The following is a 55717-nucleotide window of genomic DNA, read 5'->3' on the forward strand; positions in this document are numbered from 1 at the left end:
GCAGTGGTGCCAGGGTTCCCATGTGTAGGATAGGTGGGAGGCTTTGAAGCCAGGGCGCCAGCTCCGGTGGAGCCATCCTTGAAATACCACCCTTGGGATCTCTGGCATCTAACCGCGCTCCCTGAACCGGGAGCCGGGACCCTGCATGGCGGGGAGTTTGACTGGGGCGGTCGCCTCCCAAAGAGTAACGGAGGCGCGCGAAGGTTGGCTCAGAGCGGTCGGAAATCGCTCGACGAGTGCAATGGCATAAGCCAGCCTGACTGCGAGACCGACAAGTCGAGCAGAGACGAAAGTCGGCCATAGTGATCCGGTGGTCCCGCGTGGAAGGGCCATCGCTCAACGGATAAAAGGTACGCCGGGGATAACAGGCTGATCTCCCCCAAGAGTCCACATCGACGGGGAGGTTTGGCACCTCGATGTCGGCTCATCACATCCTGGGGCTGGAGCAGGTCCCAAGGGTTCGGCTGTTCGCCGATTAAAGTGGTACGTGAGCTGGGTTTAGAACGTCGTGAGACAGTTCGGTCCCTATCTGCCGTGGGTGTCGGAGTGCTGAGAGGCGCTGTCCCTAGTACGAGAGGACCGGGATGGACGCACCTCTGGTGTACCGGTTGTGGCGCCAGCCGCATCGCCGGGTAGCTAAGTGCGGACGGGATAACCGCTGAAAGCATCTAAGCGGGAAACCCCCCTCAAAACAAGCACTCCCCGAGAGCCGGGATAGACCATCCCGTCGATAGGAGGCGTGTGGAAGCGCGGCAACGCGTGAAGCTAAGCCTTACTAATCGCTCGATCGGCTTGATCCCAACGCGGCGCGTCATGCGCAGCAGCAAGCCCGCAGTACAAAGCATCCGTCGAAGACGCATCGCATCCTCATCACCTGCCTCAAGGCACCCGGGCGCTTGGTCGACCTGGTGGTCATAGCGAGGGGCCCGCACCCGATCCCATCCCGAACTCGGCCGTGAAAACCCTCCGCGCCAATGGTACTGCGTCTCAAGACGTGGGAGAGTAGGTCGCCGCCAGGTCCACCAACCGCCCGGACGCCTCCAAGGCAGGACCAACCGTCACGAATTCTCTCATCACATGTCCCGCACCCTGACGCGGGGTGGAGCAGCCCGGTAGCTCGTCAGGCTCATAACCTGAAGGTCGCAGGTTCAAATCCTGCCCCCGCAACCAAGTCCCAGCGAAAAGCCCGGATCTCACGATCCGGGCTTTTCGCTGTTCGCCGTTCCTTACGTTGAAAACCCACTCGGCCTTCAGGACGACCGATGGCACGACTGAACGCCGCGCTCGAAGAGGGCGGGGGACAAGGAAGCTGCGATGGGTAATTGAAAGGGGGCTCCGCAAGCCTCTACCGGATCCAGCCGAAGGCGATCCGGGATGGTGCTGCTGGACAGGATTGAACTGTCGACCTCTCCCTTACCAAGGGAGTGCTCTACCACTGAGCTACAGCAGCGCCGTTTGCGGTGGCGCGGTATATGCCATAGCGATTCCGCCTTCGCAAGGCCAAAGGTTCGCTTTCCATGATTTAAAATCAGCCGCCTTCCCGGGATGTCCGCAACGCCGGATCGTGCTAAAGCTCCGCCCACACAGGGAAATCCAGCAGGGAGTGCAGGTGATGAAGATCGGTGTGGTTGGCTGTTCCGGGCGCATGGGCCAGATGCTGGTGCGCCGCGTCCTGGCGACGGAGGGGTGCAGCCTTGCCGGCGGGACCGACCGGACGGGAAGCGACGCGATCGGCAAGGACATCGGGACGCTGGCGGGCCTTGATCCCATCGGCATGCTGGCAACGGACGATCCGGTGCAGCTCTTCGCCGACGCCGACGCGGTGATCGACTTCACCCGCCCGGAGGCCACCGAGCGGCATGCCGCCCTGGCGGCGCAGGCCAGGACGGTCCATGTCGTCGGGACCACCGGCCTCAATCCCGCCCAGACGGAAGCGTTGCGCAAGGCGGCGCAGCACACCCGCATCGTCCACGCGCCGAACATGAGCCTCGGCGTCAACCTGCTGATGGTCCTGGTCGAGCAGGTCGCCCGGACGCTGGGGCCGGACTTCGACATCGAGATCCTGGAGATGCACCACCGCCATAAGGTCGATGCGCCGTCGGGCACCTCGCTGGGCCTGGGGCGGGCGGCGGCGGCGGGGCGGGGCGTCGATCTCGACGCGGTCTCGGCGCGCGTGCGCGACGGACACACCGGCGAGCGGCGCCGCGGCGACATCGGCTTCGCCGTCATGCGCGGCGGCGACGTCGTCGGCGACCACAGCGTCGTCTTCGCGGGGGAGGGGGAGCGGATCGAGCTGGGCCACCGGGCCAACGACCGGCAGATCTACGCAGTCGGTGCCGTCCGCGCGGCGCTCTGGGCCCATGGCCAGCCGCCCGGCCTCTATTCCATGCGAGACGTCCTCGGCCTCGGCTGAAGTATTAACGCGCGGGCCCGGGAATAGCGCTCCCAGCGGCGGCGAAAGGCTCCGATCACCCTGCGAATCGGAGAGTCGAAACGTCGCCGTCCCCTCGATCTTCTATTTTTGTTCTCTGCGACATTTTGGACTGGCTCATCCAACGACCAGTCCCCAGCCCGGAATCTGTCTGAAGAAAGGCATAGAAACGGCAATTTCGAGGTGTTTGTCGCTTGACAGTGTTGCCGCCGTATCAGTAAGCCAGGGGAGGCAAGCTTCAAACGAAACCTTAAGAAAGAGGCGCAACCCCATGACTGACAAGCGTAACCAGGGACGCCGGCAGATCTGTTCAAGTTTTGGGGTGAAGGCGTCCATGGTACTCCTTTTGGGGGGGCTTGTCTCGGGTTGCGCGAGCACCGGCCAGATCGGCGCTTCGGGTCCTTCGGCGATGGAGCCCGTCCAGGTCGCGGCGCTCGCCCCGGCGCCGGCCCTGCCGCCCGATCCCAAGGATCCCTGGCGGGACCTGATCGCCGAGGCGGCCGAGCGCTTCGACGTCCCGGAGCAGTGGATCAGGGCGGTCATGCATCGGGAGAGCGGCGGGCGCGCCACCGTCAATGGCCGGCCCATCACCAGCCCGGCCGGCGCCATCGGCCTGATGCAGGTCATGCCGGCGACCTATGCCGAGCTGAGCGAGCGCCACGGCCTGGGGCCGTCCCCGACCGATCCGCACGACAACATCATGGCCGGCACCGCCTATATCCGCGAGATGTACGACCAGTTCGGCAGCCCCGGCTTCCTGGCCGCCTACAATTGCGGCCCGGCCTGCTACAGCGCGGTCCAGGCCGGCCGCCAGCGGCTGCCCCGCGAGACCCGCCTTTACATGGCGGCGCTGGCTCCCGTGGTCGGCCGGACCGCGCCGCGCGGCACCGACGGTATCCCGGCGGCGCCCGTCCTGGTCGCGGCCGCCGACCGGCCGAACCCCGTTCCCCCGGCCAAGCCGTCGCAGCCGGTGCGAGAGACCGTGCAGGTCGCCGCCGTCGCGGAGCCGGCACGCATAGAGACCGTCCGCGCGGCGGCCGTCAGTTACGAGATCGCCAGCATCGACGAGGAGGACGTGGACGTGCCGCGGCTCTCCGCGCGTTCGTCGCGCCGGGAGAGCGAGGGCAGGGTGATGATGCGCTTCACCCCCATGGGCGGCATCGACGCCTGCGGCAGCCTTCGCGACGTCGCCGACGCCTGCCAGCCGCTCGACGACGCTGGCCGTTCGTGATCCCTTTGGCCTGATCCCCCTGGCCTGATGATCGGGGCCGAGATGACCGATGACCAGCCTCCTTCGAAGCCCCCCGGCGTGCCCGGCCCCACCCGGCAGGAGCGGCAGGCCGCCGCCCTCCGGGAGAACCTGCGCAAGCGCAAGGAGCAGGCGCGGGAGCGGCGCCAGTCCGGCGTTCCGGCCGCTCCGGACCCGGCTTCTCCGGGACGGGAAGAGGACGGCGACCCTTGAGCTTCGCCCTGGCGTCGGGTAGAAGCGCGGGCGCGCCCTGATTTTCGTGATACCCCCGAAGGGCACGGCGGCGTGGCATGATGGGCCGCCGGTGTGATCAACGGTCCATTAACCATAGCCGTCCTAGATAGTCGCCGCTCCCATCAAGGTGAATTGAACAACCCATGGACAAGATCCGGATTCGCGGCGGCCGGCCGTTGCGCGGCAGCCTGGCGGTCGGCGGCGCGAAGAACGCGGCGCTGCCCCTGATGACGGCCAGCCTGCTGACCGACGAGACCCTGACGCTCGCCCAGCTTCCCCACCTGGCCGACATCACCACGCTGGCCAACTTGCTGGCCCAGCACGGCGTCGTATTCGGCATGGACGGCTCCGCTCCCCAGGACGGCGCCGCCGGCCGCGTGATCGAGCTGACCACGCGGGAGATCACCAGCACCACCGCCCCCTATGACCTGGTCCGCAAGATGCGCGCCAGCGTCCTGGTGCTGGGGCCGCTGGTCGCCCGCTGCGGCATCGCCAAGGTGTCGCTGCCCGGCGGCTGCGCGATCGGCGCCCGGCCGGTCGACCTGCACATCAAGGGCCTCGTCGAGATGGGCGCCCGGATCGAGCTGGAGGGCGGCTACATCCTGGCCTCCGCCCCCAACGGCCTGCACGGCGCCCGGATCGTCTTCCCCACGGTGTCGGTCGGGGCGACCGAGAACCTGCTGATGGCCGCCTCGCTCGCCAAGGGCGAGACCGTGCTGGTCAACGCCGCCCGCGAGCCGGAGGTGACCGACCTCGCCCGCTGCCTGATCGCCATGGGCGCCGAGATCGAGGGGTTGGGCACCGACACGCTGCGCATCCAGGGCAAGGACCGGCTGCACGGCGCCTACCACACCATCGTGCCCGACCGGATCGAGACCGGCACCTACGCCATGGCCGCCGCGATCACCGGCGGCGACCTGGAACTGATCAACGGCCGGCTGGAGCATCTCCAGTCCGTGACCAAGGTGCTGGGCGGCGCCGGCATCTCCTTCACCGAGACCGAGCGCGGCTTCCGCGTGGCGCGGGCCAACGGCGTCATGACCGGCGTCGACGTCATGACCGAGCCGTTCCCCGGCTTCCCGACCGACCTCCAGGCCCAGATGATGGCGCTGATGTGCGTCGCCGACGGTGCCGCCATGATCACCGAGACGATCTTCGAGAACCGCTTCATGCACGCGCCGGAGCTGGCGCGCATGGGCGCCAAGATCACCGTCCACGGCGCCTCCGCCCTGATCCGCGGCGTGCCGCGGCTGACCGGCGCGCCGGTCATGGCGACCGACCTGCGCGCGTCCGTCTCGCTGGTCCTGGCCGGCCTCGCCGCCGACGGCGAGACCGAGGTCAACCGGGTCTACCACCTGGATCGCGGCTACGAACGGCTGGAGGAGAAGCTGTCGGCCTGCGGCGCGGACATCGAGAGGGTGAAGGCGGGCTGATCCCTGCCTATATGCGGGAGGACTCAGTACCCCCTGCAGGCGAGACGACACCCATGAGTGCCCCGATGAAGCTACGCGCGGAGGACCGCGAAGACCTCCAGGTCATTTCCGGAATTCTCCAGGACGCCATCGTGCCGATCGGCGAGATGTGCTTCCTTCCGGAAGACAACCGCTTCGTCATGGTCGCCAACCGCTTCAAATGGGAGAGCGCGGTCGAGGACCCTCCGCCCGACCTTCCGGATGCCGCGGCCGATGCCAGCCCGGTGGATGCCAGTTATGACGGCGACGACGGCGACGACATCACGGTCCCGTTCGAGCGGACCAATTGCGGCATCTGCTTCGACGGCGTGACCGCGGTGAAGACCAAGGGCATCGACCTGCACCAGCGCCGCCAGATGCTGGCCCTGCTGGCGCTGGAGGGCATGGACGGCGGCGTCGCCCTGCATTTCTCCGGTGGCGGCTGCATCAAGCTGGAAGCCTCGGGCTGGGTCTGCCGCCTTCAAGACATCGGCGAGCCCTGGCCGACGACCCGCCGTCCCGCCCACCCGATGGATTGAATAGTCCTCATATCCGGACTTTCACCGGGCAAATGAAAATAAGTAAAATGCAAAGCAAACACTTCCAAATCCCAAGCCCGGCACAGTGGTAACCCGTTCTCGCCTGGGTTCCTTCGGGAAACGACCTTAGGCGGCATTGACCGCGACGACCGTGGTCGAGCAATTTTCCTGACTGAAGCTACAGGCCGGGGCGCTGCTCCGGCCGCCCGCCAGCGGTCAGGACGGATGCGGAAAATACTCTCGGTCATCGGCACGCGCCCTGAAGCGATCAAGATGGCTCCGGTCATCCGCGCGCTCGACGGGGCTCCCGATGTCCAAAGCCTGGTCTGCGTCACCGGGCAGCACCGGAGCATGCTCGACCAGGTGCTGGCCCTGTTCCGGATCGTGCCGGACCACGACCTCGACATCATGAAGCCGGGCCAGACCCTGGCGGATATCACCACGGCGGTGCTGACCGGCCTGACCCGGCTGTTCGCCGAGATCAAGCCCGACCGGGTGCTGGTCCACGGCGACACCACCACGGCCATGGCCGCGACGCTGGCCGCCTTCTACGCCCGCATCCCCGTGGCCCACGTCGAGGCGGGGCTTCGCACCGGCGACCTCCAACAGCCCTGGCCGGAGGAGATGAACCGCAAGGTCATCGACAGCATGGCCGACCTGCTGTTCGCGCCCACGGCCAGCTCCCGCGACAACCTGCTGCGCGAGGGGCTGGGGAACCGCCGCATCCTGGTCACCGGCAACACGGTCATCGACGCGCTGCTGCACACCGTCGGCCGGCTGCGCGGCGACGCCGGCCTTGCCCGCGAGATGGACGCCCGCTTCCCGTTCCTGTCCGGGGGCAAGCGGGTGATCCTGGTCACTGCGCACCGGCGTGAGAGCTTCGGCGGCGGTTTCGAACGGATCTGCCACGCCCTGGCGCGGCTCGCCGACCGGGGCGACACGGCGGTCGTCTATCCGGTCCACCTCAACCCCAATGTCCGCGAGCCGGTGATGCGCCTGCTGGGCGACCGTCCCGGCATCCACCTGATCGAGCCCCAGGACTATCTGCCCTTCGTCCACCTGATGGAGCGCTCGACCCTGATCGTCACCGACAGCGGCGGCCTCCAGGAGGAGGCGCCCTCCCTGGGCAAGCCGGTGCTGGTGATGCGCGACGTGACCGAGCGTCCGGAAGCGGTCGAGGCCGGCACGGTCCAGCTTGTCGGCACCGACATCGACCGCATCGTCGGCGCGGCGCGGCGCCTGCTCGACGACGAGCGGGCCTATGCCGAGGCCCGGCGCGCCCACAATCCCTACGGCGACGGCTTCGCCGCCCAACGAATCCTCCAGGAGCTGACCCGTGCAGCATAAGTTCTCGCGCGTCGCGATCATCGGCCTCGGCTATATCGGTCTGCCCACCGCCGCCACGCTCGCCAGCCGCGGGGTGGAGGTGATCGGGGTGGACGTCAACGAGCACGCCGTCTCCATGATCACCCAGGGCAAGGTCCATTTCAGCGAGCCCGACCTGGACATGCTGGTCCGCGCCGCGGTCATGACCGGCAAGCTGCGCGCCGTCGTGACGCCGGAGCCGGCCGAAGCCTTCATCATCGCGGTGCCCACCCCCCTGACGGAGGACAAGCGGCCCGACCTCGGCTATATCGACGCGGCCGCCCGGTCCATCGCCCCGGTGCTGGAAGCCGGCAACCTGATCGTCCTGGAATCGACCTCGCCGGTCGGCACCTCGGCCCGGCTGTCGCGCCAGCTCGCCGAGCTGCGCCCGGACCTGACCTTCCCCCACGCGGCGGGCGAGCGCTCCGACATCCGCATCGCCTATTGCCCGGAGCGCATCCTGCCCGGCCGCATGGTGCTGGAGCTGGTCGAGAACGACCGCATCATCGGCGGCCTGACCCCGGCCTGCGCCGCCCGCGCCGACCAGCTCTACCGGATCTTCGTCAAGGGCGCCTGCCTGATGACCGACGCCAACACCGCCGAGCTGGTCAAGCTGACCGAGAACGCCTACCGCGACGTCAACATCGCCTTCGCCAACGAACTGTCGATGATCTGCGACGGCATGGGCCTGGACGTCTGGCGGGTGATCGAGCTGTCGAACCGCCATCCCCGCGTCAAGATCCTCCAGCCCGGCCCCGGCGTCGGCGGCCACTGCATCGCGGTGGACCCCTGGTTCATCGTGGACGGCGCGCCGGAGGCGTCGCGCCTGATCCGCACCGCGCGTGAGGTCAACGATTCCAAGCCGCTCCACATCATCGAGCGCATCCGACGCCACGCCCAGCGCTTCAAGGACCCGGTGATCGCCTGCCTGGGCCTGACCTACAAGCCCAACGTGGACGATCTGCGGGAGAGCCCGGCGCTGGAGATCACCGCCCACATCGCCCGGGAAGGGCTGGGCAAGGTGCTCGCGGTGGAGCCCCACGTGGCGCGCCTGCCCCGGGAGCTGGCCGAGTTCGGCAACCTGAGCTTCTGCGACATGTCCGAAGCCTTGGCGGAGGCCGACATCGCCGTCCTGCTGGTGGACCATGCGGAGTTCCGCGCCATCGAGGCCAAGGAGTTGCTGAACAAGATCGTCATCGACACCCGCGGCTTCTGGCGCGACCGCCTCTACGTCCCCGACCGCTACGGCCGCGCCGCCGCGGAGTAGGAAGATGCCCGGGAGGGTGCGCGTCCCGCGCACCATGGGCGGCGGGACGCCGCCCCTCCGGTTTCCCGGCTCCGGCCGGGCAGCCATGCGCGTCCGAACCTTCTCCCCGGCGGTTACCGTAGCCATGTGAAACGCTTGGCGCCAAACCGTCCCCAGGGAGAAAGACTTGCCATGACCAGCAGCCTGTTCACGCCGATCGACCTTGCCGGCGTCACTTTCGCCAACCGCATCGTCGTATCGCCGATGTGCCAGTACAGCGCGGAGGACGGCAACGCCAACGACTGGCACGTGATGCATCTCGGCATGCTGGCGAACTCCGGCGCCTCCCTGCTGATCCTGGAAGCCACGGCGGTCGAGGCGGCCGGCCGCATCACCCCCGGCGATCTCGGCCTTTACAGCGACGAGAACGAGGCGGCTCTGGCCCGCGTCATGGCGGCCGTGCGGCGTTACGGCACCGCCAAGCTGGGCATCCAGGTCAGCCATGCCGGCCGCAAGGCGTCGGCCCAGCGCCCCTGGGAAGGCGGCCGGTCGCTGCCGGCGGGGCAGGGCGAGTGGCAGACCATCGCCCCCTCCACGATCCCGTTCGCCGAAGGCTGGCCGGCCCCGCGCGCCTTCGAGGCGGAAGACTTCCGGCGCGTGCGCGATGGCTTCGTGGCGACCGCCACACGGGCCGCCCGGCTGGGCTTCGACCTGATGGAGCTCCATGGCGCCCACGGCTACCTGCTGCATTCCTTCCTGTCGCCTCTCGCCAACCGGCGCGAGGACTCGTATGGCGGCGACTTCGACGGCCGCACCCGCTTCCCGCTGGAAGTCTTCGACGCCGTCCGCGAGGTCTGGCCGTCCGACCGGCCGCTCGGCATCCGGATCAGCGCGTCGGACTGGGTGGACGGCGGCTGGACCATCGAGGAGTCCATCGCCTTCGCCAAGCTGCTCAAGGCCCGTGGCTGCGACTTCATCGACTGCTCCAGCGGCGGCGTCACACTGGGCATCAAGATCCCGACCTCGCCCGGATATCAGGTGCCCTTCGCGGCCCGCGTCCGTCGCGAGGCCGAAATCCCCACCATGGCCGTCGGCCTGATCGTCGAGCCGAAGCAGGCGGAGCGGATCGTCGCCAGCGGCGAGGCCGACATGGTGGCGCTCGCCCGCACCGTCCTCGACGAGCCGCACTGGGGCTGGCGCGCCGCCCGCGAGCTGGGCGGGCAGGTCGCCTTCCCACCGCAATACGCCCGCGCCGCGCCCGACCTCTGGCCCGGCCATTCCTTCCGCGAAGACTCCTCGGTCATGGACTGACTCCCGCGACCGGGATCGATTGGATGAAAATCATGAACAAGCTGTCCGAAACCCCCGTTTCGGTTCTGGACCTGTCGCCTCTGGTGGAAGGGGCGACTCCGGCCGACTCCTACCGCTGCACGCTCGACCTCGCGCGGCACGCCGACCGCTGGGGCTATAACCGCTACTGGCTGGCGGAGCACCACAACATCCCCGGCGTCGCCAGCTCGGCGACCGCCGTGCTGATCGGCCATGTCGCCGGCGGGACCGAACGCATCCGCGTCGGCTCCGGCGGGATCATGCTGCCGAACCACGCTCCCCTGGTGGTGGCCGAGCAGTTCGGCACGCTTGAGTCCCTCTATCCCGGCCGGATCGACCTGGGCCTCGGCCGCGCGCCCGGCACCGACCAGGTGACCGCCCACGCGCTGCGCCGCGACCTCAACCAGACCGGCGAAGAGTTCCCGCAGCTCCTGGCCGAACTGCGGGCCTATTTCCGCCCGGCCGTCCCCGGCCAGCGGGTCCGGGCGATCCCGGGGGAGGGGATGGACATCCCAATCTGGCTGCTCGGCTCCGGCGGCTTCAGCGCCCAGCTCGCCGGTCAGCTCGGGCTGCCGTTCTCCTTCGCGCGCCAGTTCTCGCCGGCCAACACGCTGCCGGCCCTCGACCTGTACCGGCGCGCCTTCCGCCCGTCGGAAGTCCTGTCGCAGCCTTACGCCATGGTCGGCATCAACGTGGTGGCCGCGGAAAGCGACGAGGAGGCCCGGCGCCTGTTCACCTCCCACCAGCAGAGCTTCCTGAACCTGGTCCGCGGCCATCCCATGCGGATCGCCCCGCCGGTGGACGACATGGACGAGCTGTGGTCCGAGCGCGAGCGCGCCGCCGTGGAAAGCCAGCTCCGCGGCTCCATCGTCGGGTCTCCGGAAACCGTCCGCGCCGGCCTGGAAGCCCTGCTGGAGGACACCGCCGCCGACGAGATCATGGTCAGCGGCATGGTCTTCGACCACGCGGCACGCTTGCGGTCCTACGAGATCGTGGCCGATGCCTTCGGCAATCTCCGCTCCTGACCAAGGCTGTAGGGCACGGTTGTCACCGTTCATCCCTCCCCTCGCGCACCAAGTCCTCGGCCAGCGGCCGGGTTCCGGCCGGAGTAAGGGCACGCAGATGTGCAAGCTCCGAGAGGACGCTCCGGAAGCCACAGCCCGATGATCGTCGCGAAGGCCGGATCTATGCGCACGTGTACATAAACGACGCGCCCGCCGGGGCCGGTTCAAGTTAGCCCCGGCGCGCCTTGGGCGTGTAGATGAACACGCCTCCGGTATAGTCCGTCAGCCTCTTGCCTTCCAGGTATCTTCTGCCGCCCTCCAGCAGGTCGAACAGGCCGGCGATCTGCCTGCCGGCATCCTTCACGGACACGGCGAGTTCCCGATCGATCAGGATTACATGCGTCCCCGGCATGTCATGCGGCGGCGGCTGTTTCGGCCCATTCCGCGTAATCGTCCGGCGTGGCTTCCACCAACTCCCCATCGGCCGGTTCCAACGCGGAGCGCCACACGTCGGAGAACTATTCCTTCATGGTTTCCTTGGGCACGATCCCGTTAGATGGAGCGCCTTTTGGCACCCCATGCTCCCGCCGCGCCTGGACCGAGAGAGTTCCCGGCAGATGGGTAAGCCCCACCATGGCTCCCGGATCGCTTTCCCTGTAAGCGCTGGAGAAGAAATCGCTGGCGCTGGCGCTGCGGGCCGTCGAACTGCGCCTCAAGCTGCGCGGCGCGATGCTGGACATTCCCGTCACGGCGGAGGAGGCCACCCAGCCGGCGGCGCAGATGCAGAGAGCGACCTCGGATAGTGACCCGGCGCAGAGGGACCTGAAGGCCGGCGCCCCGGGAACTGCCGACCCCGCCGCGAAGGCCGACCCGGCGCGGGGCCGGCGCGGCGGCAAGCCGGACTTCCTGCGCCTAAACGTGCCCGGCCCCGGCGGCAATTCCCTCCGCCGCACTTCCCGCCGAACCGCCGGCCTGTTCGTCACCACGTCGCTGTCGGCTGCCTGGGATGTTCCGCCGATCCTGCCGCCGACGGTTCGGGCCGCGTGACCGGCCCCCGGTGCGGCGGCCTTCAAGCCACCGGCACCGGCTTCCCGCGCGCCAATGCCCGCGCGTCAGTGGACACTGACGGGCTCCAGCTCGTGCTGGCGGACGGCCGCGAAGGCGGCTTCGCGCTCGGGCATCACGGTCAGGGGCGTGCCGTCGGCGGCGTGGATCGCGTAGCCGGTGGAGCCGTCGACGTCGACCACCTTGATATAGGCCAGGTCGTTGACGCCGAATGCCACGAAGTCCTGGCTGGAGATCTGGCGCAAAGAGTTCGGGCTGATATTCATGATTTCAGGTCTTTCTATAACGAATTGCTACGAAACTGTCCGGCGGGCGCAGCCCGCATTCCCGGCTGGAAAGGGCGCGGCCCGCGATCATCTCACAACGGGTCCGGCCCGTGTTCCTACAAGGACAACATGCCGCGGGGCGATTTGTGCTGCCGTGCCGCCTCTGACCAACCGGCCCGGAACCCCTGGCCTAGGAACGCCCCGTCTCGGGCGTCACGTCGATCGTCCGGGCGGTGGCGCCGTCGTCCAGCCCGCCGGCCGGCTGCTGGATCGCGATGGTCCGCACCTTCGGCTCCGGGATCGGGCGCTTCAGGTCGATGTGAAGCAGGCCGTTGTCCAGGGTGGCGCCGACCACGTCGATCCCCTCCGCCAGGACGAAGCTGCGCTGGAACTGGCGCGCCGCGATCCCGCGATGAAGGTATATCCGCGATTTGTCGTCGGTCTGGCGGCCCCGGATGACGAGCTGGTTGTCCTCGGTCTGGACCGTCAGGTCGTCCATGGTGAAGCCTGCCACCGCCAGCGTGATGCGCAGGCCGTCCTCGCCGATCTGTTCGATGTTGTAAGGCGGATATCCCTCCGCCGAGTTCTTCGAAATCCGGTCGAGCGTCCGCTCGAACTGGTCGAAACCCAGCAGGAGCGGGCTGTTGAAAAGGGACAATCGTGTCGTCACGCGGCATCCTCCTCCAGCGAGCGAGTAGCTATGCGGGCCCGGAACCGGCACCCCGGCGGCAGCCCCGGTCGGCGCTGCCCTATCCCTAGATGGGGAATCCGCCGCCGCTGGGCAAGGCTGCCCTGCGTCGCGCCGATCTCATGCGCATCATCCTTTAAAAACAGATGGCGCGCGGCTATGGTGGCCGCTCCCGGAAGGCACGAGAGTTATAGCAGTGACATCTCCGACCACCAACACGCCGACTTCCACCATGTCCGCCGCCCCGACCGCAACCGCGGCCGGCGACGGGCAGCCCGGCGACCAGCTGGGTAGCGTGATGCAGCGGCTGAACACCTACCGTTCCGGTCCCGACGAGCACGGGCATTTCGGCATCTATGGCGGACGCTTCGTCGCCGAGACGCTGATGCCCCTGATCCTGGAGGTCGAGCAGGCCTACAACGCCGCCAAGGTCGATCCCGCCTTCAAGGCGGAGCTGCGCCATTACCTGACGCATTATGTCGGCCGGCCCAGCCCGCTGTACCTCGCCGAGCGGCTGACCGCGCGGTTCGGCGGCGCCAAGGTCTATTTCAAGCGGGACGAGCTGAACCACACCGGCGCCCACAAGATCAACAACTGCATGGGCCAGATCCTGCTGGCCAAGCGGATGGGCAAGCGCCGCATCATCGCGGAGACCGGGGCCGGCCAGCACGGCGTCGCGACCGCCACGGTCTGCGCCCTGTTCGACCTTCCCTGCACGATCTACATGGGCGAGACCGACATCGAGCGGCAGAAGCCCAACGTCTTCCGGATGAAGCTGCTGGGGGCGGAAGTCAAGCCGGTCAGCTCCGGCTCGCGCACCCTCAAGGACGCCATGAACGAGGCGCTCCGCGACTGGGTGACCAATGTCGACGACACCTTCTACATCATCGGCACCGTCGCCGGCCCGCACCCCTATCCGGCCATGGTGCGCGACTTCCAGTCCGTCATCGGGGAGGAAGTGCGGGAGCAGATGATGGCCGCCGAGGGGCGGCTGCCAGACAGCCTGGTCGCCTGCATCGGCGGCGGCTCCAACGCCATGGGCCTGTTCTATCCGTTCCTGGACGAGCCGACCGTCCGCATGGTCGCGGTCGAGGCTGCCGGCCACGGCATCGAGACCGGTGCCCACGCCGCCTCGCTGACCGGCGGGCGCCCCGGCGTCCTGCACGGCAACCGCACATACCTGCTCCAGAACGAGGACGGCCAGATCACCGAGGGCCACTCGATCTCGGCGGGCCTCGACTATCCCGGCATCGGGCCGGAGCATTCCTGGCTGCACGATGTCGGCCGGGTCGAGTATATCTCGGCCACCGACAACGAGGCGCTGGACGCCTTCCAGATGTGCTCGCGCCTGGAAGGCATCATCCCGGCGCTGGAGCCGTCACACGCGCTGGCCGCCGTCACCAAGCTGGCGCCGACCCTGCCCAAGGATCACCTGCTGGTGATGAACCTGTGCGGCCGGGGCGACAAGGACATCTTTACCGTGGCGGACGCCCTGGGGGTCAAGATATGAGCGCTGCCATCGACCATGGCGACACCGCGGCGGCCGTGGCCGCCCAATCCGGCCAAGCTCTTTCCGGCCGGGCTCATTCCAGCCGCGCGGCCGACAGCGGGCGGCTCGCCGCCCGGTTCGAGACCCTGAAGCGCGAGGGGCGCGGCGGGCTGGTGACCTTCGTCAGCGCCGGCGATCCCGACTACGCCACCAGCCTCAAGCTGGTCCAGGGCCTTCCGGGCGCCGGCGCCGACGTGATCGAGCTGGGCATGCCCTTCACCGATCCCATGGCCGACGGCCCGTCGATCCAGGCCTCGTCCCTGCGGGCGCTCAAGTCCGGCATGACCCTGCGCGGCACGCTGCGGCTGGTGGAGGAATTCCGCCTGACGGACGCCGAGACGCCGATCATCCTGATGGGCTATTACAATCCCATCTACGCCTACGGCGTCGACCGCTTCCTGACCGACGCGCGGGCCGCCGGCGTGGACGGACTGATCGTGGTCGACCTGCCGCCGGAGGAGGACGTCGAGCTGTGCCTGCCGGCGCTGGCGGCCGGCGTCAACTTCATCCGGCTGGCGACGCCCACGACCGACGACCGGCGCCTGCCGGCCGTGCTGGAGAACACCAGCGGCTTCATCTACTACGTCTCGATCGCCGGCATCACCGGCGCGGGCGCCGCCACCGACGAGGCGATCTCCGCCGCCGTCGAACGGCTGCGCCGCCATACCGACCTGCCGGTGGCCGTGGGTTTCGGCATCACCACGCCGGCAGCCGCCGCCTCCGTCGCCCGGCTCGCCGACGCGGCCGTGGTCGGGTCGGCCATCGTCAACCGAATCGCCGCCAACCTGGACGAGAACGGCTCGCCCGCTCCCGGACTGGTCGACGACGTACTGGCCTTCGTGCGAACCCTGTCCGACGGCGTCCGCGCCGCGCGCGGCTGACCTCGAGGCATCCGCCTCCAGGTACGCTTTCCAGGCAAGCTTCCCAGGGACCGGCCCCCAAGCACCCAGCCTCCCGAGCAATCCGCCTCCAAGCATTCAGCCTCCACGAACGGCGAAGACCCCGAACCATGAACTGGCTTACCAATTTCGTCCGCCCCAAGATCCGCGCGCTCTACACCAAGAAGGAAGTGCCGGACAATCTCTGGCACAAGTGCGCCAACTGCGAGGCGATGATCTTCCACCGCGACCTGGAAGAGAACCTCCATGTCTGCCAGCACTGCGGCTTCCACATGCGCCTGGATGCCGACAAGCGGCTGAAGACGCTGTTCGACGACGACGACTACCAGGTCATCGAGCTGCCCAAGGTGACGGTCGATCCGCTGCGCTTCCGCGACCAGAAGCGCTACACCGACCGCCTGAAGGAAGCCCAGGCCAAGACCGGCAAGAGCGACGCGATCCAGGTCGCCCACGGCAGGATGGGCGGCATCCCGACCGTCATCGCCGCCTTCGACTTCGGCTTCATGGGCGGTTCCATGGGGATCGCGGTGGGCGAGGGGCTGCTGGCCGCGGCACGGCTCGCCGTCCTCCAGGAGGCGCCGCTGGTCGTGGTGCCGTCCTCCGGCGGCGCCCGCATGCAAGAAGGCATCCTGTCGCTGATGCAGATGCCGCGCAGCACCATCGCGGTTCAGATGGTGAAGGAGGCGGGGCTTCCCTACATCGTCGTCCTGACCGATCCGACCACCGGCGGCGTCACGGCCTCCTTCGCGATGCTGGGCGACCTGCACATCGCCGAGAAGGGCGCGCAGATCGGCTTCGCCGGCGCCCGCGTGATCGAGGACACCATCCGCGAGACCCTGCCCGAAGGCTTCCAGCGGTCCGAATACCTGATGGAGCATGGCATGGTGGACATGGTTGTCCACCGCAAGGACCTCAGGGCCACGCTGATCCGGGTGCTCGACCTGCTGGTCCGGCCCGGTCCCTCCGCCGAGATCGTTCCCCTGCCGAAGCCGGAGGCAGAGGCGCCCGCCGCGACGGCCAAGGCTGCCCCGACCGAGGCCGAGCCGGTGGACGCGGTCGAGCCCGAACCGGCGGCCCCGGCCCCTGCGCAACCCCAGAGCGGTGAGACAGTTGAGCCAGCCCCCAACGGCGCCCCGGCCGCCGTCGCCCCCGGTGATCGTCCCGAGCGGTGAGCGTGCCGATCCGGTCCTGGACCGGCTGAAGCACCTTCACCCCAAGGTCATCGACCTGTCGCTCGGCCGGACCCTCCGGATGCTGGAAGCCGTCGGCAGCCCGCACCTGCGGCTGCCGCCGGTGGTCCATGTGGCGGGGACCAACGGCAAGGGATCGACCATCGCCTTCCTGCGGGCCTTCCTGGAGGCGGCGGGACGGCGCGTCCATGTCTATACCTCGCCCCATCTGGTACGATTCCACGAGCGCATCCGGCTGGCCGGGGACCTGATCGCCGACGACCATCTCGCCGCCACCCTGGAAGAGTGCGAGGCGGCGAACCGGGGCGAGCCGATCACCTATTTCGAGATCACGACCGCGGCCGCCATGCTGGCCTTCTCCCGCGTGCCGGCCGACGTGCTCCTGCTGGAGACCGGGCTGGGCGGCCGGCTCGACAGCACCAACGTGATCGACCGCCCGGCGGTGACGGCGCTGACCCGCATCTCCTACGACCACATGCAGTTCCTCGGCCCGACCCTGTCCGCCATCGCGGGCGAGAAGGCCGGCATCATGAAGCCGGGCGTTCCCGCCGTCGTGGCGCCGCAGCCGGCGGAAGAGGCCATGGCGGTCTTCCGCGCCAGGTCCGCCGCGATCGGCGCCCCGCTCCATGCCGCGGGGGAGGACTGGACGGTCGCGCCGGTGGCGGACGGCTTCCGGTTCGAGGGACCCGGCCGACGCGCCGACCTGCCGCTGCCGGCGCTGCCGGGCGCACACCAGATCGTCAATGCCGGGGTGGCGCTGGCCTGCCTCGACCATCTGCCCGGCCCCCGGGTACCCGACGCGGCGGTGGTGCGCGGCCTGGCGGAAGTCTCGTGGCCCGGCCGGCTCCAGCGGCTGACGCGCGGCCCCCTGGTGGACCGGCTGCCCCCGGGATGGGAGCTATGGCTGGACGGCGGGCACAATGATTCCGCCGGCGAGGTGCTGGGCGCCCAGGCCGCCCGCTGGGCCTCGGCCGACGGGCTGCCGCTCAACCTGATCTTCGGCATGCTCGCGACCAAGGAGCCGGCCGACTTCCTGCGGCCGCTGGCCCCCCACGCGCCGCTGCTCCGCGCGGTCGCCGTTCCGGGCGAGGAAGCCTCCCTCCCGCCGCAGGCCGCGGCGGAGGCCGCGCGCGCCGCCGGCATCGCCGACGCCAAGCCGGCCGCCGGCGTGGAGGAGGCCCTTGCCGAACTCATGGCGCGCGCCGCTGGGCCGACCCGCGTGATGATCTGCGGCTCCCTCTACCTCGCCGGCGCCGTCCTCGCCTGCCACGGTTGAATAAGTGGCGGCCAGCCGTAGGTCGGCCTTCGCCCGTCAGGGCGAACGCCGACACATTACATCGACTCTCCGGCCACGTTGTCGGCGTCGGCCTTCGGCCGAGGCCGACCTACGTCCAAATAAACGATTGGTGAACCCGTTCACTGCGCGGCGCCGCCGCCGCGGTTAGCTTCCCCTCCATGCACAGGCCAACGCCCCGCCATGGAGACCGGACATGAACAGCGCCTTCGCCCGCCGCCTCGCCGCCACCGCCGCCGTCCTGCTCGCCCCGGCCCTGGCTTCGCCGGGCGGCGCGGCCGAGGTCAGGATGTTCGACCGCCCGCCCACCGTTTCCGAGGTCCAGGAACTGCTGAGCGCCCCGGCGCCGCGCTACCGCAGCATCGAGATCGTCGGCGCCGCCGGCAAGGCCGCCCAGAACGCGGCGCCCGCACCGGCCCCCGCCAGCTACTCGCCGCCGGTATCGGCATCAATCCCGGAACCGGCCGTGGCATCCGCCCAGCAGGTCGTTCCCGCCGTCGCCGAGGCTCCCATGCCCCGTGCCGAGGTCGCCGCGGCCCCGCCGGCTCCTGAAGTGGACGCGAAAGCCTTCGGCTTCCGCATCAACTTCGCCTTCGACTCAGCCGTCATCCCGGCCGAGTCCTTCGACTACATCGACGCGGTCGGGCAGGTCCTGCGCGACGCGCCCGATCTCCGCGTCAAGGTCGAGGGCCATACCGACGCGTCCGGCAGCGACGCCTACAACCAGGTCCTGTCGGAGAGGCGGGCCCGGGCCGTCGCCGAGTATCTGGCCGCGAAGCACGGGATCGCAGGTTCCCGTATCCAGGCCGTCGGCATGGGCGAGGCCCGGCCGCTCGCCGAGAACGCCTTCGACAAGATGAACCGCCGCGTCCAGTTCGCCCGCGTGAACTGAAATACCCGACCGGGCGGGATCGACCTATCCAGAAGACTCCCGACCCCAAGGGCATTTTAACTTTGTTCGATCCTGTCCGACAATCGGCCCAGCGCCCGCAAGGATCGACAGGAAGCCGCCGCAGGAGTTGAAATGATCAGTCGAGCTGCCGCACTCCTTCTCGCCTGCGCCGCCGCGTTCCCCACCGTCGCCACCGCCCAGGACGCCGGCCACGGCACCGGCCACGGGGCTGGCCATCAGGACGCGGCACCCCCGGCCCAGCCCGCCGCGCCGGCAAGGCGGATGACGGCCCCCAAGGACGCCCGGGCCTACATCATCTGGCCGCCCAACGGCGCCGTGATCGAGGGCGGCAAGCTGTGGGTCCGCATGGGGCTCCAGAACTACGGCGTGGCGCCCGCCGGGGTACGGCGGGAGAATACCGGGCACCATCACCTGATCATCGACCGGGACCTGCCGCCGCTCGACGAGCCCATTCCCAACGACCGCAATCACCTGCATTTCGGCGGCGGCCAGACCGAGGCCCGGCTGGAGCTTCCGCCCGGCCAGCACACGCTCCAGACCCTGCTGGGCGATGCCGACCACGTGCCGCACGACCCGCCGGTGACGTCCAACAGGATCACGATCACGGTCCGCTGAAAACCGGAAAGGCTCGCCATGAGATCGAACGCCCTGGTCGCCGGCCTCGCCGCGGGACTGGTTTCCCTCATCGCCGTCACGGCCACCGCCGCCGAGCGCCGGCCGGCACCGAAGGACGCCTACGCCTATATCGGCTGGCCCAACAACGGGGAGGTCGTGACCGGCCGCTTCAAGGTCTGGCTCGGCCTGCGCAACTTCGGGGTGGCGCCCTCCGGCGTCGACCGCCCCAACACCGGGCACCACCACCTGATCATCGACCGGGACCTGCCGCCGCTCGACGAGCCGATCCCGAACGACCGGAACCACATCCATCTCGGCGGCGGGCAGACTGAGACCTATCTGGAACTGCCGCCCGGGCGCCACACCATCCAGCTCCTGATGGGCGATGTCGACCATGTGCCGCACGACCCGCCGGTGACGTCCAAGCGGATCACCATCACGGTCCGCTGAAGGTCCCGTCCCGCAGCAGCCAGACGCGGACGGGGTTGCTCTTGCCGCGGAGCGCGACCTCGCCGACCGGCAGCCCCGCGATGCCGGGGCCGGCCGCCTTCCAGGTGGTCTCGCCGACGATCACCTGGCACCAGGGCGACGTCGTCTCCGCCACCTCCTTGGCATGGGCCTCCAGGCGGGCGGCGGTGTTGGCCGTGTCGCCCAGCAGCGAATATTCCCGGTGCCGCTCCCCTCCCAGGCTGCCGACCACCAGGGGGCCGGTATGGATGCCGATCCGGATGATCACGGGCGGCAGCCCTTCCTCCCGCCACAGCCGGTTCAGGCTCTCCAGCTCGCGGCCCATGGCGAGGGCACAGTCCATCGCCCGCGCCGCGTCGGCATCGATCCCGGCCTGGGTGGTGCGGGCGACCGGCGCCCCGAACACGGCCAGGACGGCGTCCCCGATGAAGCGCAGCACCACCCCGTCATGCTCGCCGACCAGCCCGGTCATGGCTTCCAGATAGGTGTCCAGCCACCGGATCAGCGCCTCGGGCGGCAGCGTCTCGCAGATCGTCGTGAAGCCCCGTATGTCCGAGAACAGGACGGTGGCGGTGAGCTGCTGGGGCTTCGGCCGCCCTCCCGCCATGAAGGTCGCCCGCTCCCGCCACATCTCCTCCGCGACCGGCTGGGAGACATGGGTCGCGAACAGCCGCATCAGGGTCCGGCGGTCTGCCCGCTCGCGCAGCGACCGGTGCGCCGCCATGCCGCCGATCCCGCCGGCCAGGGCCAGCGAGGGAGCGAGCAGGGGGACCAGCGGCCCGCCCAGGGCGAACAGGGCGGCGGCGCCCGCCCACAGCGCCGTCGTCAGCGCGGCGCCCGACGCGGCGAGCAGCCAGACCGGCAGCCCGGCCATGGCCAGCGTCACCCCGGCGGCGGCGAGCGCCAGGGTCAGCGCGCCCTCCCACCCAGGCGTCAGCCGCCCGTCGGCGCGCCCTTCCAGCATCTGGGCCAGGACATGGGCCTGGATCTCCACCCCCGGCATGCTGGTCCCGGTCCTGGACGGCGGCGTCCGGTGGCGGTCCGTTCCCGACAGCACGGTGCCGACCAGGACCACCTTGCCGGCCAGCCAGTCCGGCGGCAGCAGGTGGACCAGTTCCGCGGGATATATGGGGAACGGCGGCGTCGCCTCGTCCGGCCCGGCGCGCCAGGCGATCCGGAAAGGACCGGCGGGCGGCTCCGCGCCCAGGGCGAGCGCCAGCCGGGCGGGGAAGCTCGGCGTCCCGTCCGCCGCCGCCGGCACGTGCCAGCGGACGGAGCCGTCCAGCGTGTCCTTCGCCAGGTTGGCGTAGCCGTGGGGGATGCCGGACAGGAAGGCGCCGAGGAACGCGTGCTGCTTCTCCGTCAGGGCGGTCTGCTCCAGGGCCGAGATCGCCACCACCGGGATGCCGGGCTCGGCCAGCCGGCGGCGCAGGGCCTCGTCCAGCTCCGGCAAGGTGGGCTGGTCGAACAGGATGTCGATGCCGATGGCCCGGACGCCTGCCGCCCGGAGCCGGCCGACCAGGTCTGCCAGGAACCCGCGGTCCACCGGGGACCGGCAGGCCAGCGCCGCGAAACTGTCCTCCCCCAGGGCCACCATGGCGATCCCGGCGTGCTGGGGCTCCGGAGGGGCGAAATGCCCGATCTGGATGTCGCTGAAGCTCTCGTCCGCCAGCCTCAGCGGCGGCACGATCCGGACGAGCAGGAAGGAGGCGGCCGCGATCCCCAGGACGATCGCCCCCGTGATCGCCCCCGTGAACCAGGACGGCGACAGCCCCGCGGGCAGGGCGCGGAACCGGCCGCCCGGCCTGCCGGCGTCAAGCTCCCGATCGGGCGTTCCGACCTCCTGCAAGCGACCTCACTCGACCCGTAGCACGATCTGGGCGACCACCAGCCGCGTCCGCTTCAGCCCGTCAAGCGTGTCCTCCAGCCGCTCGACCGCGTCGCCGTCCATCGGGCGGAACGCCTGGGCTTCGGTGGGCAGCGAGGGCGACAGGTCCTGGTCGGCGGCGAAGCAGCGGATCTCGCCGTCGCCGCCGAGCTCCGACGCCGACAGCGGGAGCGGCATCCTGTCGCCCGGGAAGGTCATGGGCGTGTGCCCCTCGACCAGCGAGCCGTCCGACTGGTAGGACGGGAAGATCGGGATCAGGTCGTTCCGCCGCCTCAGATAGCAGTACAGGTGCGCGTCCCGGTTGGTCTGGAGCACCAGGCGGATCTGGTCACCGGGCCGGTACGTGGGATAGAGCCCGCGGTCGGACGACAGGTACAGGTCCAGCGGGGCCAGCGCCTCGCCCATGGCGGTCAGGACATGTTCCGCCTGCCGGTTGCAGCCGGCCCGGACGAGCGCCACGGCCAGCGCGCCGGGGTCGCCGGCCGCCGCTTCCCGATCCTCGATCAGCCGAAGAACCAGCGCGTTGCTCCGGGTCCGGTCGCCGCTCATGGCGAGCATCCGCGCGCCGTCGGCCAGCGGCGCCTGCTCCGGCCAAGGCTGAACCGCGGCGTCGTCCGGCCACGACACCACGGTTTCCTCTCCATCGGCGGCGTGCAGGATCGCCCGCTCGAAGGCCGGGTCGGCGGGCCTCCGAAGCTCCGGCACCTGCCCGGCGGCGGCGCACCAGGTTCCCGGCAGCGACAGGTCGATCGGGGCCAGCCCGCCGGATGGGCCGCTCTGGGCGGGATCGACGGAACGGGCGGCGCCCAGATCGTTCTGGGCGAAACGGTCGCCGCCGAACAGTCCGGACAGGCGGCCCTGGACGGGGGTGCCGCCGGACAGCCGGTCCAGCGGGCCGTCGTAGGGGCCCTTCACCGTGATCGTCCGGCCGCTGGCGAACAGGAACAGGGCGTTGGTCCCTTCCGGCAGATGGACCGGGGCGCCGTCCTCGACCACCTGGCCCACGGTGAAGCCCGGGACGGTGGCGGAGACGACGATGGCCTGGTCCGCCGCGGCGGTACCGGCGGCGCAGAGCGAGACCGCCAGGACCAGCCAGCCCGGCGGCCGCTGGGTTCGGGGATATCGGATCAGCATGGTAACCTCCGTGAATGCCGCCCCATGCTGACCTCTCCCGTGCATGCCCGCAGTAAACCAGGCGACACCTTCGCCCGGATTCAGTTCAGGTCACGGGCGACCCGGAACCCGTTGGCAAGGTAGCGGACGTCCTGGTCGTAGTTGAAGCGGCCGGTCACCGACAGCGAGTCCGCGTCGTTCCGCCAGGACCCGCCGCGCAGGACCCGTTTGCGGCAGTCGCCCTGGGTCCAGGCGCCGCCGTCCGCCGGGGCTCCCCGGTAGTCCTTGTTCCAGCAGTCGGCCACCCACTCGGCGACGCCGCCGTTCATGTCGTAGAGGCCCATCGGATTGGGCTTGAAGCTGCCCACCGGCAGGGGGGTCAGCCGTTCGTACATGCCCCCGCAGTTCTCGCAGTTGGCGTTCGCCACGCCGACCACCTCGCCCCACCAGAAGCGTCCGGCGGTGCCGGCGCGGGCGGCATACTCCCATTCCGCCTCGCTGGGGAGGCGGTACTTCTGCCCGGTCTTCTTGGACAGCCAGATCGTATAGGCGAGGGCGTCCCGCCAGTGGACATTGTGGACCGGCGTCTCGTCCGTGGCGCTGGCCATGCGCGGCATGTCGCTGCAGCCGCCGCCCTGGACGCAGGCGCGCCACTCCGCCACCGTGACCTCGAACATGCCCAGGGCGAACGGCTTGCCCAGGCTCACCTTGTGGCTCGGCTGCTCGCTGGGATCGCCGCGCGCGGAGCCCATGGTGAAGCTGCCGGCCGGCAGGCGGACCATGATCGGGCATTCCGGGCAGTCCTGGAAGCTGTTGGACTGGCCCTTGTTGCGAGTCGCCGGGGAGGCCGGCGGTTCGGCCGCCGCCAGTTGCCCGGCGGGCTTGGCCGGCTCCGGCTTCGGTGGTTCCGGCTTGGGAGGTTCCGCCGCCTTGGCCGGCTCCGGCTTGGCGGGCGCCGGTTTGCGCGGCTCGGCCACGGCGACCTCCACCTTCGCCGGAGGCGCCGGGGCGGCCGGTGCCGCAGCCGGTGCCGCCGCCTGTGCCGCAGCCGGGGGGATGGGCTTGGCGGGTGTAAGGGCCGTCACCCGTTCACGGGCCAGCGGGGCGTTCCTGCTGTCCGGGAAGAGCTGCAGGTAGGCGGCGAAGTCGGCCGCCTGGCCGCGCGTCCGGACCTGCTGCCACAGGGCGTCGGCAAGCTCCGGACCGGCCGGGGGCGTGCCGGCGGTATCCAGTTCGATGCGGACCGAGGCGGTCGCCTTGCCGCCGCGCCCGTCGTCCGCCAGGATCGCGAAGCTGCCGGCCTCGCCGGGAGCCGACTGCCCGGGATCGTAGGTCAGGCCGGCGAGGTCGGCGGCGGTAAGCTTCTCGCCCACCCGGACCGGCTGCGCCCCCTTGCGCACCGACCCGCGGGACGGAACGGCGGCGACCGTCATCGTCAGGGCGTCGCCGTCGGGATCGCTCGGCGCCTCCAGGCCCAGCTGCGGAAGCGCCATCCGGAAGGTTCCCTCCCCGGCCACGACCGGCGGGCGGTTCGACTGGTTGACGGTGATCGGGATCCTTCCGGGAGCGGTCCCGCCCTTGTTGTCCATGACGGCGAAATCGAAACTGCCGGCCGGGCCGATCGTGCCGACGTCCGGCTTGTAGGTCACCTGGGACAGCTGCGCGATGCTCAGATAGTCGCCGATCAGCACCAGCCTTTCGCCGAGCCGGACCTGCCCGCTGGAGGGAAGCCCGGAGACCTGGGCGAATACCTCGTCGCCGTCCGGGTCGGTGATGCGTCCGATGCCGAGCTTGACGGCGTCCGAGGTATCGCCGACGACGATCGGCTTCAGGGCCGGCAGCTCCGGGTTCCGGTTCGGCGGGGTCGGGTTGAAATAGAACGGCGTGGCGCCGAGCGATCCGAAGATGAACGGTTCCTGCCGGCCCTGGGTCGCCTCCATGACATTGTCGCGGACCCGGCGGAAGAACAGGCCCAGCTCCAGTCCCGGCACGTTCAGGTTCTTCAGGAGCGCCATGGTGTAGGGGCTGTGCTCGCCGGTGCCGTCCTCGGCCAGTGCGTCCGCCCGCGTCGCCAGCGCCACCAGCGTGTCGCTCGGCGTGTCGTCGACCCGCGACAGGCCGGCGGAAACGTCGCGCTCCCGCAGCGCGCCGGCATTGCTCCGCGACAGCCGGTCGGCGAACGGGTTGTTGCGGCAGGCGTCCAGGATCAGCACCCCCAGCTTCCGCGCCTGGGCCAGCTCCCCCAGGATCAGGTTGAGCGGCATCGCCTCGTAGACCAGGTCGCGCTCGCGCTCCAGCCGGGCGTCGGACGGCAGCAGATAGTTCTGGCCGCGCACCTGCAGGCCGTGGCCGGCATAGAATATAACCGCCACGTCCGCCTCGGCGGCGCGGATGCCGAAATCGCGCAGCCGCCCGGAAAAGCCGCGATTGTCCAGGTCGTAGGCTTCCTCCACCTCGAACTTGAGGTTCCTCAGGGCGGCGGCGATCGCGCGGGCGTCGTTGGACGGGTTGGGCAGGGCCGGGGCGAACTGGTAGGCGCCGATGCCGATCACCAGCGCGATGCGCTTGTCCGCATCGGCGGCGCTCGCCGGACCCGCGCCCAGTTGCAGGGCGCAGGACAGGGCGAAGACCACCAGGCAAATGAACCGCAGAACTCTCATCAGAGAAACGTCCCCACTGTCGCATTCCTCGCCGCCCGGCCGGGGCTTCGGGCCTGGCCGGCTGCGGCAGCCGACGGTAACATCCTTAATTTATTATAACCCCGGCATGCCGCTCCAGGACAAGCAGGAAAATTAAGTATTCCGAGAGTTATGCCAAACCGAACGGGTAGTGAGCTTTAGTGAGGACTCATTCTAGTCTTCATTGCAAGGCTATGTCCTCATGGGATTCCCAGATGTCTTCTTGTCTGCCACGGTGGCAGGGGTGAAGGCGTTCACAGACGACAGGAACGGCGGCGGCCTAATGTAGGGGATCGACATGGCGGACCCTCCGCCGGTCACTGTCTCTCGGGGAGGTGCCTCTCTATGCGGACACCGACGGCTATCCTGATGGCATGGGCCTGCCTGGCCCTGGCGGCACCCGGCGATGCCGGGGCCAAGGAACTGAACCAGCGGACACACCTGGAGCCCCGCTTCAACGGCAAGATCCAGATGGAGATCGCCAAGAGCTGGCGCCGGCGCGGCGAACTCCAGGACCAGGACTTCACCCAGGGCGGCAAGCTGTCCTGCGGCAGCCAGGCCGTGGGCAACGTCTATGTTCCCCGGGGCGCCACGGCCCCGCGCGAGGTCGTCACGATCATCACCGGCGACGTGATCAACAATGTGGGGCGCGGCGGATGCTGACCGGCTTTGGCTTCGCACACCCCATGCTCCGGCCGATCGTCCTGAGCCTCGCCCTGTCGGCGCTCGCCGCCGGCGTCGCCACCGCCACCGTGGTGAAGGCCACCGTGGTGAAGGAAGGAGGGCCGCAGCTGGGGGCGAGGTCGGGAGGCGCCGCCCCGGTGGTGCCGGACGGCGCCGTGCGCCTGCAATGCTGGCAGCAGGGCAGCCGCATCATCGACGAGGGCGACCTGCGGGACGCGGCGGTGAACTATTTCGACACGTCCAACAGCCTGCGCTTTCGCCGCGGGTCCGCGCCCGGCCGCATGGTGATGCTGCTCAGCCCGGCCCCGGAGACCACCTGCCTGCTGATCGAGGACGGCGAGTAGCCCGCGGCGCAGGCCCCTCATTGCTGGAGTTGCCCCATGACGAACCGGTACCGGCTGGCCATCGCCCTGATGGCCTTGACCCTGGCCGCGGGACCCGCCGCGGCGGGGGATCGCGCGACGATCGACGAGAGCTTCGGCGCGGCCGCGCTCGACCTGCGCGGGCTGGCGGCCCGCGTGCATGTCCGCCTCCACGACTCTGGCGCCATCCGGCTGAGGGCGACCGGTCCCGCGTCCTGGATCGGGGACCTGTCCCGGCATGCCGAGGGCGGCGCGCTGGTGGTCAGCGCCGGGCCGGTCCAGGGTTTCGGGGCCGGGTCGGCGGTGACGATCGCGACCGGCTTCGGCGCCCGGGCGGTCACCCGCATCGGCGGCCTCACCATCACGGCGGAAGGCACCGGCGACGGCGACCTGCCGGAGGTGGAACTGTGGGTCCCGGCGGGAACCCCGCTGACCGCGACCTCGGCCGTCGGCGATTGGGACATCGCCGACCTGAAGGCGCCGCTCACCATCGAGGTCGCCGCCGGGCAGATCGCCGCGGGCGCCGTCACCGACGCAACGGTCAGGATCCTCGGCAGCGGCACCGTCACGGTCGCCCGGGTGGACGGCGACTTGGGCGCGGATCTTTCCGGCGCCGGCGGCATCACCGTGGCCGGCGGCCGGGTGGACATGCTGACGGCGTCCATCGCGGGAACCGGCACCATCCGGGTCCAGGCCCCGGCGGAGCGCGCCGACCTCAGCATCTCCGGTATCGGAACCATCGACGCGGACAGGATCGCGCGGAAGCCGTCGGTACGGGTCAGCGGCGTCGGGACCGTCCGGACCGGTTTCCGGTGAGCGGCATTCCGGGTCCGAAATCACGGTAAAGGCTGCATTAACCATGACGGCGCTAGTGTCCCCGGGACGTGCCGGAACAGCTTCCGGCACGCTTCCAGAGCACGAGACGTCATGGCGACACTCCCGATTTCCCCGACCGCTCCCCAGCCTTCCCCCGGCGCGACCGTCCATCGCGGCATCCGCGGACTCTACGCGGCCTTCTGGCGCCATGCGGAAGGCCGCAGGCCGCTGGTCGTGACGTTCCTGACCCTGCTGTTCCTGGCCCAGGCCGTGCGGCTGGCGATCCCCTACTTTTTCGGCGAGGCGGTCAATTCCCTCCAGACCGCGGGCACCCAGGACGTGACGCTCGCCGGGTGGAACATGGCCCTGATGTTCGGCGCCTGCGTGCTCGGCTGGGCGATGCACGGGCCGGGGCGGGTGCTGGAGCGCTTCATGGCGGTCCGGATCCGCGAGCGGTTCGCCGACGCGCTCTACGCCAAGGCGGTGGCCCTGCCGCTGCGCTGGCACGAGCGCCACCATTCCGGCGACACGATCCAGCGCATGGCCAAGGCGACGCAGGCGCTGTTCGGCTTCTCGCAGAACCAGTTCATCTATCTCCAGAACTCGGTCAGCCTGGTCGGCCCGCTGGCGGCCCTGTGCCTCGTGTCGGCTTGGACCGGGGCGGCGGCCGTGCTGGGCTATGCCGTGATCTTCGCGATCCTGGTCCGGTTCGACCGGATCATGGTCTTCCTGCTGAACGAGGAGAACCGGTTCGAGCGGCGCTACGCCGCGGAGCTGATCGATTGCCTGGGCAACATCTCCACGGTCCTGACCCTTCGCCTCCAGTCGGCGACCCGGTCCGCGGTGGCGGCCCGGCTGGCCGAAGTGTTCGCGCCGCTGCGCCGGGGCATCGTCTTCAACGAGGCGAAATGGTGCGCGATCGACCTGCTCAACAACGGCATCCGCTGCGGGCTGGTGGCGCTCTATGCCTGGCTCGCCTGGCGGAGCGACGGCGTGATCCTGCTCGGCACCGCCGTCATGGTCCACCAGTACTCCCAGCAGATCGGGAACGTCGTCGGGTCGATGGCGACCAACTGGCAGGACCTGGTCCGCTATCAGGCCGACATCGGCAGCGCCGACGAGATCCTCTCGGCCGAGAGCCGCCGGTCCGCCTCGGCCCTGCCGGTCCCGGCCGACTGGCGGGAGGTCCGGATCGAGGGCCTGACCTTCAGCCATGCCACGCGCCACGAGGACCGGCCGACCCTGCGCGACGTGTCCCTCGTCCTGAGGCGCGGCGCCCGGATCGCCTTCATCGGCGAGAGCGGATCGGGCAAGAGCACCCTGCTGCGGGTCCTGGCAGGGCTGTACGAGGCCGACCGGGTCTCCATCGCCTTCGACGGCGAGCCCCGGCCCGACCTGAGCGACCTCGGCCCGGTCGCGACGCTGGTGCCCCAGGACCCGGAGATCTTCGAGGGATCGGTCGTCCGGAACATAACCCTGGGCATCCCCTATCCCGCCGCGGAGGTGGAGCGGGCGTGCGCCCTGGCCTGCCTCGCCCCGGTGATCGACCGGCTGCCGATGGGCCTCGACACCGAGATCACCGAGCGCGGCCTGAACCTGTCGGGCGGGCAGAAGCAGCGGCTGGCCCTGGCGCGCGGCATCCTGGCGTCACGCGACAGCTCGCTGATCATGCTGGACGAGCCGACCAGTAGCATGGACCCGACCACCGAGGCGCGGATCTACGACAACCTGCTGGCCGAGTTCCCCGACGCCTGCATCGTGTCGTCGATCCACCGGCTGCACCTGCTGACGCGCTTCGACACCATCGTGTGGATGGCCGACGGCGCGGTCGTCGACCTGGGATCGCTCGACGCCCTGCTGGAGCGGCAGCCGGCCTTCCGGGCGCTGTGGGACGGCTATGCCGGAGCCCAGCCGGGAAGCCATCCGGCGGACGGAAGGCCGGTCGGTCACTCGGGGCTGGTGCTGGCTGCCTGAGCGTGCTTGGCCGCCTGCCGGGAGCGGCGCCATTCGGTCCAGCGCCGCTCGCTCCGGATCATCAGGGTCGAGGTCGGGCGGCGCAGGAACGGCACGTCCATGGCGAGCAGAAGCACGCCGAGGGGAACCATCCAGAAGCCAAGGATCGGCAGGAAGCCGACCAGGCCGCCCAGGATGAAGAGGACTCCCACCGGTATCCGGACCCAGCGGGCGTCGGGCTTGCGAAGTCCGCCGACCGGCCGGGCGATCCAGCCGGGAAGGCGGCGTTGAAGGCGTTCGAGACTGCGGTCGAGCCGCCGCTGATCTGGGGTGATTTGGTCTGGGGTGTTCATGATGGGTCCAGAATTGGGGTGCCGCAGTTCGGTATTGAAGACCCTCCCCGCCGGTCGTCCCGCCGCTCCCAATTTTGTCGCGGCCGGTCCTGGCCGCGACCAATCCGGTTTGCTCCCGGCGGCCCGCGCGGGTAGATAGCCGGCGGGCCCGGGAAAGGGAGTCGTCATGGAGTCGGACATCATCGAGGTTGCGCGCGGCCTGCTCGCCGCCAAGCGGTACCGGGCGGCGCGCCGTCTGCTCGCGTCCCGGCCCGACCTGTCCCCCTGCGGCCATGCCCTGCTCGGGACGGCCTATCTCGGCATGAAGGACTTCGAGCCGGCGCTGGCCCACCTGCGCCGCGCCGCCGAGCTTGATCCCGACGACGCCGGGATCCGCGTCCAACTCGCGCGGGCCTGCACCGCCGCTGGCCTGCCCCATGTCGCGGTCCGCCTGCTGGAGCCGCTGGCCGCGACGCCGCCGGTCGATGCCGAAGCGTGGGAGGCGCTGGCCGCGGCTTACCGGCTGGACGCCCGCTATGGGGACGCCGTCCGTCTGTCGGTCCTGGCCGCCTCGGCAGGGGAGCAGACCGGACAGCTGCTGTACGAGGAAGCCATGTGCCGCCACGCGCTGGGCGACGCCGCCGCGGCGCTGGCCGCCTGGGACAGGCTGCTGGACCGACAGCCCGGCCTCGCGGCCGGCTGGTTCCGGAGCCATGCGGCGGCGCTCCAGGTCCGGTCGCTCGAAGAGGCGCTCGACCGGCTGCGGCGGGCGACCGCCTGCCACGGCGCCAACGGCAAGTACTGGGCTTTCCTCGCCGCCTATGCGCGGCTCGACGGCAGGGAAGGGGATGCCGCCGCGATCCTCGACGGACCGCTCCGCGACCGCCCGCACCACCATGCGCTGGTGGACGGCGTCGGCGCGCTGCTGCCACGCCTTGCCGCCGACTTCCGCTTGTTCGGCTGCGGCGCCGACCTGCTCCGGCACGGTGTCGGCCTGGCAACCGGAAAGGGACTGGTGCTGGAGTTCGGCGTCCGGCGCGGAACCTCGATCGACCATATCGCCGAGGTCGCGGGCCAGGAGGTCCATGGCTTCGACTCGTTCGAAGGTTTGCCGGAGGACTGGGGCAGCCAGCGCCGGGGCAGCTTCACCACCGGCCTGGAACTGCCGGCCGTGAGAGACAACGTGACCCTTCATGCCGGCTGGTTCAGCGACACCCTGCCGCCGTTCCTGGCCGACCACGGCGAAGCCGTGCGCTTCGCCAACATCGACTGCGACATCTACTCCTCGACCCGCACCGTCCTGACGGCGCTGGCCGCCCGGTTGGTGCCGGGCACGATCCTGGTGTTCGACGAATTCATCGGGAACCGCACCTGGCGCGAGCACGAGTACAGGGCGTTCATGGAATGCGCCGCCGAGACCGGGATCGGGTACGAGTACGCCGCGGCCTGCCCGTTCACCGGGCAGGCCGTGGTGCACATCCTATGATCGGAACCATGCTGATCGGAACGGTGCTCAGCCGGGTGGATCGTCTGATCCGAACAGCCTTTTCAGCAGAGCGTGCATCGGCAGGAAGACGGCGATCGGCAGCAGCAGCATGTAGAGCCCGAGATAGAGCAGGGGATCCATGAATTGCTGCGGGTCTTCACCGGGGCCGAAGACCCAATTGACGTTGTCGTCCGGAGACGTCAGCAGCCAAGTCGCCGGCAGCACGATCCAGGCCAGCACGGTCTGTGCCGGCAGGGCGCGCGGATCGTAGCCCTGGCGCACCAGCATCCAGATCAGGATGGGCGGCAGGAACAGATGGAACAGCGACAAGGCCCGCAGATAGAGGGGATAGCGGTCGCTGAACATGTAGCCGGCCAGATCGACCAGGGCGCCCCCCGTGAGGAAGTCGAGGGTCCAGACCATCTCCAGGGGCAGCACCCCGACCGCCATCATGGAGAAAAGCAGCCGGTTGCCGGTCCAGAGACAGATCAGGACGGAGAACAGGGTGAGGTCCGAGAACCACAGGAAGTTGCCCGGCCCGTACTCGCGCCAGTAAACCGGTACCAGCGCGATCACGAAAAGCGTGTAGGGCACCCGCAGCCAGAGGGGATAGACCGCCCGGTCGGATGCTCCGCCGCCCATCAGGGCGTGCTGCACGGGAGCCGGTCCGGCGTGACCTGCCCGGCCGTCGGGGCCGCGCTCATGCGTCGGTCCGGCTGGTTGCCTGGGTCCGGCGCTCCTCTTCCAGGTCATAGGCGGTGGAGGCGACCTTCTTGGCACCCCGGGGGAATATCGCGCTCAGGACGCCGACGGTCGTCAAGCCGACCAGGAAAATGAACCCCAGACCTTTTCCGAATGCACCGAACATCTTCATTTCCTTTCCATGTTTGATCCGATTTTCTTCCATCGGGCCGGGCGGATGCCGACCCCTTCCCGAAGGGTCACTGCCCGTCGGTGCCCGGCATCGCGCCGAGTTTCCCTTGTCGCTGGTATTCCGGAGCGTTCTCGAAGTCGCCCCGGGTCAAGGTGACCCGGATGTCGCCGGTATCCAGGCCGGTTTCGGTTTCCGACCAGGGGATGGCCACCTCCCGGCCGCCCACGATGCCCAGAAAGCCGCCGCTGGCGACGATCAGCCGGTCGATCCCGCCCGACAGGCTCAGCAGGAAGTCGCTGATCGTGCCCAACTCCTCGCCGTCCGCGCCGATAACGCTTCGACCGATCAGATCGTTCGCGCCGACGATGTCGGATCCCGCCTCCAAGCGGTCCTGCGCGGGAGCGGCGGAGGGGCATGCCGGGGTGAGCGCGAGCGCGGCCGTCAGCAACAGCGTCTTCTGCAATGGGGTTTGTCGCATAAGTCCCTCCCATGCGGCGTTCCAGCATCTTTTCCGATCACCCCCGTGTCCAGAGGAGCGACTTGAGCCGCTTGGCGATGCCGAACTCGGGTTCGGGCTCCGGAGGCGGCATCTTGCGTATCGACCGGTGCAGGCTTTCGGCGACCGCCAGGGATTCGTCCCTCGGCAGGTCGCTCGCCATCACGTACATCAGCGGACCGTCGAGCCAGTAGGCGACGCGAACCTCGTTGCGCGTTTCGGTCTCGATCTCGGGGTCCGGATCGGGCAGGCGGGGCTGTACCTGCAGCGTCAGCCGCCGGCCCAGATCGTCCTGGTAAGTGAGTTGTGCTGCCTGCGAGCGGTTGGTCGTGGCGGTGACCTGGCTGCCGACCAGACTGAACCGGTACCGGCTGAGATCCGGGATTTGCAGGTCGACCATGCTCGCCTGCTCGACCCACTGGATCGGGCGCAGCATCGGCTCCGACGGCGCCAAGTGCCCCGCCACCGTCGCTTTCCTCACGTCGGTGTGCGCCAGCGAGGCGCTCTCGCGAAGGACCTGGGTCGAGACCTCATGGCGGGGAAGGAACGCAGCCGCCGACCATCCCAATCCGCACCCTAGGAGAAGAGTCGCCGCCAGAGGCGACATACGGCTGACCAGGCCGGGAAACCGGGACGGCCGCTTCGGCTTGAACACCGATGACAGCCGGCCGGGCAGGGCTTCCTCCGCCGCGGGTCCGAAGATCGCCCGCATGGCATCGTTCTGCAGCCGGCAGCGCCTGACCCACTCCGCCTTTTCGGGATGCACCGCCAGATATGCCTCGACCGCGCGCCGTCGCGGCGGATCAAGCAGATCGTCGATGTAGGCGTGCAGGTCGAGAACGTGGATATCGTCGTAATTTTCCATCACTTCACCCTCCTCAGGGTGACGGGCCTCAGGGTGACGGGCCTCAGGGTGACGGGCCTCACGGTCACGGGGCGGGACTCGTCAAGGTTCAGCGACTGGAGCGCCTCGCGGGCGCGTGACATGCGGGACCGCACCGTGCCGACAGGCACATCGAGCACGCAGGCGGCTTCCTCGTAGCTCAGCCCTTCGAGCACGACCAGCAGAAGCGTTTCGCGCTGGGGGGCGGGGAGACCGTCGAGGGCGTGCGCCATCTCCTGCAACTGCATGTGCCCGAACTGGCGGGCGGGCTGGGTGACGCTGACGTCCTCCAGCGGGGTTGTTTCGGGCGTCCTGCGATGATGCCTGATCAGGTTGACGTGGACATTGTACAAGATCTTTAAAAGCCACCCGCGCATGCTCCCGGCCCGCCGCCAGAGATGCTGCTTGCGCAACGCCCGCTCCAGGCACTCCTGCACGAGGTCGTCGGCACGGTCGCGATCCTTGACCAGAGCCCTTGCATATCGCCGTAAACCAGGCACTTCACGGGCGATCAGCCACTCTGTATCGTCCATGACCCTGCCCTCGCGTCCTTGCTGAAAATCACCCCGTGTCTTGTACGGATAGACGCCAGGTCCGGCGTTGAAGTTCCAAAATAAATACGAGGCGGAGGGAGCTGCCTGTGATTCTCCCTGGGCTGCATCTGGAAAGGATCATTTGATGCCGGCCGGCTCTGTTCCGCCCATGCGCCGATCCGGCCCAATGATAATCTGTTCACTTTTCAGGGAACCGTTCTCCGATCATGGGCGTCTTTACCCGCAAGGCCAGCTCATGGCGGCGGATGCGGATGCCGTGGGGGCCAAAGCGGCAAGGAGACGTCATGGATGAGGATCGGGCCGGAAGGTGGGTGGCGACGCCGGGCAAGGAGCCGGCAACCTCCAGCCTGAAGGCAAGGCCGGAAACGATGATGCCGGCCGCTGAGCCGAAGCCATGTCATCCCCGAGCGCGATCCCACGGATCGGGCTTCAGTTAACCTAGATACAGGAGTTTTTCATGCTCAAGTTCATCGGCGGCACCGTAGGCGTCATTTTCCTGATCGGCCTCCTGGTCCTGATCGGGCTTCTCGCCTTGATTTTCTAGCTCGTCGGAATCGGTGGCGGAGGGAGTGCGGCCAAGTTCGATCCTCGTCGCGATCCTGCGTTCCGCAGCCTGATTCAAGGGGCGGCGCGGCCGGTATCCGATCGGACCGGCTCGATTGCTTCCCAATCCGGAACCATGATCGTCCTGACTGCCTGGCTCAGGGCTTGGCCTGAACCCATCGCGCCCTGTCGGCGCGGTGGACAAGGCGATTGCCATCCCATCCAATATAAAAATTTCGGTAATTAAGATAAAGCGGCTTTGCTGCAAAATTATTTATAGGATAAGTTGTGATATTTTTGGGAACCCCTGAAGCAATCTGTTGTTGTTATTCCGAGATCGGGCCTCATATGAAAATGAGCTCGCAGGAAATCCTAGTAATCATAGGATTTTCTCACGTCATCTAATGGAGAGACCGATGAAGAACATTTTGACTGTAACGAGCGCTGTTGCACTGCTCGCGTTTGGAACCCCGGCACTTGCGCAGCAGCAGAACGCCCAGCCGGCTGGTGGCGGCCAGAATTCCACAGCGGGGACTGATGTCCAAGTACAGCAGGCTGCTCCCGAAGTAACCGTCCAGCAGCCCGCACCGGAAGTGACGGTTCAGCGCCCCGCTCCCGAAGTGACCGTCCAACAGCCTGAGCCCAACGTCACCGTCCAGCAGGCCGAGCCGAACGTGAATGTCGAGCAGGCCGAACCGAATGTCACCGTGGAACGGAGCGGCGAGCCGAACGTCAACGTCGTTCGGCCGGATCAGCAGAACGCGCCGGAGGCGCAGGGGCAGGAAGGCTCCCAGGAAGCGGGTGACACCGGCGGTGAGCGGGCGCGGGACGCGGGTGCCGGGACCCCGACGGCAGGCATGACACCCACGACACCGATGGACACCCCGCGGCTGATGGGCGATCAGGTCTCGGGAATGATCGGGACCAACGCCGTCACGGCGAACGATGAGGAGGTCGGCGAGATCGAAAACCTCCTGATCGGCTCCGAAGGCCAGGTGGAGGCGGCGATCGTCGAGTGGGGTGGTTTCCTGGGCATCGGTTCCAAGACCGCCGCTGTTCCCTGGAATGCGCTTCAGTTGAACGAGGCAAGTGATCGTGTGGTCATCGACATGACCCGCGAGGAAATGGAAGCGCTGCCAGCCTACAACGGCGACCCGGCGTCGGTCGCCGGCATCGATGCCGAAGCGAAGCCGGTACAGTAAACCGGGACGAGCAAAGCAGGGCTGGAATTCCCGATACTCCACGGGGCTTTCGGCGGACGGGGGCGGGCGTCTTGCAAGGCGCCCGCCCCCTGGCGTGTCGTCGTGCGGTCCCTCTGCCTTCCCGTGGCCTGCCGGACATGGAAAGGGGCAACGCGAACGGCGCCGGAATCCTGTTACATTCGAGATATTTGAAGAGGATGGTGGGCGCGACAGGGATTGAACCTGTGACCCCTCCCGTGTGAAGGGAGTGCTCTCCCGCTGAGCTACGCGCCCGCCTGTGCGGCGGAGGCCCTATTTATTGGGGTCGCGGGATGATGTCAAGCGCCGGAAGTGTCTTCCGCAAAATTGCGGGGACCGAATTTGCAGGGACGATGCCGCGCCCTACATGGGTTGTCCAGGTTCGATCCACGGAAGGGCTCGGGTGCCATGCCGACATCAATGCGATCCATCCCTGCCGTCATGCTGGTCGGCGGAGCCGTGGCAGCCCTGGTGCCGGCGGTCCTGATCTCGACCGCAATGGCGGCCGAGAAGGTCCGTCTCGGCTACGCGATCTATGCCGGCGGTTTCGAAGTCCTCCAGGCCTCCATCCTGCTGGATGTCGGGCGCGACGATTACGAGGTCGAGGTCAGCGCCGAGACCCAGGGGCTGATCGGTACCTTCTTTCCCTGGCAAAACCTGTCGCGCTCCGTCGGCCTCATGCGGGACGGAGAGGCGGCACCGCGCTCGCACCGGCAGAGCGGAACCTGGCGAGGACGGGAGCGGGCCGTCAGCCTGGACTATGACGACACCGGCCGCGTCGTCGCGGATGTCCGGCCGCCGGACGATCCGGCCGAGCGGGACCCCGTGCCGCCGGAGATGGTGCCCGGAACCACCGATCCCCTGTCGGCCGTGCTCTCCGTGGCGACCGGCGTCGCCGCCGGGCGCGGCTGCACCGGGACCGTCCAGGTGTTCGACGGCCGTCGCCGCTATGACCTGAGTTTCCGGACGGTCGGGAACCGCCAGCTCGCCCCCAACCGCTACTCAGTGTTCAGCGGTCCCGCCGTCCATTGCGAGGTCACCTCGAAGGTGCTGGCCGGCCGGTGGAAGCAGGAAGGCGTGGTGACCGAACAGGAGAAACGGGCGCCCGTCGCGCTGATGCTGGCGCCAGTAGTCGAAGGATTGCCGCCGGTCCCGGTCAGGCTGGAGGGCGAGAGCCGGTTCGGCGACGTCATCATGCATCTCATTTCGGCCGACGCTGTCGCCCAGTGATATCAGCGCCTCAATGGTACCCGGCGTCCTCGCCGATCTTGCCGCGGAAGACGTAGTAGGAATAGATCGTGTAGACAACGATCGTCGGGATCAGGAACGCCATGCCGACCAGCAGGAACTCCTGGGTCTCCGGCGGCGAGGCGGCGTCCCAGATGCTGATGTTGGGCGGGATCACGTTCGGCCACAGGCTGACGGCCAGCCCGGCGAAGGACAGGATGAACAGGCCCATGGACAGGGCGAACGGCTGGACCTCGTTCCGCTTGTTGATCGCCCGCCAGTACAGCAGCGCCAGGGCCGCGGTCAGGATCGGCACCGGCGACAGATAGAGGATGTTCGGCCAGGAGAACCAGCGGTCCGCGATGGTCTGGTTGGCCAGCGGCGTCCAGACGCTGACCAGCGCGATGAACCCGATCACGGCGAGGAACAGCGGCTTGGACAGCTTGTACGCCCATTCCTGCAGCGAGCCTTCCGTCCGCCAGATCAGCCAGGTGCAGCCGAGCAGCGCGTATCCCGCCACCAGCGCCATGCCGGTCAGCAAGCTGAAGATCGAGAACCAGTCGAAATTGCCGCCGACATAGGCGCGGTTCTCGACGTCGAATCCCTGGATGAAGGCGCCCAGCGCCATGCCCTGCACGAAGGTGGCGATCAGCGATCCGAAATGGAAGCTGGCGTCCCACAGGTAGCGGCTGCTCTTCGCCTTGAAGCGGAACTCGAACGCGACGCCGCGGAAGATCAGGGCGATCAGCATGGCCAGCAGCGGCAGGTACAGCGCCGGCAGGATCACCGCATAGGCCAGGGGGAACGCCGCGAAAAGCCCCGCGCCGCCCAGGATCAGCCACGTCTCGTTGAAGTCCCAGACCGGGGCTACCGTGTTCATCATCACGTCGCGGTCGGTGTCGCGCCCGGCGAAGGGGAACAGGATGCCCAGCCCCAGGTCGAAGCCGTCCATCAGGACGTACATGATGATCGCGAAGGCGACGATGCCGGTCCAGATCAGGGTAAGGTCCTGCCACCATTCCATGTCGTTCACTCCGCCGGTTCGATGCGTTCGTCAGGCACGGACATCGGCCGCTTCGGGCGTCCGGCCTCCTGGCGTGCCTGATGGGTGGTCTCCTCCCGGTGCGGCTGCGGGCCGAGCTGCAGCAGGCGCAGGATGTAATAGGTCCCCGCCGTGAAGATCAGCGCGTAGGTCACCAGGAAGGTCAGCAGCGACGTCAGCGCTGCGCCGGTGGTCAGCGACGGCGTCACGCCGTCGGCGGTCCGCACCAGCCCCTGGACCATCCAGGGCTGCCGCCCGATCTCCGTGGTGAACCAGCCGGCGAGGATCGCCACGAAGCCGGCCGGGGTCATGGCGACGCAGATCCAGTGGAACCAGGACGAGTCGTACAGCCGCCGGCGCCAGCTCAGGAAGACGAAGCCGATCGCCACGAACAGCATCAGGAAGCCGATGCCGACCATGATCCGGAAGGTCCAGAACACGATCGGCATGTAGGGCCGGTCCTCGGGCGCGAATTCCTTCAGCCCCGGCACCTCGCCTTCCAGCTCGTGGGTCAGGATCAGGCTCGACAGATAGGGGATGCCGATCTCGTAGTGGTTCTCCTCGGCCTCCATGTCGGGCCAGGCGAACAGGATCAGCGGCGCGCCCTCGCCGCCCTCCCAATGGCCCTCCATGGCCGCGATCTTGGCCGGCTGCACCTCCATGGTCTTCAGGCCGTGCAGGTCGCCCAGCAGGATCTGCAGCGGTGCCAGGATAGCGATCAGGCCGAGCGACATGCCGAAGCTGATCCGGGTGTATTCCGCGAAGCGGCCCTTCAGGATGTACCAGGCGCTGATCCCGGCGATCACGAACGATGTGGTCAGGAACGCGGCCGTCACCATGTGGGCGAGGCGGTACGGGAAGGACGGGTTGAACACCACCTCCCACCAGCTCGTCACGAAGAACCGGCCGTCGCGGATCTCGAACCCGGCCGGGGTGTGCAGCCAGCTGTTCGACGACAGGATCCAGAAGGACGAGATGATGGTGCCGATCGCGACCATGCTGGCCGCGAAGAAGTGCATGCCGCGCGGCACCTTGCTGCGGCCGAACAGCAGGATGCCGAGGAAGGCCGCCTCCAGGAAGAAGGCGGTGACCACCTCGTACTGGATCAGAGGTCCCAGCACGTTGCCGGTGATGTCCGACCAGCGGCTCCAGTTGGTGCCGAACTGGTAGGACATCACGATGCCCGACACCACGCCCATGCCGAAAGAGATCGCGAAGATCTTGGTCCAGAATTCGGACAGCCGGCGGTAAACGTCGCGTCCAGTCTTCAGCCACAAGCCTTCTAGCACCATGATCCAATTGGCAAGGCCGATGGTGAAGGCGGGAAAAAGGATATGAAAAGATATGGTGAAAGCAAATTGAATGCGCGACAACATCAACGGATCGATGTCCATTGTCCGCTCCCGTCCTTTGTCCTACAGGCTCCGGAACAGGAATTTTCTGTTCCCGGTTCCGGCACGACGAAGTTTGGAGCTTTGCCGCGCATTAACCAGTGCGACGACTTGGCATCCCTCTTTCGGAGCATCAATGGGTTCGGGGCCGATATGTTGCCGGGACTGTGCCTGCGAAATCAGCGATCAGCTAATCCGTCCAGTACGGCGGGCAACTCCGTGAAATGGTCGATGATGGCGTCGGCGCCCATCTCTTCCGTGGGGACGTGGGGATAGCCGTAGCTGACCGCCACCACCGGGATGCCGGCCCCCCGGGCCGCGGCGACGTCGTTGTGGTTGTCGCCGACCATGACGGCGGCGCCGCCGGTCACGCCGAGCCGGTCCATGATCCAGGTGACGTGGCCGCCGTCGGGCTTGCGCACCGGCAGCGTGTCGCCCCCGGCCACCGATCCGAAGTAGCGGCCGAGGTCGAGTTGGACCAGCACTTCGCGGGTGACGCGTTCCGGCTTGTTGGTGCAGAGCCCGAGCTTCAGCCCGCGCTCCAGCAGCAGGTCCAGCGTCTCCGGCACGCCGGGAAAGATCGAGTCCGGCGAGGCGGGCTGCTTCTCGTAGAACTCCAGGAAGTCGGCGTAGATCTGGGGTGTCCTGTCCGGGTCGAGGCTGGTCCCGGTCGCCTCGAAGACGCGGCGCAGCAGGATCGGGGCGCCGTCGCCGACCATGACGCGGATCTGCTCCACGGTGACCGGGGGGCGTTCGTACTTGTCCAGCAGCTTGTTGACCGCGGCCGTGATGTCGGTCGCGCTGTCGATCAGGGTGCCGTCCAGGTCGAAGATCACGGCTTGTAGTCGAGGCATGCGGCGGTTCCCCAGTTTCCTTCGGTGATTGTCGTTCCCGGCCGGTCGCCCATCGAGGGCTTTGGCGGAGGCCGGAGGTGTGGCACAAGGAGGTACGACCCTCCCGTGAACGCGGATCAGACGATAACAGCACCATGACATCGACGCACCATACCCAAACCCGCCGTCCGCTCGCCTGCATCATTCTCGCGGCGGGCAAGGGCACCCGCATGAAGTCGGACCTGCCCAAAGTGCTGCACAAGGTGGCGGGCCGCTCCATGGTCGGCCACGTGGTCGCGGCGGCCTCGGCCCTGGAGCCCGAACGGATCACCGTCGTGGTCGGGCCGGGGATGGAGGACGTCGCGGCCGAGGTGGCGCCCCACGCCACTGTCGTCCAGGAACGCCAGCTCGGCACCGCAGACGCCGTCATGGCCGCCCGGCCGCTGGTCGAGGGGTTCGAGGGGGACGTGCTGGTCGTCTACGGCGACACCCCGCTGGTGACGCCCGCGACGCTCTCGCGGATGATCGAGGCGCGCAACGCTTCCGGCGATCCCGCGGTCGTCGTCCTGGGCATGCGGCCGGACGATCCGGGCGCCTACGGCCGGCTGATCCAGGGGGCCGACGGTGGCCTGGACGCGATCGTCGAATATCTCGACGCGACGGAGCCGCAACGGGCGGTGACCCTGTGCAATGCCGGGCTGATGGCGTTCGACGGGCGGCGCCTGTTCGCCCTGCTGGACGCCATCGGCAACGACAACGCCAAGGGGGAGTTCTACCTGACCGACGCGGTCGCCGTCGCGCGCGCCGCGGGGCACGCCTGCCGGGTCGTCGAGGCCTCGGCCGAAGAGGTGGTCGGCGTCAACTCCCGCGCCGAGCTTGCCGCCGTCGAACGGCTGATGCAGGGCCGCCTGCGGTCGGCCGCCATGGCCGGGGGCGCCACGCTGGCGGATCCGGAGACGGTCTATTTCAGCCATGACACCCGGCTGGGGCGCGACGTGACGGTCGGGCAGAACGTCGTGTTCGGTCCCGGCGTCGAGATCGGCGACCGGGTCGAGATCCGTCCGTTCTGCCACCTGGAGGAGGTCCGCGTGGCGGACGGCGCCCTGATCGGCCCCTATGCCCGGCTGCGCCCGGGAGCCGACATCGGACCCGACGTCCATATCGGCAATTTCGTCGAGGTCAAGAACGCCCGCATCGACAAGGGCGCCAAGGTCAACCACCTGACCTATATCGGCGACGCCAGCGTGGGCGCCAAGGCCAACATCGGGGCGGGCACGATCACCTGCAACTATGACGGTTTCTTCAAGAGCCGCACCGAGATCGGCGCCGGCGCCTTCATCGGCTCCAACTCGGCGCTGGTCGCCCCGGTGACCATCGGGGCCGGCGCCATCGTCGGCGCCGGCAGCGTGATCACCCGCGACGTTCCGGCCGACGCGCTGACGGTGGAGCGGTCCAAGCAGAGCGTCCACGAAGGCTGGGCGGCGGGCTTCCGAACCCGCAGGGCGGCGGAGAAGGCGGCGAAGCCGAAGTAGGGAAGGGGGCGGGCCCGCGCTGGAATGTGAGCGCCGAGAAGCCTATAGTATCCCCGATGCAACGGGGACGGACCATGGGCTATCTGGCGCTCGACCGATACAGGAACATCGAGGCGGACCTGTCGGCCTTCTGCGACCGCTGGAAGGTGGCCGAACTCGCCCTGCTCGACCTTCCCGAGCAGGAGCGCTCGGACCCGGACGCCGAACTGGACGTGCTGGTCACCATGCGGCCGGATGCGGAATGGACCTTGTTCGACCGGGTGACGATGCAGGACGAGCTTTCCAGGATTTTCGGTCGCAGGTCGCATTTCTACAGCTGGACGGGATTGGTCGAGTTCGGCAATCGAGAACGGACGCGGATGTTCCGCGATGCGGCGCACAGCCTCTATGTCGCCCTCTGACCGTGCCGCCCTGGGTCATATCCGGGATGCCTGCACGTTGATCATGAGCTTCGCCGCTTCCGTCGGAGGTCAGGATTTGTTGGAGGACCGCCGGTCGATCTCGGCGATCGCTTACCAATTGATCATCATCGGAGAGGCGACGAAGCGTTTGTCCAGGGACTTCCGGGATCGGCACGGAGCGGTCAACTGGCGGTCGATCGCCGGGACTCGCGACGTGCTGGTCCACGACTTCCAGAATCTGGACGTCGTGGTTCTATGGCGCACCGCCACACGGCATGTGCCGATGCTGGCGCTTGCCGTCTCCAGGATACTCGACCCTCTCTGAACTGGATACCGCTACCTTGGGGGCTGTTTGTCGGCAGCCGAAACCGAGATCGGATTTGAACTGACCTCACGGCTCCTTTGAGAGGTTAACGCCGTATCCGGCTCAACGCGCCACCATATATGAACTGATCCATCAAGAAACATCGAATCACCAAGGAGACCACCGATGAGCGTCATGACTGAAACCGCGGCAACGCTCGGCCTCAAGGATCCCGGACTGCTGCGCGGCCAGTGCTATATCGACGGTCAGTGGATCGATGCCGACAGCGGCAAGACCATCGACGTCACCAATCCCGCGGATGGCAGGAAGCTCGGCACCGTTCCCGCCATGGGCACGGCCGAGACGCGGCGCGCGATCGAGGCGGCCGGCCGGGCTTATCCCGCGTGGCGCGCCAAGACCGCCAAGGAACGCTCGAAGATCTTGCGCGCCTGGTTCGACCTGATGATGGCGAACCAGGAGGACCTGGCCCGGATCATGACTGCGGAGCAGGGCAAGCCGATCGCCGAGTCGCGAGGCGAGGTCGCCTATGCCGCCTCCTTCATCGAGTGGTTCGCCGAGGAGGCGAAGCGGGTCTACGGCGACACAATCCCGCCGCACCTGGCCGGCCGCCGGCTCGTGGTGACCAAGGAGCCGGTCGGCGTCTGCGCCGCCATCACGCCGTGGAACTTCCCGGCCGCCATGATCACCCGCAAGGCCGGCCCCGCGCTGGCGGTCGGCGCCCCGATCGTGATCAAGCCGGCCACGGCCACGCCTTTTTCAGCCTTCGCCATGGCCGTTCTGGCCGAGCGTGCGGGGGTGCCGGCCGGCATCCTGAGCGTGCTGACCGGTTCCGCCAAGGAGATCGGCGGCGAGATGACGACCAACCCGATCGTGCGGAAGCTGACCTTCACCGGCTCGACCGAGATCGGCAAGCAGCTGATGTCCCAGTGCGCCGGCACGGTCAAGAAGGTGTCGCTGGAGCTGGGCGGCAACGCGCCTTTCATCGTGTTCGACGACGCCGACCTGGACGAGGCGGTCAAGGGCGCCATCGCGTCCAAGTACCGCAACACCGGGCAGACCTGCGTCTGCGCCAACCGCCTGCTGGTGCAGAACGGCATCTACGACGCCTTCGCCGCCAAGCTGGCCGAGGCGGTCAAGGCGTTGAAGGTAGCCGATGGGATGACCGAGGGCGCCCAGCAGGGCCCGCTGATCGACATGGCGGCGATCGAGAAGGTCGAGGACCATATCCGTGACGCGCTGTCCAAGGGCGCCCGGATCGTCGTCGGCGGCGAGCGCCACCCCCTCGGCGGCACCTTCTTCCAGCCGACCGTCCTGGCCGACGTCACCACCGAGATGAAGGTGACCCGCGAGGAGACCTTCGGGCCGGTGGCGCCGCTGTTCCGCTTCGACACGGAGGAGGAGGCGGTGAAGATGGCGAACGACACCGAGTACGGGCTGGCGGCCTACTTCTACAGCCGCGACGTCGGCCGGATCTGGCGGGTCGCCGACGGGCTGGAATACGGCATCGTCGGCATCAACGAGGGCATCATCTCGACCGAGGTGGCGCCGTTCGGCGGCATGAAGGAGAGCGGTATCGGCCGCGAGGGCTCCAAGTACGGCATGGAGGAATACCTGGAGGTCAAATATCTCTGCATGGGCGGCATCGATAACGCCTGATCCCGGCATCTTCCGCGGGGCCGCGGACCGATTTCGTGGCCCCGGAGCGACAGCCAGGCGGCGTTCCTGGGTCGGACCGCACGATTTTGCATGACCGGGCACCCTGTTCCGGTCTATTCCAAAAGGTTAGAACCTGTCGCGGTGAGGCGCATGCATGATCCATGCGCCACCATCGCGGGACGGTCCCAACAAAGGACGCAAAAGTGCCGCCGCCTAGACATAATCGCCCCTCTTTCCGAAGCCAGAACCGTGCCCCCGGCCTTGATGGCGGCAGCCCAGAACGGGTTCGCGGCGACGCCATGACGAAGCACGCGCGCTATCTGGACCTGGCGCAGGACGCCAAGGCCGCGGGAGACGAAATCACCGCCCAGGGCCATCTGCAATACGCCGAACACTGGTACCGCACCGCCATGGCCGACCGCCGGCCGCCGGAGCCGATCGAGGACGTGGCGGGTGACGACGGCCAGCCTCCGGTCGATCCGGGTCCCGGCGGGCAAGGGCCGAACGGCCCGGGCGGGCCGGGCAACATGGACCGGAAGCCGCGCCGACGCGGCCAGCGCACCGGCCCCCTGCGCCGCCGGCCGCCGCCTCCGGAGGGTTGAGAGGCTTCGCGATCGCTCCAGCCGCTTCGGAACGGGAGCCCGCTGTTCCGGGCGGGCTCCGCCGGAGGGCCTTCGCCGCAAGCCGCTGACGGAGCGCCGACGGTTCTCGACCGCTACGCTGCGGGACCGTGACGGCCTGAGCCGATGTCAGGGGATGCCGTCGACCGCGACCAGGATGCCGACGCAGCGGTTGAGCGGTTCGGAGATGCCGTCGCTCGTCGGCATCGGCATCTTGGTCTCGCCCATGCCGACGGTTTCAATCAGATCGGCCGGAACGCCGGCCCGCTCCAGAAGGCTGGCGACCGATCCGGCGCGCGCCAAGGCAAGCTCCTGGTTGAAGGCCGTCGGGCCGACCGTGTCGGTGTAGCCGACGACCTTGATCGACCGGACCCGCAAGTCCGAGATGAAGCGGCTGGCCGTCAGGGTCTTGCGCTCGCCGCCGGGGGTCAGGGTGGCGCTTCCCGGATTGAAATGGACTTCCTGGATCTTGAACAGCATCTGGCTCAGGTCCGGATGGGTGCCGGCGCGCGCCTGCGTCGGCACCACGGAGGGGTCGGACGGCAGTCGCTCGGCCGGTGCCATGGCGACGACCTGCCGGACCGGGGCGTCGGCCGCCGCCTCTCCCGTCGGGGGCTTGCGTCCGGGCGGGCGGGCGGGTTCCTGCGGCCGGGCTGCCACGGCCCGCTCGGGCTTGCGCGGCGGTACCGCCGCCGCGGTTTCCGGCGCCGGCCGGCCGGCGCCCGGCTTGGTCGGGGGCACCTTCGCCGCCGGGGCGCTTTCCGAAGGCGGCGAAGCCGCAAGGGGCTCCGCGGGCGGGGCGGCCTCGGGCTGCGGTTCCTGTATGGGATCCGGGACGGGAGTTGCTTCGGGCGGGGACTCGGAACCGGGCTCCGGCTCGGCAAGGGTGGCCTGCGCCTCCTCGCCGTCATCGGATTCCAGGGGCGGGATCGACTCTCCGCCGGCGGCGGGCTCGTCGCCCGTGCGTCCCTCGAAGGGGGGCGGCTGCTCGCCCGCTGCCGGCCCGGCATCCGGTTCCGCCGCGACTTCCGGCTCGGTGGCATCCGGTTCCGCCTCGACGTCCGGCCCGGTGGCGTCCGGTACCGGCTCCGCAGCTGCGGCTACCGGTTCCTGCGGTGGACTTGTCGGTTGGTTCTCCGTGATCGAGTCCTGCGGTGCGGCGGAGCTTTCTTGCTTTTCCGGCTCCCCGTCGCACGCCGCCAAGGCAAAGGTGAGTACAAGACCAATCAAGCAGGCGTTACGCTGCTTCCTCCACGAATTCATTGTCAGGCCCCGTTCCCCGAAATTCTGCGGACGGACCGTAGCCAGCGGACTCGTTGTTTCGCCTGTGGCAATTCGCGGACGCAGGCGCCTTATCGCCACACTGTGTCGCCATACGCACAGTTCTTCTATGCTGTTCTCGACGGATGCCTCTAGATAATCCTTTTGCGTGGATTATAACTTGCGCCTTTTGAGCTCGCGAACCAGGAAGCGCGCCGGATGGAGTGCAGCCATAAGGCCGCTTGCGGCATCGGGGTCGACCGGCCAGGGGCCTCCGCATATCTGCGCCGCCAGCAGGTCGGCCGCAAAGGGGGCGGTGACCAGCCCGCGCGCCCCGAGTCCCGCCATGACCCAGAGGCCGGGGTGACAGACCGCGGCGGCGAAGCTCCGCTCCGGCCGTCCGTGTCTCAGCCCGGCGAAATCCTCGACGAAACGGTCGCGGTCCACGACCGGCCCCACCAGCGGAAGATGGTCGGCGGTCATGGCCCGCAGCGAGGCACGGCCCATGGGCGTGCCCGCACCCTCGAACAGGCCGGGGAACAGGCTTTCGGCCTCCGCGAGATTGCGGGTGTCGTCGGTGGCTTCCGGCTCCTGCGCCGCCGCCGGGACCTGATCCTCGACCGTGTCGAAGGTCGCTCCGATCAGGTGCCGGCCCTCGCGCGCCGGCAGGAGATAGCCGCCGTGGCTGATCACGCAGCGCAGGGACGCGCTGCGCCGGGTGGCTTGCACGACGGTGACCTGACCCCGGCGCGGCGACAGGGACAGCCAGGCGGATTGCGAAAACGCCCGGGCATCCAGGCCGTTCGCCAGCACCACCGCCTCGGCCGGCTCCAGGGCGGTGCCGTCGGCACCGGCCGCGTGCCAGAGGAATCCGTCATGGACGAGTTCCGCGATCCCGGTGTTCAGCCGGACCGCGGCCGTTCCGTCGAGCAGCGCGCGGGCGAAGGAGGCCGGGTCGACCCAGCCGGCCTCCGGAAACCACAACGCCCTGTGCCGGATCGGGATGCCGGCAAGCTCGCCCGCCTCGTCGGGGCCGACCGCGCGTACCATCTCCGGGGGCAGGACCGGCGTCCGCAGCGCCGCTTCGTGGCGTTCGGCCTGCCGGTCGTCCGTGGCGAGTCGAAGCACCCCGCAGGCCGAGCGCGCGACCGCCGGTCCCAGCCGGGCCAAGGTGCGAAGCCCGTGCAGATAGGCTTCCGCATGGAAGGTGCGTTCCGGCGAACGGCCCGCCACCAATCGGGGCATGTGGATGCCGGCCGGGTTGCCCGACGCCTCGGCGGCGATCCGGCCGCGCCGTTCCGCCAAGGTGACCCGCCATCCCCGCCGCGCCAGCGCCGCGGCCGCCGCCGCGCCGGCGATGCCGCCTCCCACCACCAGCGCCCGGCCCGGCGCCGATGCGGGGGGCGGAGGCGTAAACCAGGGGGGAACGCCCGTCATTCCGGGCGGCGCAGGGCGACCTGTCGGCCGAAGGTCCGGAAACCGCGCGGCGTGGCGCCTTCGGCAAGGCTGCGGATCATGCCGTCGGGGTCGTCCACGACGAAACCCGCCAGGATCTCGACGCCGTAGTTGAACAGCCGGGGTGTCAGCGGCGTGCCCGGCCCGGCAAGGGCCACCCGCGACCCGCGGGCGAGGTCGAGCAGACGGGGCAGGGACCGGTTCGCCAGCGTCGATGCGGTGATGACCGCCGCGGCGCAGCCGGGCAGCAGGAAGTCCGCGGCGGCCGCGGGATACTCCCCGGCAGCGGGCTGGGCGTCGATCACCAGCGCGCGGGGCATCCGGCGGGCGATGTCGGGGAAGGCACCGACGCAGACGACGCGGCCTTCCTCCCCGGCGAAGGCATCCAGACCGTTACCGCCGCCCGCTTCGAGGTCGGGCCGGTTGTAGTGGGCGTTCAGCGCGGCCAAACCCACCGCCGCCTCGAACAGGTCGGTCGACTGCACCAGCCCGGCGAGGTCGCGCAAGCCCCGCTCGGCATAAGCTTCGAGCGGCCGTCCCGCCTGGTCGGCCCCGCGCGGCAGCCGTGCCAGGCCGCAGGCGTTCGGCCCCTCGACCAGCAGCCAGTGGGCGCTGCGGACGATGCGGCCGACCGGCCCGTCGTGCACGCCGAGCAGGAGATCCTGGTAGAGCCGCTGGCCGCCCCACCATTGCCAGAGCGCCGCCGGATCGGGCCGCAGCAGGTCGCAGTGGCCGCCGCAGAATTCCAGCCACTCGCCGACCAGCCGTCCGGCAACCGAGGTCAGCACCGGCAGCCCTTCGGCCATGGCCCACAGCAATTCGTCGGCGAGGCCGCCGCCGTCCTTCTCAAGGGCGCCGAACTTGTTGACGACGACGAGGTCGGGCTTGCCGTCCAGGGCCGACCGCAGCCGGGATCCCGCCTCGGCGATCCCGGCGGGATCGACCCGGCACGAGGTCGAACCCGCGCCGAGATCCTGGGAGATGCGGATGGCCTCGCCGCTGGCCATGTCGACCAGCTCCATGGCGCACGCGCAGGCATCGCCGGTACCCAGGTTCCGCTGGATCAGGCCGGCGACCTTGAAGCCGCGACGCTGCAGTTCGCCGGCGAAGTCGCCCAGCAGCGTGTCCGTCATGGCCTTCGGGCCATGGATGACGGCACCGGGCCTCAGTGCCGGCATCGTGACTGGCACCATGTCCAACCTCCAGCATGTCATGAACCGCTCCCGGGGGGAGCGGTGCCGGAGTTTAGGTCATGGCGGCGGCGGTGTCACCGGCCGAGCCGGCGCACCGCCCGCGTGCCTGGTCGCTACATCTGTTCCTTCTGGGCTCCCGAAGACGGCCGCGCGGGGCCGAGGACCGGCTCGTCGCCGAGCGGGGCGGCCTGCACCGCGGAGAACTGGCCCTTGCCGTCGAGCGACGGACCCTGGGTATAGCGACCGGCCGGCGGCGGCGTGCCGTCCTTGTCGGTCCCGAAGAAGGCGTAGCTGTACTCCTGCTTCTCCAGGCTCTGGTCGAAGCTGTTCGGGATCGGCAGCGCCGCGGAGCCGCCCAGTTCCTCGATGACCGCAAGCCACTGCTGCTGGTGCATGGTGTCGCGGGCGATCAGGAAACTCAGCATGTCCTTCATGCCGGGATCGTGCGCCGCGTTGTAGAGCCTGACGGCCAGCGTCCGTCCCGTCGCTTCCGCCGTGACGTTGGCGAACATGTCGCCGGCCAGGTTGCCGCTGGCGTAGACGTGGGAACAGTCGAACGGCACCCCGTCGGAATTGCCGGGGAAGGCCGCCAAGCCGGTCGACAGCAGATGCTTGTGGAGCATGCCCTCGACCATGTGGCGCGGGCGTTCGCCGCCCATGACGGCGTTGACCACCGGATTGGACTCGGAGGCGGTCTCCTGTAGGGACAGCGGAGCCGATTCCAGGTTCAGCGCCACCGCGGTCGCCAGCATCTCGATGTGGCCGATCTCCTCGGTCGCGGTGTGCAGGAGCATGTCGCGATACTTGGTGGTCGGGCCGCGTGCTCCCCAGGCCTGGAAGAAGTATTGCAGGCAGACCCTGATTTCGCCCTCGATGCCGCCGATCGCCTGCTGAAGCTGGCGTGCGAACAACGGATCGGGCGTCTCGACGCGGACCGGATACTGAAGCCGCTTGTCGTGATAGTACATGGGAGAACCTCCGTCCTTTTGGGAAGACTTTTCCGGCAACAGGACGGAGGCTCGACCGTCTTAGACAAAATCGCCGCTACCCCCAATGCGTGCGATTTAGTCTCATTCAAGATAAGCTGGTGACGTTGGCTGCTAGATCGGCGGAACGGGCCGGCATCAGCCGGCGCGCAGGCTGTTCGGCGCGGTGTGGATCATCACGTTGCCGACGTCGGCCAGCATTTCCTTCAGGCGGGCCACCATCTTGAGGCCGTCGGTCTCCTTGCCGGCGACGGCGCAGACGACCAGTCGGTCCTGGCCGCTGCCGTCGATCAGGATATGATCGGTGTGATAGACGCCGGCGCTTTGGGCAATCAGCCCGCTGCCCTTCAGGCGGCTGCGCAGTTCCTCGATGGTCAGGGACGTGGGGGTGAGAGTGGCGTGACCGGCGGCGATGTCGGTTCTGCTCATGGCGTGCCTTCTGCTCCGATACTCAGGTATACGGCCCGCGGAAGATCCCGACGCAGCCGGTAATGAGATGATAGTGCATCGCAACAAAACCATGAGCTGAACTTAAGCGGATGCCGATGACCTTTGGCGGGACCCATCCGGACTACGCCGCAATCCCGGGCTTTTTCAGGCCTCCGCGCGCCGTCACTCCGCCGGGGCGGGGGACTCCGGCCGGCGGGGCTGGCCCCGGACGCGGCGGGTCGTCCATTCCCGCATGCTCTGGATCGTGACGTAGAGCATGGGGATGACGAACAATCCCAGGCTCGACGCCGCGATCATGCCGCCGAACACCGCCGTGGAGACGCCGCGCCGGCTCGCCGCCGCCGCGCCGACGGCGGTCACCAGCGGTATCAGGCCGAAAATGAAGGCGAGGCTGGTCATGATGACCGCCCGGAAGCGGAGCCGGGCACCCTCCCGCGCGGCATCCCGGATCGAGGCGCCGGCCTCGCGCTGCTCCTTGGCGAACTCGACGATCAGGATCGCGTTCTTGCTGGCGAGCGCGATCAGGACCACGATGCCGATCTGGGCATAGACGTCGTTCGCCAGCCCCGTCGCCATCAGCGCCAGCATGGCGCCGCACAGCCCGATCGAGACCGACAGCAGGACGGCGATCGGGATGGTCCAGCTCTCGTACAAGGCGACCAGGAACAGATAGGCGAACAGCACGGCCAGCGCCAGGATGATCGGCGTCTGCCCCGCCGCCTCCTGCTCCTGCAGGGAGATTCCCGACCAGGCGAAGGTGAAGCCCGGCGGCAGCGTCCGGTCCGCGACCGACGCCATGGCGGCCAGCCCGTCGCCGGAACTGAACCCCGGCGCCGGCGATCCCTGGATGGCGACGCTGCGGTAGTTGTTGTAACGGTTGATCGCCTGCGGCCCCAGCTGGAACCGGACCGAGGCGAGGCTTCGGAGCGGCACCATGGCCCCGTCGGCGCTCCGGACATGGATGCGCCAGAGATCCTCCACCTGGTCGCGGTCCCTGGCCTCGGCCTGGACGTTGACCTGCCAGGTACGGCCGAACCGGTTGAAGTCGTTGACATAGAAGCCGCCCAGCGTGGTCTGGAGCGCGTTGTAGACGTCGCTGACCTGGACCCCCAGCGCCTGCGCCTTTTCCCGGTCGACCTCGACGAACAGGCGGCGGGTGTCCACCCGGTATGTCGTGAAGACCTGGGCGAGTGCCGGATGCTGGTTGGCCGCGACGACAAGCCCGCCGGCGGCGGCGGCGAGCTGGGCCGGCTCGCCCCCGCTCAGGTCCTGGAGCCGGAAGTCGAATCCCGCGGTATTGCCGAGGCCGGAGATCGGCGGCAGGTTGAAGGCCAGGATCTGGGCGTTGGGCACCGTCGCGGTGCGCTGCCGGATCTGGGCCAGCACGTCGAAGGCGGTGGTTCCCGCCTCGGTGCGCTCCTCGAACGGGTCGAGCAGCACCACCATGAAGGCGGCGTTGCCGGCCTGGAGGCTGTCGAGCAGGCTGAACCCCGCCACCGCGGTGACGCTGCGCACGCCGGGAATGTCGCGGACCAGTGTCTCCACGTCGCGGACCACCACCTGGGTGCGGTTGAGCGCAGCGTTCTGCGGCAGCCGCAGCTCCATGAACAGGGCGCCCTGGTCCTCGTCCGGCAGGAACCCCGCCGGCACGATGGCGGAGAGTCCGAAATAGCCACCGAACGCCACCACGACCGCCACCAGCGACAGGATCGACACCCGGACGAGCCGGTTGACCACGCGGGAATAGCCGTTCCGCACATTGTCGATGCGGTCCTGGATCCAGCCCATGATCCGGCCGTGCTTCTCGTGCGGCTTCAGCAGCAGCGCGCAGAGCGCCGGGCTGAGGGTCAGGGCGTTGACCGCGGACAGCAGCATCGCGACCGAGACGGTCAGCGCGAACTGGGCGTAGAGCGAGCCGGTGATCCCGGGGATGAAGCCCACGGGGATGAAGACGGACAGCAGGACCAGCGTGATCGCGATGATGGCCGGGGTGATCTGGGCCATCGCCTTGCGGGTCGCCTCGGGCGCCGGCAGGTTCTCGTCGCGCATCACGCGCTCGACGTTCTCGACCACGACGATGGCGTCGTCCACCACGATGCCGATCGCCAGCACCATGGCGAACAGGGAGATCGTGTTGGCCGACTGGCCGAACAGCAGCAGGAACGCGAAGGTGCCGATCAGGGCCACCGGCACCGCCAGCATCGGGATGACCGTTGCCCGCCAGTTGCCGAGGAACACGAAGACGACCACCAGCACCAGCACGAAGGCCTCGACCAGGGTGGTGACGACCTCCTCGATCGAGGAGGTCACGAACACGGTCGTGTCGTAGGTCACCTCGTAATGGACGTTCTCGGGGAAGCGCTCCGCAAGCCCGTCCAGCACCCGCAGCACCTCCTGGGCGGTGGTGACGGCGTTGGCGCCCGGCGCCTGATAGATGCCGAGGACGGCCGCCGGCCGGCCGTTGGAGGTGCCGGCGGAGGAGTAGGAGCGGGCCGCCAGTTCGACCCGCGCCACGTCGCTGAGCCGAAGCAGCGATCCGTCCGGGTCGGCCCGGAGGACGATGTTCTCGAACTGGCTGACGTCGGTAAGCCGGCCGGCCGCCTGGAGCGAGAATTCCAGCTGCTGGCCGCTGGGCTGCGGCTGGGCGCCGATCTGGCCGACCGCGGCCTGGACGTTCTGGGACCGGATCGCGGTGACCACGTCGTTGGGCGACAGGCCGAAGCTGGTCAGGCGGTCCGTCTCCAGCCAGACCCGCATGCTGTAGTCGTACTCGCTGAACAGCCGCGCCTCGCCCACGCCGGACACGCGGGAGATCTCGTCCAGCAGGTTGATGCGGGCGTAGTTGTTCAGGAACAGCTCGTCATAGTCCGGCGATTCCGACACCAGGCTGATCAGCTGGAGGAAGGCGGAGGACTGCTGGCGCACCTGCACGCCCTGGCGCGCCACCTCGTCGGGCAGCGACGCCTCGGCGAGGCGCACCCTGTTCTGGACGTTGACCGTGTTGATGTCGGGGTCCGTGCCGGCGGCGAAGGTGACGGTCAGCGTATAGCTGCCGTCGTTGCCGCTGGTCGAACTCATGTAGATCATGTCCTGGACGCCGTTCACCTGGCTCTCGATCGGCTGGGCGATCGTCGCCTCCACCGTTTCGGCGTTGGCGCCGGGATAGAGCGTGGTGACGCTGACCTGGGGCGGCACGATGTCCGGGAACTGGGCGACCGGGATGCGGGTGAGGGCCAGCAGGCCCGCCAGCACGATCACGATGGAGATGACCATCGCCAGACGCGGCCGGTCGATGAAGACGGACGAGAGCATGGATCACGCTCCTTCGTCGGGATCGATCGGGCTGGGATCCACGGGTGCGCCGGGGCGGACCTGCTGGATGCCCTGGATGATTACCCGGTCGCCCTGCTGCAGGCCGGAACGCACGACGACGCGGCCCTGGTCCAGGGTCTCGCCGGTTTCGACCCGCTGGATCCGCACCTTGTTCTCTCCGTCCACGCCCAGCACGAAATTGCCCTGCTGGTCGGCCTGGATCGCCGCCTGGGGTATCGTGATGGCCTGCTCGGGCTCGGCCGGCTGGATCAGGACGCGGACGAACTGGCCGTCGCGCAGCAGGCCCTCGGGGTTAGGCAACTCGGCGCGGACCGGCACCGTGTCGGTCTGCTGGCTGACCGTGATGCCGACGAAATTCACCTTGCCCTGGTATCGGTATTCGCTGCCGTCGGGAAGCAGCACCCGGACGACGAAACTGTCGGGGTTCAGCCCCTGGGCTCCCGCCGCCTGCTGGGCGTCGAGCAGGGTGCGCTGGCTGACCTGGAACAGGACGTAGACGGGATCCTGGGTCACCAGCTCGGCCAAGGCCCCGGACTCCGGGTTGACCAGGTCGCCGACGTCGAACAGGGCCTGTCCGATCCGTCCGGCGATCGGCGACCGGATCTCGGTATAGCCGAGATCGATTTCCGCCTGGCGCAGCGCCGCCCTCGCCTGGAGCACGCCGGCCTCGGCGGTGCGGGCGGCGGCCTGCCGCTCGTCCACCGTGGCTTCGGGGATGTTGTTGCGCTGGACCAGTTCCTGGGCGCGGCGGAGCTGGACGATCGCGTTCTCCTGCTCGGCCTCGGCGCGGGCCAGGTCGGCGCGGCGCTGCTCGACCACCGCCTCGTAGATTTCCGGCTCGATCCGGAACAGCGGCGTTCCCTGTTCGACGGTCTCGCCCTCCCGGAACAGCCGCTCCTCCAGGAAGCCGGTGACCCGCGCCCTCAACTCCACGCGCTGGATCGCCTCGATCCGGCCCACGAAGGTCTCGCCCAAGGTCACGGCCTCGAGCCTGACCTCGACGACGCCGACCGGAACAGGCTGCTGCGGCTGTTGCTGGGCATTCCCCTGTGCCTGGTCGCCGCCCTGGTCGCACGCGGCAAGGAACAGCAGGCCGGCGCCGGCCAGGAAGGGGACGAGGACGTCCCGGACGGCGCCCCGGCGGCGCGGTCCGTCACGTTGGGCGCGCGCATCGGGCGGCGGGGGCGGCAAGGAGATCATCGCCTGGGCTCCATGGGCAGACAGGGGCGCCGCGGTCCCGCGGCGCCCCTCGGCATGGTTCCCAAACGCCTTGGAACCCCTAGTTGTTCAAGCGCGAAAAGACCCTGGCCCTATTCCCGGGGCGCCACCGCCGACAGCACCACGCGGGCCCGGATCACCAGCTTTTCCGACACGTTCATCGGCGAGTCCTCCGGCACTCCGTCGGCCATCGGGGCCGCCATGGCCATGGCCGGCCCCGCCTCCCGCGTCTTGCGGGCGTACGGGACCGGCGCCTCGGCGAAATCGATGTTGCCCATGCGGAAGGAGCGCCCGGGGAAGCTCCGTTCCAGAGCTTCCAGTTCGGCTGCCGCCTTGCCGTAGATCTCCGCCCGGAGGCGAGCCCGGACCGCCTCGGTCTCGGCCAGGGTCGGGGTGAACTCGATCGCCCCGATGCGGAGCTGGAGGCCGGGCCGGCTCGCCTGCCGGGCCTTGTCGGCCAGGCCGCCCAATGCGCTTTCGGGCAGGCGGGCCTCGACCACGGCGCGCCGCCGCTCCAGCCCGGCCTGGTCGGTCGAGCGGTCGAACCGGGTGATCCGCCACTCCGCATCCGGGACCAGCCCGCTCACCGCCTTCAGCAGGTCGTCCCGTTGGCCGCCGGACCCGCTCCCCGCCGCTCCCGCCGCGGCGGCATCGGCGACGATCTCGACGCGCGCGGTGTCGGTCCCGACCCAATCCTCGGCGGTCAGGTCCAGCACCACCTGGTCCATTATGGGGGGGACGATCACCTGGGCCCAGGCCGGGGCGCCCAGCACCAGGGGCAGGCAGACGGCGAGCGGGGTGAGGACGCGCAGCATCGGCTGATGTCTCCGTTCGGTTGGAAGTCGCGGGCCGACGGATGTGATCCGGACGATCAGAAGTCCAGGTCGGCGTAATGGGCTGGAGGCGGATTGCCGGGCAGGCTGTCGGACAGCAGCGGCCGGAAGCTGCGGCGCGACTTGATCCGCGAATACCACAGGCGGGCCTCCGGATGGTCGTCCCACGGCACGTCGCCCAGGTAATCGACCGCGGACAGGTGGGCGCCGGCGGCGATGTCCGCCAGGCTGAAACTGTCGCCGGCCAGCCAGTTCCGCCGCTCCGCCAGATAGGCTATGTAGTCG

The 55717-nt window shown here is 68.9% G+C and carries 55 protein-coding genes, 3 tRNA genes and 2 rRNA genes (2 of these 60 cut by a window edge); 32 read left to right on the top strand and 28 right to left on the bottom strand.

The genetic code is table 11. The features are described 5' to 3' along the window. The 3 genes from JL100_RS04800 to JL100_RS04810 form a co-directional block, all read left to right on the top strand. Window positions 1-800, top strand: a 23S ribosomal RNA gene (locus JL100_RS04800) (it extends 1943 nt beyond the left edge of the window). A 104-nt stretch (window positions 801-904) separates the two neighbouring features. Continuing rightward, a 5S ribosomal RNA gene (gene rrf, locus JL100_RS04805) occupies window positions 905-1019 on the top strand. Between the two features lie 74 nt (window positions 1020-1093). Further along, window positions 1094-1170: transfer RNA gene (locus JL100_RS04810), tRNA-Met, on the top strand. Window positions 1171-1375: 205 nt separating this feature from the next. Here the strand turns inward: JL100_RS04810 and JL100_RS04815 are convergent. Beyond that, window positions 1376-1450: transfer RNA gene (locus tag JL100_RS04815), tRNA-Thr, on the bottom strand. A 162-nt stretch (window positions 1451-1612) separates the two neighbouring features. Here JL100_RS04815 and dapB point away from each other — a divergent pair. Further along, entirely contained in the window at window positions 1613-2413 is an 801-nt protein-coding gene (gene dapB / locus JL100_RS04820; protein WP_202682238.1) for a 4-hydroxy-tetrahydrodipicolinate reductase, read from the top strand. 135 nt (window positions 2414-2548) lie between these two features. Here dapB and JL100_RS04825 read toward each other — a convergent pair whose 3' ends face one another. Further along, complete coding sequence (locus JL100_RS04825; protein WP_202682237.1) at window positions 2549-2767, bottom strand: hypothetical protein; 219 nt, start codon at window positions 2765-2767, stop codon at window positions 2549-2551. Here JL100_RS04825 and JL100_RS04830 point away from each other — a divergent pair. The 8 genes from JL100_RS04830 to JL100_RS04865 all read left to right on the top strand — a co-directional run bounded on the left by JL100_RS04830 (window position 2766) and on the right by JL100_RS04865 (window position 10869). Then, window positions 2766-3662 (top strand): lytic transglycosylase domain-containing protein, encoded by an 897-nt coding sequence (locus tag JL100_RS04830; RefSeq protein WP_202682236.1) that lies wholly within the window; start codon window positions 2766-2768, stop codon window positions 3660-3662. The genes JL100_RS04825 and JL100_RS04830 overlap by 2 nt on opposite strands. 42 nt (window positions 3663-3704) lie before the next feature. Further along, complete coding sequence (locus JL100_RS04835) at window positions 3705-3893, top strand: hypothetical protein (RefSeq protein ID WP_202682235.1); 189 nt, start codon at window positions 3705-3707, stop codon at window positions 3891-3893. 164 nt (window positions 3894-4057) lie between these two features. Continuing rightward, a complete protein-coding gene (murA, locus tag JL100_RS04840; RefSeq protein WP_202682234.1) occupies window positions 4058-5347 on the top strand; it encodes a UDP-N-acetylglucosamine 1-carboxyvinyltransferase in 1290 nt (429 codons plus the stop codon). Window positions 5348-5400: 53 nt separating this feature from the next. Beyond that, window positions 5401-5904 (top strand): DUF2948 family protein, encoded by a 504-nt coding sequence (locus tag JL100_RS04845; RefSeq protein WP_202682233.1) that lies wholly within the window; start codon window positions 5401-5403, stop codon window positions 5902-5904. Window positions 5905-6177: 273 nt separating this feature from the next. Continuing rightward, on the top strand, window positions 6178-7251 hold the full coding sequence (gene wecB / locus JL100_RS04850) for a non-hydrolyzing UDP-N-acetylglucosamine 2-epimerase (RefSeq protein ID WP_323378415.1): 1074 nt from the start codon (window positions 6178-6180) through the stop codon (window positions 7249-7251). Next, entirely contained in the window at window positions 7241-8536 is a 1296-nt protein-coding gene (gene wecC / locus JL100_RS04855) for a UDP-N-acetyl-D-mannosamine dehydrogenase (protein ID WP_202682231.1), read from the top strand. The genes wecB and wecC overlap by 11 nt, the downstream gene beginning before the upstream one ends. Window positions 8537-8707: 171 nt before the next feature. After that, a complete protein-coding gene (locus JL100_RS04860) occupies window positions 8708-9826 on the top strand; it encodes an NADH:flavin oxidoreductase/NADH oxidase (RefSeq protein ID WP_202682230.1) in 1119 nt (372 codons plus the stop codon). Between the two features lie 32 nt (window positions 9827-9858). Further along, entirely contained in the window at window positions 9859-10869 is a 1011-nt protein-coding gene (locus tag JL100_RS04865; RefSeq protein ID WP_202682229.1) for an LLM class flavin-dependent oxidoreductase, read from the top strand. 208 nt (window positions 10870-11077) lie between these two features. On the opposite strand, the gene JL100_RS04870 is transcribed toward JL100_RS04865, so the two are convergent. After that, window positions 11078-11218, bottom strand: coding sequence for a hypothetical protein (locus tag JL100_RS04870; protein ID WP_202682228.1), 141 nt, complete (start codon window positions 11216-11218; stop codon window positions 11078-11080). Window positions 11219-11577: 359 nt separating this feature from the next. On the opposite strand from JL100_RS04870, the gene JL100_RS04875 reads away from it, so the two are divergent. Further along, on the top strand, window positions 11578-11895 hold the full coding sequence (locus tag JL100_RS04875) for a hypothetical protein (RefSeq protein WP_202682227.1): 318 nt from the start codon (window positions 11578-11580) through the stop codon (window positions 11893-11895). A gap of 65 nt (window positions 11896-11960) precedes the next feature. Here the strand turns inward: JL100_RS04875 and JL100_RS04880 are convergent, their stop codons facing one another. Together JL100_RS04880 and JL100_RS04885 are read right to left on the bottom strand one after the other, a co-directional pair. Next, window positions 11961-12179, bottom strand: coding sequence for a DUF1150 family protein (locus JL100_RS04880; RefSeq protein WP_158044092.1), 219 nt, complete (start codon window positions 12177-12179; stop codon window positions 11961-11963). Between the two features lie 190 nt (window positions 12180-12369). Further along, the gene (locus JL100_RS04885) at window positions 12370-12849 is read right to left on the bottom strand and encodes an Hsp20 family protein (protein WP_202682226.1); all 480 of its coding nucleotides are present in this window, start codon (window positions 12847-12849) and stop codon (window positions 12370-12372) included. A 316-nt stretch (window positions 12850-13165) separates the two neighbouring features. On the opposite strand from JL100_RS04885, the gene trpB reads away from it, so the two are divergent. The 7 genes from trpB to JL100_RS04920 all read left to right on the top strand — a co-directional run bounded on the left by trpB (window position 13166) and on the right by JL100_RS04920 (window position 19777). After that, a complete protein-coding gene (gene trpB / locus JL100_RS04890; RefSeq protein WP_202682258.1) occupies window positions 13166-14377 on the top strand; it encodes a tryptophan synthase subunit beta in 1212 nt (403 codons plus the stop codon). After that, a complete protein-coding gene (trpA, locus tag JL100_RS04895) occupies window positions 14374-15297 on the top strand; it encodes a tryptophan synthase subunit alpha (RefSeq protein WP_202682225.1) in 924 nt (307 codons plus the stop codon). Before trpB ends, trpA begins: the two co-directional genes overlap by 4 nt. Window positions 15298-15425: 128 nt before the next feature. Beyond that, window positions 15426-16487: an acetyl-CoA carboxylase, carboxyltransferase subunit beta gene (gene accD / locus JL100_RS04900; RefSeq protein ID WP_202682224.1), complete on the top strand. Its 1062-nt coding sequence runs from the start codon at window positions 15426-15428 to the stop codon at window positions 16485-16487. Further along, complete coding sequence (locus JL100_RS04905) at window positions 16426-17781, top strand: bifunctional folylpolyglutamate synthase/dihydrofolate synthase (RefSeq protein ID WP_211113109.1); 1356 nt, start codon at window positions 16426-16428, stop codon at window positions 17779-17781. Before accD ends, JL100_RS04905 begins: the two co-directional genes overlap by 62 nt. Window positions 17782-17995: 214 nt before the next feature. Further along, a complete protein-coding gene (locus JL100_RS36660; protein ID WP_323378416.1) occupies window positions 17996-18691 on the top strand; it encodes an OmpA family protein in 696 nt (231 codons plus the stop codon). Between the two features lie 132 nt (window positions 18692-18823). Next, window positions 18824-19327, top strand: coding sequence for a DUF4399 domain-containing protein (locus JL100_RS04915; protein ID WP_202682223.1), 504 nt, complete (start codon window positions 18824-18826; stop codon window positions 19325-19327). Window positions 19328-19345: 18 nt separating this feature from the next. Beyond that, complete coding sequence (locus tag JL100_RS04920; protein WP_202682222.1) at window positions 19346-19777, top strand: DUF4399 domain-containing protein; 432 nt, start codon at window positions 19346-19348, stop codon at window positions 19775-19777. Here JL100_RS04920 and JL100_RS04925 read toward each other — a convergent pair. From JL100_RS04925 to JL100_RS36465, 3 genes are all read right to left on the bottom strand, one after another. Beyond that, window positions 19764-21644: an adenylate/guanylate cyclase domain-containing protein gene (locus JL100_RS04925; protein ID WP_202682221.1), complete on the bottom strand. Its 1881-nt coding sequence runs from the start codon at window positions 21642-21644 to the stop codon at window positions 19764-19766. The two genes, JL100_RS04920 and JL100_RS04925, sit on opposite strands and share 14 nt — an antisense overlap. Before the next feature lie 6 nt (window positions 21645-21650). Continuing rightward, window positions 21651-22817, bottom strand: a complete 1167-nt coding sequence (locus JL100_RS04930) for a DUF4384 domain-containing protein (protein ID WP_202682220.1) — start codon at window positions 22815-22817, stop codon at window positions 21651-21653. An 80-nt stretch (window positions 22818-22897) separates the two neighbouring features. After that, window positions 22898-25456, bottom strand: a complete 2559-nt coding sequence (locus JL100_RS36465; RefSeq protein ID WP_202682219.1) for an SUMF1/EgtB/PvdO family nonheme iron enzyme — start codon at window positions 25454-25456, stop codon at window positions 22898-22900. 363 nt (window positions 25457-25819) lie between these two features. On the opposite strand from JL100_RS36465, the gene JL100_RS04950 reads away from it, so the two are divergent. The 4 genes from JL100_RS04950 (at window position 25820) to JL100_RS04965 (ending at window position 29310) form a co-directional block, all read left to right on the top strand. After that, window positions 25820-26137 (top strand): hypothetical protein, encoded by a 318-nt coding sequence (locus JL100_RS04950; RefSeq protein WP_202682218.1) that lies wholly within the window; start codon window positions 25820-25822, stop codon window positions 26135-26137. Next, window positions 26131-26502 carry a hypothetical protein gene (locus tag JL100_RS04955; RefSeq protein WP_202682217.1) on the top strand — a complete coding sequence of 124 codons (372 nt, stop codon included), beginning with the start codon at window positions 26131-26133 and terminating at the stop codon, window positions 26500-26502. The genes JL100_RS04950 and JL100_RS04955 overlap by 7 nt, the downstream gene beginning before the upstream one ends. A 36-nt stretch (window positions 26503-26538) precedes the next feature. After that, complete coding sequence (locus JL100_RS04960; protein WP_202682216.1) at window positions 26539-27336, top strand: head GIN domain-containing protein; 798 nt, start codon at window positions 26539-26541, stop codon at window positions 27334-27336. Between the two features lie 111 nt (window positions 27337-27447). Continuing rightward, complete coding sequence (locus JL100_RS04965) at window positions 27448-29310, top strand: ABC transporter ATP-binding protein (RefSeq protein ID WP_202682215.1); 1863 nt, start codon at window positions 27448-27450, stop codon at window positions 29308-29310. Here the strand turns inward: JL100_RS04965 and JL100_RS04970 are convergent. Further along, on the bottom strand, window positions 29283-29642 hold the full coding sequence (locus JL100_RS04970; RefSeq protein ID WP_202682214.1) for a hypothetical protein: 360 nt from the start codon (window positions 29640-29642) through the stop codon (window positions 29283-29285). The two genes, JL100_RS04965 and JL100_RS04970, sit on opposite strands and share 28 nt — an antisense overlap. A 166-nt stretch (window positions 29643-29808) precedes the next feature. On the opposite strand from JL100_RS04970, the gene JL100_RS04975 reads away from it, so the two are divergent. After that, window positions 29809-31107: a class I SAM-dependent methyltransferase gene (locus JL100_RS04975; RefSeq protein ID WP_202682213.1), complete on the top strand. Its 1299-nt coding sequence runs from the start codon at window positions 29809-29811 to the stop codon at window positions 31105-31107. A 27-nt stretch (window positions 31108-31134) separates the two neighbouring features. Here JL100_RS04975 and JL100_RS04980 read toward each other — a convergent pair whose 3' ends face one another. The 6 genes from JL100_RS04980 to JL100_RS05005 form a co-directional block, all read right to left on the bottom strand. Continuing rightward, window positions 31135-31764, bottom strand: coding sequence for a hypothetical protein (locus JL100_RS04980; RefSeq protein WP_202682212.1), 630 nt, complete (start codon window positions 31762-31764; stop codon window positions 31135-31137). A 43-nt stretch (window positions 31765-31807) separates the two neighbouring features. Then, the gene (locus JL100_RS04985; RefSeq protein WP_202682211.1) at window positions 31808-31975 is read right to left on the bottom strand and encodes a hypothetical protein; all 168 of its coding nucleotides are present in this window, start codon (window positions 31973-31975) and stop codon (window positions 31808-31810) included. Window positions 31976-32048: 73 nt separating this feature from the next. Then, window positions 32049-32444, bottom strand: coding sequence for a PRC-barrel domain-containing protein (locus JL100_RS04990; RefSeq protein ID WP_202682210.1), 396 nt, complete (start codon window positions 32442-32444; stop codon window positions 32049-32051). Between the two features lie 52 nt (window positions 32445-32496). Further along, window positions 32497-33342 carry an anti-sigma factor family protein gene (locus JL100_RS04995; RefSeq protein ID WP_202682209.1) on the bottom strand — a complete coding sequence of 282 codons (846 nt, stop codon included), beginning with the start codon at window positions 33340-33342 and terminating at the stop codon, window positions 32497-32499. After that, window positions 33342-33893, bottom strand: coding sequence for an RNA polymerase sigma factor (locus tag JL100_RS05000; RefSeq protein ID WP_202682208.1), 552 nt, complete (start codon window positions 33891-33893; stop codon window positions 33342-33344). Before JL100_RS05000 ends, JL100_RS04995 begins: the two co-directional genes overlap by 1 nt. A 454-nt stretch (window positions 33894-34347) precedes the next feature. Further along, window positions 34348-34674 (bottom strand): hypothetical protein, encoded by a 327-nt coding sequence (locus JL100_RS05005; RefSeq protein ID WP_202682207.1) that lies wholly within the window; start codon window positions 34672-34674, stop codon window positions 34348-34350. Window positions 34675-34873: 199 nt separating this feature from the next. Here JL100_RS05005 and JL100_RS05010 point away from each other — a divergent pair, with 199 nt between their 5' ends. Continuing rightward, on the top strand, window positions 34874-35659 hold the full coding sequence (locus tag JL100_RS05010; RefSeq protein ID WP_202682206.1) for a PRC-barrel domain-containing protein: 786 nt from the start codon (window positions 34874-34876) through the stop codon (window positions 35657-35659). A gap of 198 nt (window positions 35660-35857) precedes the next feature. On the opposite strand, the gene JL100_RS05015 is transcribed toward JL100_RS05010, so the two are convergent. After that, window positions 35858-35932, bottom strand: a tRNA-Val gene (locus tag JL100_RS05015). Window positions 35933-36085: 153 nt separating this feature from the next. Here JL100_RS05015 and JL100_RS05020 point away from each other — a divergent pair. Next, window positions 36086-36907 carry a DUF3108 domain-containing protein gene (locus JL100_RS05020; RefSeq protein ID WP_202682205.1) on the top strand — a complete coding sequence of 274 codons (822 nt, stop codon included), beginning with the start codon at window positions 36086-36088 and terminating at the stop codon, window positions 36905-36907. Between the two features lie 10 nt (window positions 36908-36917). Here the strand turns inward: JL100_RS05020 and cydB are convergent, their stop codons facing one another. From cydB to gph, 3 genes are all read right to left on the bottom strand, one after another. Then, complete coding sequence (gene cydB, locus JL100_RS05025) at window positions 36918-37928, bottom strand: cytochrome d ubiquinol oxidase subunit II (protein ID WP_202682204.1); 1011 nt, start codon at window positions 37926-37928, stop codon at window positions 36918-36920. A 5-nt stretch (window positions 37929-37933) separates the two neighbouring features. Next, complete coding sequence (locus JL100_RS05030; RefSeq protein WP_202682203.1) at window positions 37934-39340, bottom strand: cytochrome ubiquinol oxidase subunit I; 1407 nt, start codon at window positions 39338-39340, stop codon at window positions 37934-37936. A 176-nt stretch (window positions 39341-39516) separates the two neighbouring features. Next, window positions 39517-40191, bottom strand: coding sequence for a phosphoglycolate phosphatase (gene gph / locus JL100_RS05035; RefSeq protein ID WP_202682202.1), 675 nt, complete (start codon window positions 40189-40191; stop codon window positions 39517-39519). Between the two features lie 134 nt (window positions 40192-40325). Between gph and glmU the strand changes: the two genes are divergently transcribed. From glmU to JL100_RS05060, 5 genes are all read left to right on the top strand, one after another. After that, window positions 40326-41702, top strand: a complete 1377-nt coding sequence (gene glmU, locus JL100_RS05040) for a bifunctional UDP-N-acetylglucosamine diphosphorylase/glucosamine-1-phosphate N-acetyltransferase GlmU (RefSeq protein ID WP_202682201.1) — start codon at window positions 40326-40328, stop codon at window positions 41700-41702. Between the two features lie 74 nt (window positions 41703-41776). Beyond that, window positions 41777-42103, top strand: a complete 327-nt coding sequence (locus tag JL100_RS05045; RefSeq protein ID WP_228421075.1) for a hypothetical protein — start codon at window positions 41777-41779, stop codon at window positions 42101-42103. A gap of 43 nt (window positions 42104-42146) precedes the next feature. Continuing rightward, a complete protein-coding gene (locus JL100_RS05050; protein WP_202682199.1) occupies window positions 42147-42428 on the top strand; it encodes a HepT-like ribonuclease domain-containing protein in 282 nt (93 codons plus the stop codon). 165 nt (window positions 42429-42593) lie between these two features. Further along, window positions 42594-44084: an NADP-dependent succinate-semialdehyde dehydrogenase gene (gabD, locus tag JL100_RS05055; RefSeq protein WP_456115309.1), complete on the top strand. Its 1491-nt coding sequence runs from the start codon at window positions 42594-42596 to the stop codon at window positions 44082-44084. Between the two features lie 161 nt (window positions 44085-44245). Continuing rightward, window positions 44246-44686, top strand: a complete 441-nt coding sequence (locus JL100_RS05060) for a DUF4167 domain-containing protein (protein WP_228421076.1) — start codon at window positions 44246-44248, stop codon at window positions 44684-44686. A gap of 147 nt (window positions 44687-44833) precedes the next feature. On the opposite strand, the gene JL100_RS05065 is transcribed toward JL100_RS05060, so the two are convergent. From JL100_RS05065 to JL100_RS05105, 9 genes are all read right to left on the bottom strand, one after another. Then, window positions 44834-45934, bottom strand: a complete 1101-nt coding sequence (locus JL100_RS05065; protein WP_228421077.1) for an OmpA family protein — start codon at window positions 45932-45934, stop codon at window positions 44834-44836. A gap of 204 nt (window positions 45935-46138) precedes the next feature. Next, on the bottom strand, window positions 46139-47401 hold the full coding sequence (gene mnmC, locus JL100_RS05070) for an FAD-dependent 5-carboxymethylaminomethyl-2-thiouridine(34) oxidoreductase MnmC (RefSeq protein WP_202682196.1): 1263 nt from the start codon (window positions 47399-47401) through the stop codon (window positions 46139-46141). After that, the gene (locus tag JL100_RS05075; protein ID WP_228421078.1) at window positions 47398-48612 is read right to left on the bottom strand and encodes a DUF2478 domain-containing protein; all 1215 of its coding nucleotides are present in this window, start codon (window positions 48610-48612) and stop codon (window positions 47398-47400) included. Before JL100_RS05075 ends, mnmC begins: the two co-directional genes overlap by 4 nt. A 113-nt stretch (window positions 48613-48725) precedes the next feature. After that, a complete protein-coding gene (locus JL100_RS05080) occupies window positions 48726-49580 on the bottom strand; it encodes a manganese catalase family protein (protein ID WP_202682195.1) in 855 nt (284 codons plus the stop codon). 156 nt (window positions 49581-49736) lie between these two features. Further along, a complete protein-coding gene (locus JL100_RS05085) occupies window positions 49737-50027 on the bottom strand; it encodes a hypothetical protein (RefSeq protein ID WP_202682194.1) in 291 nt (96 codons plus the stop codon). 183 nt (window positions 50028-50210) lie between these two features. After that, window positions 50211-53360 (bottom strand): efflux RND transporter permease subunit, encoded by a 3150-nt coding sequence (locus JL100_RS05090; RefSeq protein ID WP_202682193.1) that lies wholly within the window; start codon window positions 53358-53360, stop codon window positions 50211-50213. Window positions 53361-53363: 3 nt separating this feature from the next. Further along, window positions 53364-54581 (bottom strand): efflux RND transporter periplasmic adaptor subunit, encoded by a 1218-nt coding sequence (locus tag JL100_RS05095; RefSeq protein WP_202682192.1) that lies wholly within the window; start codon window positions 54579-54581, stop codon window positions 53364-53366. Between the two features lie 110 nt (window positions 54582-54691). Continuing rightward, on the bottom strand, window positions 54692-55414 hold the full coding sequence (locus tag JL100_RS05100) for a hypothetical protein (protein ID WP_202682191.1): 723 nt from the start codon (window positions 55412-55414) through the stop codon (window positions 54692-54694). Window positions 55415-55470: 56 nt separating this feature from the next. Continuing rightward, window positions 55471-55717 carry the 3' portion of a glutathione S-transferase family protein gene (locus tag JL100_RS05105; RefSeq protein ID WP_202682190.1) on the bottom strand. 422 nt of this gene lie beyond the right edge of the window, so only the last 247 of its 669 coding nucleotides appear in the window; the start codon falls outside the window, past its right edge — the gene reads right to left on this strand; its stop codon occupies window positions 55471-55473.

The sequence above is a fragment of the Skermanella mucosa genome (assembly GCF_016765655.2).
GTDB lineage: Bacteria > Pseudomonadota > Alphaproteobacteria > Azospirillales > Azospirillaceae > Skermanella > Skermanella mucosa.

Coding starts and splice junctions, on each gene's coding strand:
- dapB (WP_202682238.1), top strand. CDS start 1,613: ATGAAGATCGGTGTGGTTGGCTGTTCCGGGCGCATGGGCCAGATGCTG.
- JL100_RS04830 (WP_202682236.1), top strand. CDS start 2,766: ATGGTACTCCTTTTGGGGGGGCTTGTCTCGGGTTGCGCGAGCACCGGC.
- JL100_RS04825 (WP_202682237.1), bottom strand. CDS start 2,767: ATGGACGCCTTCACCCCAAAACTTGAACAGATCTGCCGGCGTCCCTGG.
- JL100_RS04835 (WP_202682235.1), top strand. CDS start 3,705: ATGACCGATGACCAGCCTCCTTCGAAGCCCCCCGGCGTGCCCGGCCCC.
- murA (WP_202682234.1), top strand. CDS start 4,058: ATGGACAAGATCCGGATTCGCGGCGGCCGGCCGTTGCGCGGCAGCCTG.
- JL100_RS04845 (WP_202682233.1), top strand. CDS start 5,401: ATGAGTGCCCCGATGAAGCTACGCGCGGAGGACCGCGAAGACCTCCAG.
- wecB (WP_323378415.1), top strand. CDS start 6,178: ATGGCTCCGGTCATCCGCGCGCTCGACGGGGCTCCCGATGTCCAAAGC.
- JL100_RS04860 (WP_202682230.1), top strand. CDS start 8,708: ATGACCAGCAGCCTGTTCACGCCGATCGACCTTGCCGGCGTCACTTTC.
- JL100_RS04865 (WP_202682229.1), top strand. CDS start 9,859: ATGAACAAGCTGTCCGAAACCCCCGTTTCGGTTCTGGACCTGTCGCCT.
- JL100_RS04875 (WP_202682227.1), top strand. CDS start 11,578: ATGCTGGACATTCCCGTCACGGCGGAGGAGGCCACCCAGCCGGCGGCG.
- JL100_RS04880 (WP_158044092.1), bottom strand. CDS start 12,179: ATGAATATCAGCCCGAACTCTTTGCGCCAGATCTCCAGCCAGGACTTC.
- trpB (WP_202682258.1), top strand. CDS start 13,166: ATGCAGCGGCTGAACACCTACCGTTCCGGTCCCGACGAGCACGGGCAT.
- trpA (WP_202682225.1), top strand. CDS start 14,374: ATGAGCGCTGCCATCGACCATGGCGACACCGCGGCGGCCGTGGCCGCC.
- accD (WP_202682224.1), top strand. CDS start 15,426: ATGAACTGGCTTACCAATTTCGTCCGCCCCAAGATCCGCGCGCTCTAC.
- JL100_RS36660 (WP_323378416.1), top strand. CDS start 17,996: ATGAACAGCGCCTTCGCCCGCCGCCTCGCCGCCACCGCCGCCGTCCTG.
- JL100_RS04915 (WP_202682223.1), top strand. CDS start 18,824: ATGATCAGTCGAGCTGCCGCACTCCTTCTCGCCTGCGCCGCCGCGTTC.
- JL100_RS04920 (WP_202682222.1), top strand. CDS start 19,346: ATGAGATCGAACGCCCTGGTCGCCGGCCTCGCCGCGGGACTGGTTTCC.
- JL100_RS04930 (WP_202682220.1), bottom strand. CDS start 22,817: ATGCTGATCCGATATCCCCGAACCCAGCGGCCGCCGGGCTGGCTGGTC.
- JL100_RS36465 (WP_202682219.1), bottom strand. CDS start 25,456: ATGAGAGTTCTGCGGTTCATTTGCCTGGTGGTCTTCGCCCTGTCCTGC.
- JL100_RS04950 (WP_202682218.1), top strand. CDS start 25,820: ATGCGGACACCGACGGCTATCCTGATGGCATGGGCCTGCCTGGCCCTG.
- JL100_RS04955 (WP_202682217.1), top strand. CDS start 26,131: ATGCTGACCGGCTTTGGCTTCGCACACCCCATGCTCCGGCCGATCGTC.
- JL100_RS04960 (WP_202682216.1), top strand. CDS start 26,539: ATGACGAACCGGTACCGGCTGGCCATCGCCCTGATGGCCTTGACCCTG.
- JL100_RS04965 (WP_202682215.1), top strand. CDS start 27,448: ATGGCGACACTCCCGATTTCCCCGACCGCTCCCCAGCCTTCCCCCGGC.
- JL100_RS04970 (WP_202682214.1), bottom strand. CDS start 29,642: ATGAACACCCCAGACCAAATCACCCCAGATCAGCGGCGGCTCGACCGC.
- JL100_RS04975 (WP_202682213.1), top strand. CDS start 29,809: ATGGAGTCGGACATCATCGAGGTTGCGCGCGGCCTGCTCGCCGCCAAG.
- JL100_RS04985 (WP_202682211.1), bottom strand. CDS start 31,975: ATGTTCGGTGCATTCGGAAAAGGTCTGGGGTTCATTTTCCTGGTCGGC.
- JL100_RS04995 (WP_202682209.1), bottom strand. CDS start 33,342: ATGGAAAATTACGACGATATCCACGTTCTCGACCTGCACGCCTACATC.
- JL100_RS05000 (WP_202682208.1), bottom strand. CDS start 33,893: ATGGACGATACAGAGTGGCTGATCGCCCGTGAAGTGCCTGGTTTACGG.
- JL100_RS05005 (WP_202682207.1), bottom strand. CDS start 34,674: ATGGCAATCGCCTTGTCCACCGCGCCGACAGGGCGCGATGGGTTCAGG.
- JL100_RS05010 (WP_202682206.1), top strand. CDS start 34,874: ATGAAGAACATTTTGACTGTAACGAGCGCTGTTGCACTGCTCGCGTTT.
- JL100_RS05020 (WP_202682205.1), top strand. CDS start 36,086: ATGCCGACATCAATGCGATCCATCCCTGCCGTCATGCTGGTCGGCGGA.
- cydB (WP_202682204.1), bottom strand. CDS start 37,928: ATGGAATGGTGGCAGGACCTTACCCTGATCTGGACCGGCATCGTCGCC.
- JL100_RS05030 (WP_202682203.1), bottom strand. CDS start 39,340: ATGGACATCGATCCGTTGATGTTGTCGCGCATTCAATTTGCTTTCACC.
- gph (WP_202682202.1), bottom strand. CDS start 40,191: ATGCCTCGACTACAAGCCGTGATCTTCGACCTGGACGGCACCCTGATC.
- glmU (WP_202682201.1), top strand. CDS start 40,326: ATGACATCGACGCACCATACCCAAACCCGCCGTCCGCTCGCCTGCATC.
- JL100_RS05045 (WP_228421075.1), top strand. CDS start 41,777: ATGGGCTATCTGGCGCTCGACCGATACAGGAACATCGAGGCGGACCTG.
- JL100_RS05050 (WP_202682199.1), top strand. CDS start 42,147: ATGAGCTTCGCCGCTTCCGTCGGAGGTCAGGATTTGTTGGAGGACCGC.
- gabD (WP_456115309.1), top strand. CDS start 42,594: ATGAGCGTCATGACTGAAACCGCGGCAACGCTCGGCCTCAAGGATCCC.
- JL100_RS05060 (WP_228421076.1), top strand. CDS start 44,246: ATGCGCCACCATCGCGGGACGGTCCCAACAAAGGACGCAAAAGTGCCG.
- mnmC (WP_202682196.1), bottom strand. CDS start 47,401: ATGACGGGCGTTCCCCCCTGGTTTACGCCTCCGCCCCCCGCATCGGCG.
- JL100_RS05075 (WP_228421078.1), bottom strand. CDS start 48,612: ATGGTGCCAGTCACGATGCCGGCACTGAGGCCCGGTGCCGTCATCCAT.
- JL100_RS05080 (WP_202682195.1), bottom strand. CDS start 49,580: ATGTACTATCACGACAAGCGGCTTCAGTATCCGGTCCGCGTCGAGACG.
- JL100_RS05085 (WP_202682194.1), bottom strand. CDS start 50,027: ATGAGCAGAACCGACATCGCCGCCGGTCACGCCACTCTCACCCCCACG.
- JL100_RS05090 (WP_202682193.1), bottom strand. CDS start 53,360: ATGCTCTCGTCCGTCTTCATCGACCGGCCGCGTCTGGCGATGGTCATC.
- JL100_RS05095 (WP_202682192.1), bottom strand. CDS start 54,581: ATGATCTCCTTGCCGCCCCCGCCGCCCGATGCGCGCGCCCAACGTGAC.
- JL100_RS05100 (WP_202682191.1), bottom strand. CDS start 55,414: ATGCTGCGCGTCCTCACCCCGCTCGCCGTCTGCCTGCCCCTGGTGCTG.